At 44.6% G+C, this 57,671-nt stretch carries 48 protein-coding genes and 1 tRNA gene (1 of these 49 running past the window's edge); 30 read left to right on the top strand and 19 right to left on the bottom strand.

Annotated elements, in window-relative coordinates; translation table 11 throughout:
* Window positions 1–240 precede the first annotated feature (240 nt).
* Together AC1EK4_RS09005 and AC1EK4_RS09010 are read right to left on the bottom strand one after the other, a co-directional pair.
* A complete protein-coding gene (locus AC1EK4_RS09005) occupies window positions 241–1,038 on the bottom strand; it encodes a Cof-type HAD-IIB family hydrolase (RefSeq protein WP_480357971.1) in 798 nt (265 codons plus the stop codon).
* 14 nt (window positions 1,039–1,052) lie between these two features.
* Window positions 1,053–2,798: an SGNH/GDSL hydrolase family protein gene (locus AC1EK4_RS09010; RefSeq protein WP_036899397.1), complete on the bottom strand. Its 1,746-nt coding sequence runs from the start codon at window positions 2,796–2,798 to the stop codon at window positions 1,053–1,055.
* A gap of 180 nt (window positions 2,799–2,978) precedes the next feature.
* Between AC1EK4_RS09010 and AC1EK4_RS09015 the strand changes: the two genes are divergently transcribed.
* On the top strand, window positions 2,979–4,160 hold the full coding sequence (locus AC1EK4_RS09015) for an MFS transporter (protein ID WP_036899399.1): 1,182 nt from the start codon (window positions 2,979–2,981) through the stop codon (window positions 4,158–4,160).
* 55 nt (window positions 4,161–4,215) lie between these two features.
* On the opposite strand, the gene mnmA is transcribed toward AC1EK4_RS09015, so the two are convergent.
* Window positions 4,216–5,292 carry a tRNA 2-thiouridine(34) synthase MnmA gene (mnmA, locus tag AC1EK4_RS09020; protein ID WP_036899401.1) on the bottom strand — a complete coding sequence of 359 codons (1,077 nt, stop codon included), beginning with the start codon at window positions 5,290–5,292 and terminating at the stop codon, window positions 4,216–4,218.
* Between the two features lie 90 nt (window positions 5,293–5,382).
* On the bottom strand, window positions 5,383–6,726 hold the full coding sequence (locus tag AC1EK4_RS09025) for a DUF389 domain-containing protein (RefSeq protein WP_082721674.1): 1,344 nt from the start codon (window positions 6,724–6,726) through the stop codon (window positions 5,383–5,385).
* A gap of 498 nt (window positions 6,727–7,224) precedes the next feature.
* Here AC1EK4_RS09025 and AC1EK4_RS09030 point away from each other — a divergent pair, with 498 nt between their 5' ends.
* From AC1EK4_RS09030 to AC1EK4_RS09050, 5 genes are all read left to right on the top strand, one after another.
* Complete coding sequence (locus AC1EK4_RS09030; RefSeq protein ID WP_036899403.1) at window positions 7,225–7,776, top strand: outer membrane beta-barrel protein; 552 nt, start codon at window positions 7,225–7,227, stop codon at window positions 7,774–7,776.
* Window positions 7,777–8,531: 755 nt separating this feature from the next.
* On the top strand, window positions 8,532–10,004 hold the full coding sequence (locus tag AC1EK4_RS09035; protein ID WP_480357972.1) for an amino acid adenylation domain-containing protein: 1,473 nt from the start codon (window positions 8,532–8,534) through the stop codon (window positions 10,002–10,004).
* A 179-nt stretch (window positions 10,005–10,183) separates the two neighbouring features.
* Window positions 10,184–10,423: an acyl carrier protein gene (locus tag AC1EK4_RS09040; RefSeq protein ID WP_062433101.1), complete on the top strand. Its 240-nt coding sequence runs from the start codon at window positions 10,184–10,186 to the stop codon at window positions 10,421–10,423.
* 9 nt (window positions 10,424–10,432) lie between these two features.
* Window positions 10,433–11,806, top strand: coding sequence for an MBOAT family O-acyltransferase (locus AC1EK4_RS09045; protein ID WP_036899021.1), 1,374 nt, complete (start codon window positions 10,433–10,435; stop codon window positions 11,804–11,806).
* A 6-nt stretch (window positions 11,807–11,812) separates the two neighbouring features.
* A complete protein-coding gene (locus AC1EK4_RS09050; RefSeq protein ID WP_480357974.1) occupies window positions 11,813–12,826 on the top strand; it encodes a hypothetical protein in 1,014 nt (337 codons plus the stop codon).
* A gap of 105 nt (window positions 12,827–12,931) precedes the next feature.
* Here the strand turns inward: AC1EK4_RS09050 and ahpC are convergent, their stop codons facing one another.
* On the bottom strand, window positions 12,932–13,498 hold the full coding sequence (gene ahpC, locus AC1EK4_RS09055) for an alkyl hydroperoxide reductase subunit C (protein ID WP_036899026.1): 567 nt from the start codon (window positions 13,496–13,498) through the stop codon (window positions 12,932–12,934).
* 231 nt (window positions 13,499–13,729) lie between these two features.
* Here ahpC and AC1EK4_RS09060 point away from each other — a divergent pair, with 231 nt between their 5' ends.
* Window positions 13,730–14,656, top strand: coding sequence for a hydrogen peroxide-inducible genes activator (locus tag AC1EK4_RS09060; protein ID WP_480357976.1), 927 nt, complete (start codon window positions 13,730–13,732; stop codon window positions 14,654–14,656).
* A gap of 17 nt (window positions 14,657–14,673) precedes the next feature.
* Here the strand turns inward: AC1EK4_RS09060 and AC1EK4_RS09065 are convergent, their stop codons facing one another.
* From AC1EK4_RS09065 to rsmA, 5 genes are all read right to left on the bottom strand, one after another.
* Window positions 14,674–15,054 (bottom strand): DoxX family protein, encoded by a 381-nt coding sequence (locus AC1EK4_RS09065; RefSeq protein ID WP_369793954.1) that lies wholly within the window; start codon window positions 15,052–15,054, stop codon window positions 14,674–14,676.
* Between the two features lie 94 nt (window positions 15,055–15,148).
* Entirely contained in the window at window positions 15,149–16,081 is a 933-nt protein-coding gene (rsgA, locus tag AC1EK4_RS09070; protein WP_062433116.1) for a ribosome small subunit-dependent GTPase A, read from the bottom strand.
* A gap of 80 nt (window positions 16,082–16,161) precedes the next feature.
* Window positions 16,162–16,722, bottom strand: coding sequence for a ribosome recycling factor (frr, locus tag AC1EK4_RS09075; protein WP_036899033.1), 561 nt, complete (start codon window positions 16,720–16,722; stop codon window positions 16,162–16,164).
* A 79-nt stretch (window positions 16,723–16,801) separates the two neighbouring features.
* Complete coding sequence (locus tag AC1EK4_RS09080) at window positions 16,802–17,272, bottom strand: GAF domain-containing protein (RefSeq protein WP_480357979.1); 471 nt, start codon at window positions 17,270–17,272, stop codon at window positions 16,802–16,804.
* Window positions 17,273–17,322: 50 nt separating this feature from the next.
* The gene (rsmA, locus tag AC1EK4_RS09085) at window positions 17,323–18,114 is read right to left on the bottom strand and encodes a 16S rRNA (adenine(1518)-N(6)/adenine(1519)-N(6))-dimethyltransferase RsmA (protein WP_036899038.1); all 792 of its coding nucleotides are present in this window, start codon (window positions 18,112–18,114) and stop codon (window positions 17,323–17,325) included.
* A 228-nt stretch (window positions 18,115–18,342) separates the two neighbouring features.
* Here rsmA and AC1EK4_RS09090 point away from each other — a divergent pair, with 228 nt between their 5' ends.
* From AC1EK4_RS09090 to AC1EK4_RS09120, 7 genes are all read left to right on the top strand, one after another.
* Entirely contained in the window at window positions 18,343–19,212 is an 870-nt protein-coding gene (locus AC1EK4_RS09090; protein WP_036899041.1) for a DMT family transporter, read from the top strand.
* A 409-nt stretch (window positions 19,213–19,621) separates the two neighbouring features.
* A complete protein-coding gene (locus AC1EK4_RS09095) occupies window positions 19,622–20,614 on the top strand; it encodes a lysylphosphatidylglycerol synthase transmembrane domain-containing protein (RefSeq protein WP_480357982.1) in 993 nt (330 codons plus the stop codon).
* Window positions 20,615–20,642: 28 nt separating this feature from the next.
* Window positions 20,643–22,103 carry an aminoacyl-histidine dipeptidase gene (locus tag AC1EK4_RS09100; protein WP_062433187.1) on the top strand — a complete coding sequence of 487 codons (1,461 nt, stop codon included), beginning with the start codon at window positions 20,643–20,645 and terminating at the stop codon, window positions 22,101–22,103.
* An 847-nt stretch (window positions 22,104–22,950) separates the two neighbouring features.
* On the top strand, window positions 22,951–23,877 hold the full coding sequence (locus AC1EK4_RS09105) for a magnesium transporter CorA family protein (protein ID WP_036899101.1): 927 nt from the start codon (window positions 22,951–22,953) through the stop codon (window positions 23,875–23,877).
* Between the two features lie 120 nt (window positions 23,878–23,997).
* Window positions 23,998–25,764 (top strand): DUF349 domain-containing protein, encoded by a 1,767-nt coding sequence (locus tag AC1EK4_RS09110; protein ID WP_062433193.1) that lies wholly within the window; start codon window positions 23,998–24,000, stop codon window positions 25,762–25,764.
* Between the two features lie 83 nt (window positions 25,765–25,847).
* Window positions 25,848–27,161: an alpha-L-fucosidase gene (locus AC1EK4_RS09115; RefSeq protein ID WP_480358014.1), complete on the top strand. Its 1,314-nt coding sequence runs from the start codon at window positions 25,848–25,850 to the stop codon at window positions 27,159–27,161.
* Entirely contained in the window at window positions 27,158–27,832 is a 675-nt protein-coding gene (locus tag AC1EK4_RS09120; protein ID WP_480357984.1) for a copper homeostasis protein CutC, read from the top strand. Before AC1EK4_RS09115 ends, AC1EK4_RS09120 begins: the two co-directional genes overlap by 4 nt.
* Before the next feature lie 126 nt (window positions 27,833–27,958).
* Here AC1EK4_RS09120 and AC1EK4_RS09125 read toward each other — a convergent pair whose 3' ends face one another.
* The 3 genes from AC1EK4_RS09125 to AC1EK4_RS09135 all read right to left on the bottom strand — a co-directional run bounded on the left by AC1EK4_RS09125 (window position 27,959) and on the right by AC1EK4_RS09135 (window position 33,105).
* Window positions 27,959–30,424: a transglutaminase-like domain-containing protein gene (locus tag AC1EK4_RS09125; RefSeq protein ID WP_480357986.1), complete on the bottom strand. Its 2,466-nt coding sequence runs from the start codon at window positions 30,422–30,424 to the stop codon at window positions 27,959–27,961.
* 260 nt (window positions 30,425–30,684) lie between these two features.
* Window positions 30,685–32,193, bottom strand: a complete 1,509-nt coding sequence (locus AC1EK4_RS09130; RefSeq protein WP_052052930.1) for a ComEC/Rec2 family competence protein — start codon at window positions 32,191–32,193, stop codon at window positions 30,685–30,687.
* A gap of 18 nt (window positions 32,194–32,211) precedes the next feature.
* On the bottom strand, window positions 32,212–33,105 hold the full coding sequence (locus AC1EK4_RS09135; protein ID WP_480357989.1) for an AraC family transcriptional regulator: 894 nt from the start codon (window positions 33,103–33,105) through the stop codon (window positions 32,212–32,214).
* A gap of 221 nt (window positions 33,106–33,326) precedes the next feature.
* Here AC1EK4_RS09135 and AC1EK4_RS09140 point away from each other — a divergent pair, with 221 nt between their 5' ends.
* The 4 genes from AC1EK4_RS09140 (at window position 33,327) to aspA (ending at window position 38,759) form a co-directional block, all read left to right on the top strand.
* Complete coding sequence (locus AC1EK4_RS09140; protein ID WP_480357992.1) at window positions 33,327–34,670, top strand: anaerobic C4-dicarboxylate transporter family protein; 1,344 nt, start codon at window positions 33,327–33,329, stop codon at window positions 34,668–34,670.
* A 52-nt stretch (window positions 34,671–34,722) separates the two neighbouring features.
* Window positions 34,723–35,775, top strand: a complete 1,053-nt coding sequence (gene ansB, locus AC1EK4_RS09145) for an L-asparaginase 2 (protein ID WP_480357993.1) — start codon at window positions 34,723–34,725, stop codon at window positions 35,773–35,775.
* 187 nt (window positions 35,776–35,962) lie between these two features.
* Window positions 35,963–37,174, top strand: a complete 1,212-nt coding sequence (locus AC1EK4_RS09150) for a porin (protein ID WP_480357995.1) — start codon at window positions 35,963–35,965, stop codon at window positions 37,172–37,174.
* Between the two features lie 166 nt (window positions 37,175–37,340).
* Window positions 37,341–38,759, top strand: coding sequence for an aspartate ammonia-lyase (gene aspA / locus AC1EK4_RS09155; protein ID WP_036899067.1), 1,419 nt, complete (start codon window positions 37,341–37,343; stop codon window positions 38,757–38,759).
* A 252-nt stretch (window positions 38,760–39,011) separates the two neighbouring features.
* On the opposite strand, the gene AC1EK4_RS09160 is transcribed toward aspA, so the two are convergent.
* On the bottom strand, window positions 39,012–39,413 hold the full coding sequence (locus tag AC1EK4_RS09160) for an FMN-binding protein (protein WP_036899071.1): 402 nt from the start codon (window positions 39,411–39,413) through the stop codon (window positions 39,012–39,014).
* A 149-nt stretch (window positions 39,414–39,562) separates the two neighbouring features.
* Here AC1EK4_RS09160 and AC1EK4_RS09165 point away from each other — a divergent pair, with 149 nt between their 5' ends.
* The gene (locus AC1EK4_RS09165; protein WP_480357997.1) at window positions 39,563–40,675 is read left to right on the top strand and encodes a metallophosphoesterase; all 1,113 of its coding nucleotides are present in this window, start codon (window positions 39,563–39,565) and stop codon (window positions 40,673–40,675) included.
* Window positions 40,676–40,707: 32 nt separating this feature from the next.
* On the opposite strand, the gene AC1EK4_RS09170 is transcribed toward AC1EK4_RS09165, so the two are convergent.
* Both AC1EK4_RS09170 and AC1EK4_RS09175 read right to left on the bottom strand, forming a co-directional pair.
* Window positions 40,708–41,817 carry a DEAD/DEAH box helicase gene (locus AC1EK4_RS09170; protein WP_480357998.1) on the bottom strand — a complete coding sequence of 370 codons (1,110 nt, stop codon included), beginning with the start codon at window positions 41,815–41,817 and terminating at the stop codon, window positions 40,708–40,710.
* Between the two features lie 133 nt (window positions 41,818–41,950).
* Window positions 41,951–42,238, bottom strand: coding sequence for an RNA recognition motif domain-containing protein (locus tag AC1EK4_RS09175; RefSeq protein WP_036899077.1), 288 nt, complete (start codon window positions 42,236–42,238; stop codon window positions 41,951–41,953).
* Between the two features lie 443 nt (window positions 42,239–42,681).
* Here AC1EK4_RS09175 and AC1EK4_RS09180 point away from each other — a divergent pair, with 443 nt between their 5' ends.
* The 4 genes from AC1EK4_RS09180 to recA all read left to right on the top strand — a co-directional run bounded on the left by AC1EK4_RS09180 (window position 42,682) and on the right by recA (window position 46,213).
* Window positions 42,682–43,290 carry a DUF6621 family protein gene (locus tag AC1EK4_RS09180; protein ID WP_480358000.1) on the top strand — a complete coding sequence of 203 codons (609 nt, stop codon included), beginning with the start codon at window positions 42,682–42,684 and terminating at the stop codon, window positions 43,288–43,290.
* A gap of 44 nt (window positions 43,291–43,334) precedes the next feature.
* On the top strand, window positions 43,335–44,573 hold the full coding sequence (locus tag AC1EK4_RS09185) for a saccharopine dehydrogenase family protein (RefSeq protein ID WP_480358001.1): 1,239 nt from the start codon (window positions 43,335–43,337) through the stop codon (window positions 44,571–44,573).
* 78 nt (window positions 44,574–44,651) lie between these two features.
* Complete coding sequence (locus AC1EK4_RS09190) at window positions 44,652–45,080, top strand: four helix bundle protein (protein ID WP_082721677.1); 429 nt, start codon at window positions 44,652–44,654, stop codon at window positions 45,078–45,080.
* Window positions 45,081–45,184: 104 nt separating this feature from the next.
* A complete protein-coding gene (gene recA, locus AC1EK4_RS09195; protein ID WP_062433154.1) occupies window positions 45,185–46,213 on the top strand; it encodes a recombinase RecA in 1,029 nt (342 codons plus the stop codon).
* A 124-nt stretch (window positions 46,214–46,337) separates the two neighbouring features.
* On the opposite strand, the gene AC1EK4_RS09200 is transcribed toward recA, so the two are convergent.
* From AC1EK4_RS09200 to AC1EK4_RS09210, 3 genes are read right to left on the bottom strand one after another with little or no spacing between them, the layout of a single operon-like run.
* Entirely contained in the window at window positions 46,338–47,417 is a 1,080-nt protein-coding gene (locus AC1EK4_RS09200) for a TIGR04133 family radical SAM/SPASM protein (protein ID WP_036900610.1), read from the bottom strand.
* A 40-nt stretch (window positions 47,418–47,457) separates the two neighbouring features.
* Window positions 47,458–47,904 (bottom strand): radical SAM-associated putative lipoprotein, encoded by a 447-nt coding sequence (locus AC1EK4_RS09205; RefSeq protein ID WP_480358004.1) that lies wholly within the window; start codon window positions 47,902–47,904, stop codon window positions 47,458–47,460.
* Window positions 47,905–47,945: 41 nt separating this feature from the next.
* The gene (locus AC1EK4_RS09210) at window positions 47,946–48,413 is read right to left on the bottom strand and encodes a radical SAM-associated putative lipoprotein (RefSeq protein WP_036900614.1); all 468 of its coding nucleotides are present in this window, start codon (window positions 48,411–48,413) and stop codon (window positions 47,946–47,948) included.
* A gap of 356 nt (window positions 48,414–48,769) precedes the next feature.
* Here AC1EK4_RS09210 and AC1EK4_RS09215 point away from each other — a divergent pair, with 356 nt between their 5' ends.
* From AC1EK4_RS09215 to AC1EK4_RS09245, 7 genes are all read left to right on the top strand, one after another.
* Entirely contained in the window at window positions 48,770–51,289 is a 2,520-nt protein-coding gene (locus AC1EK4_RS09215; protein ID WP_480358005.1) for a ribonucleoside-diphosphate reductase subunit alpha, read from the top strand.
* Window positions 51,290–51,336: 47 nt separating this feature from the next.
* Entirely contained in the window at window positions 51,337–52,386 is a 1,050-nt protein-coding gene (locus AC1EK4_RS09220) for a ribonucleotide-diphosphate reductase subunit beta (RefSeq protein ID WP_036900618.1), read from the top strand.
* Between the two features lie 261 nt (window positions 52,387–52,647).
* Window positions 52,648–55,356 (top strand): DNA gyrase/topoisomerase IV subunit A, encoded by a 2,709-nt coding sequence (locus tag AC1EK4_RS09225; protein ID WP_036900619.1) that lies wholly within the window; start codon window positions 52,648–52,650, stop codon window positions 55,354–55,356.
* Entirely contained in the window at window positions 55,340–56,164 is an 825-nt protein-coding gene (locus AC1EK4_RS09230; protein ID WP_369796360.1) for a DUF3316 domain-containing protein, read from the top strand. Before AC1EK4_RS09225 ends, AC1EK4_RS09230 begins: the two co-directional genes overlap by 17 nt.
* Window positions 56,161–57,174 carry a S41 family peptidase gene (locus tag AC1EK4_RS09235; RefSeq protein WP_062433173.1) on the top strand — a complete coding sequence of 338 codons (1,014 nt, stop codon included), beginning with the start codon at window positions 56,161–56,163 and terminating at the stop codon, window positions 57,172–57,174. Before AC1EK4_RS09230 ends, AC1EK4_RS09235 begins: the two co-directional genes overlap by 4 nt.
* Window positions 57,175–57,229: 55 nt before the next feature.
* Window positions 57,230–57,311: transfer RNA gene (locus AC1EK4_RS09240), tRNA-Leu, on the top strand.
* 218 nt (window positions 57,312–57,529) lie between these two features.
* Window positions 57,530–57,671, top strand: the 5' portion of a protein-coding gene (locus tag AC1EK4_RS09245; protein WP_062433398.1) for a glycerophosphodiester phosphodiesterase. 623 nt of this gene lie beyond the right edge of the window; only the first 142 of its 765 coding nucleotides appear in the window; it begins with the start codon at window positions 57,530–57,532; its stop codon lies beyond the right edge, outside the window.

Genomic DNA, 57,671 nt, shown 5'->3' on the forward strand with positions numbered 1-57,671 from the left:
TAGTGGGTCAATAATAAATCGTTTTACTGGGTCTAAAATACTTTGCCAGCGTGGGTCAAATTAGTGTGGCTTTTCCAACTGGTCAACTACCAGACTGCCAAGCCCTTGCAGCAATGCTGCAAAGGCTAAACAAAAAAACTGCGGAGGCTTGGCAGCATTGCTGTTGAGCCTCCGCAGTAAATTATAAAAGAATGGATAAAATGACAAATTAACTGGTTAACCGGTTCAAGAATGCCACAGTTACACCAACCCTAAGTGTATCAAAGCCTTCGAGAAGCCATCATCGTCGACATCGGCCGTAACATATTGAGCCTCAGCCTTGACATAATCGGCCGCATTCCCCATCGCCACTCCGATACCGGCACGCTTAAGTATGGGTATATCATTGCCACCGTCGCCCAGCGCAACCGTATGGTTGATATCGAAGCCTTCGCTCTCTGCCATGCGTTCCAAGCCGTATCCTTTATCTATATGTCCTGCCGTGATGTCGATAAATTCAGGATGCCAACGTCCCGGCTCACAACTTTTAAGTTGCGGAATCAATCGGGCTTCCTGCTCAGTCGTGACAAACGGAGTCATCTGCAAAATAGGTTCGCCCTTGATATCATCCATTGTGAGGTCGAAGTTCAAAGCATCCACCTTCAAATCATCGCAGAAAATTCGCTTTACGCAAGGCTTGTTGTTATAGACAACGAGTGCTTGCTTACTAACCATAATAACGGCATAGTCCTGTCGGTCGGCATCAGCCAGCTGCGTACAAACATCCTCTTCAGCAATGGCATTGATGTTAACAAGCTTGTCACCCACGAAACAATGGGCACCATTAGTGGTGATATAGCCATCTATTAAATGGCTGATAGCACCAAGATTGGTAATGATAGGCACCGGACGACCCGTAGATATATAGAAGCGATGACCGTTTTGGCGGGCAGCAGTGATAGCTTCTACAGCAGAACGAGGTATCTCGTGGGTAGTGAAACTGACGAGAGTACCATCTATATCAGAGAATATGGCGTATTTATCTTTTATCTTCTTCAATTTGAAAAACAGTTTTATCTAAGGAAATCTTGGTAAACCCGCGCAATGCGTTCATATCCTTGGGCATTAGGATGGAGTCCATCTACAAACAAAGATTCATCAATATGCCCATCAGGTGTCGTAAGTTGCTTGGTCACATCAACCACATCCACATCCGTATGGTTGGACAATCGCGCTTGTAATAAGTCGTTGAGATGTTGTAAGCGAGCCTCCTGTCCACGACGAGGATAGATTTTTACGACGTGAATGCAAGCTTGTGGCTGCAACTTCTGAATGAGATTGACCAAACCTTCGATACCATCTACAATCTCTTCATCGGTGTTATAGCCAATATTATTCGTCCCGGCCATCATGAAGATGTGGCGCGGTGAGATGTTATCAAGTTCTCCATGATAGAGTCGCCAAAATATGTTTTCAATGCGATCCCAACCATATCCCAAATTCGTCACCTTGCGCTTACCAAACAATTTCTTCCATGCTTTATCGCCACGATGTATAGGTGCAGCAGGTTCTCCAGCCCAATAATGCGTAATAGAATTACCGATGAGTACCACATCGGGCTTTACTTGGCGATTACGCTGCATGATTTCATAATGACGCTGCGACCAGTTGTAAAAGGCTTGGTCGCGAGTTTGGCGCACCGGCATGAACTTCTTCATCGGTTGATAATCCAATATCTCAGAGATCTTTTTCGTATATGCTTCGGCATAATGGCGCATTCCAATATCGTTGGCATGCACTCCATCAATCTGAGAATCTAGATCTGAATTAACGCCTAACTCGTCCTTGGTCAGATAGTACAGTCCTTTCACTCCTTCACGTTGCAACTGTAAATAAGCAGCTTTAAGTCGACTGTTCAGCAACTCTACTTCCTTCTTCTCTGAATGAACGACTAGATAGTTGTTATAACCGCAATGCTCAACAAGTAGAATGGGGGCATCCGATTTGCTACGAAGCGTATTTACCCCCTCTCGCAAAAGGTTCATGATAGAATCATTAGCCGTCATATTGGGCATACAATCAATGATGAAAAGACGAGCATTGATTTCTGAAAGAGCATTGAACATTGCTTTTTCAAGACGACCATTGCCCGAAAAAGCCAAATTATAAAGGGGTAAATCGAGTTGACGTTGTACTATATTCGTCCAAGCCATACCCGGACGAGAAGCCGAAGCGCCTTGACCAATAGACGTACCATATACTACGATGGGACGTTCTGTGGATGTTGGCAAGAATTCAAACTTGCTATTCTGTGGCACACCAATCTGGAGTGAGTCGACAGTGTTATAAAGTGGGAGATATAAACGATACTCACGCCAAAGTCCACCGGGATAAGTCAAGCCACGATAATGAAAGTCTACCGACTGAGAAGAAATACGATTGTTGGCAAAACATGAACAAGGAAGCGGAGTTCCATCCTCATCAAAAGAATAAAGATCAACTCCACTCGTAGCTATTGTCACCACATTAGGCAACTGTAATGGGCCGGATACCTTATAATGAATATTGATTTCAGGGGCATCACTGATGAATTCTATATAAAGACCGGCATTGTTTTGTGACAAATTCCACAAAGGTTTGCGCAACGAGGGTTTGAAACGTTCGGGCATACGTTGGTAACTTTTGCCGATTTCAGCATTCCATGCACGCCCTTGAATCAGCAGAGTGTCACCACTAACAGGTGAATACCATTTTGTTTGAGCAGCTCCTGAAAATGTCAAAAGAACCAAACAAACAAGTGAAGTAAAAAGTCTTTTCATGATTAAAGTTCATTTTCTTTGTCGCAAAGATAATGCTTTTCCGACTTATAAACATTATATTTTAACACGTATTCACCGCATTAAACAACTTGACAATGCCTACATGTATAAAATACAAAGCCATTCCTACCCTCTGTCTACGAATAATTGACTACTTTTGTCCTATATAACAAGGACGATATGAAAGAAAAACTATGGAATGGTAACTACCTAAAAGCGATGGTAGCCAATTCAATGATATACTTCGCATTCTACATATTGACACCTCTACTGCCTATCTTTTTAAGCGAACGATTTGGTGCTACGAAGGATATCATTGGCATTATACTGTCTGGCTACACCATTGCTGCCCTGCTCACGCGCCCCTTCTCCGGTTTCATCGTAGACAGTTTTTCGCGCAAAAAGGTGCTAGTGATATGCTTTGCACTATTTTTCGTCTTCTTCGGAGGATACATCGCAGCTTCGACTTTGCTCATGTTTGCCATCATCAGAACTCTGCATGGCGGACCATTCGGAGCTGTAACAGTGGCTAACAGCACGGTAGCCATCGACGTTTTACCATCGAGTAGGCGTAATGAAGGAATTGGATTCTATGGTTTAAGCAATAATCTTGCCATGGCGATAGCCCCTTCTGTAGGCATCTACATCTATAAATATCTGCAAGATTTCACCATTCTTTTTTGGATAGCATTATTCTTTGCGTTGATAGGATTGTGGGTTGCGTCGTCTATTCAAGTCCCAACAAAGCAGATAGTACGCCGTAAAAGACAATTATCCTTAGACCGTTTCTTCCTCATTAGAGGTTGGTTAATGGCAGTCAACATAGCCTTCTTCGGATTCTGTTTTGGCGTTTTGAGCAACTATTTAGCTATTTATAGCAAAGAAACAATGGGTATTACCGGTGGCACAGGAACCTATTTTGCCATCTTATCTATAGGACTCTTCGCATCAAGATTGCAAGGAGCAAAAGCTTTACGACGTGGTTTGCTGACACAAAATGCAGCCGAAGGCATGTTACTATCAATGGTTGGATACACGCTCTTTGCCGCTTTTCCCAATGTAATCGGTTATTATGGGTCGGCCATCCTCATCGGATTAGGCAATGGACACATGTATCCTGCATTTCTCAATATGTTCATCGCTGTAGCCAGACATGATGAACGAGGTACTGCTAATTCCAGTATTCTCACGTCATGGGATGCCGGTTTCGGGATTGGAATATTACTTGGAGGAGTCGTTGCCGAATATTTAGGCTATTCAGCAACCTTTTGGATGGTCGCCATCGCACAAACTTCAGGCGTCATCTTATTTTTTACAGCTACCAAAAAGTTCTTTGAACAGCATAAAAGAGAGGAAGAATAGTTTCCTTAGAAAACTCGTCTTATCTTTATCATACAGAATAATCGCAAGAAGAACCTTACACCGTTATCTCTCCGCTACCAAAACAACGATGATGGTTTTCATCGTAAACCACACAGAATTGTCCCGGTGCCACACCATGAATAGGCTTCTCTGCACGCACCAAATACATTCCGTTATCCATCTTTTCCATCACAGCTGGATGGTATTCGGGAGTATGACGAATCTTAAATGTGACCATTTTCATTTCCACGGGCTTCGTCAAGAAATGGAAATCATGCACCTTAAACTCTTGCTTATAGGCAGTCTTAGGATCATACCCCTTACTCACATAGAGCACATTCTGCTCTACATCTTTCTTCACAACGAACCAAGGACCACCTCCGAAACCCAATCCGTGGCGCTGACCGATGGTATGAAACCACAGTCCACGGTGTGTTCCTATCTTCTTACCGGTCTCTAATTCGAGTACATCGCCTTGCTTTTCGCCTAGGTAACGACGCAAATATTCGTTGTAATCTATCTGTCCAAGGAAGCAGATACCCTGCGAATCCTTTCTTTTAGCATTGATAAGATGCTCTCGTTCGGCAATCTGTCGAACCTCATCTTTTACATAATGTCCGATTGGGAAGATGGCTTTCTTCAGTTGCCAATCGTATATCTGAGCCAAAAAGTCGGTTTGATCTTTCACCGGGTCGGGACTTGTAACAAGCCATTTCTCCCCATCTATAATTTCAGTCTGTGCATAATGCCCCGTAGCAATGAGGTCGTAGTCGTGTCCACGCTTCTCATCGAAAGCACCAAACTTTATCAGTCGATTACACATCACATCGGGATTGGGCGTATAGCCAGCCTTCACCTTGTCCATAGTGTACTTGGTTACTTGGTTCCAATACTCATGATGGCAGTCTATAACTTCCAATTTTAGGCCGTAACGAGCTGCTACTGCCGTTGCCATTTCCAAATCTTCTTCCGATGAGCAATCCCATTCTTCCTGCTCTTCCGGTCCAATTTTGATATAGAAACAGTCGGGCTTCAGTCCCTTAGTGGCCAATTCATAGACCACTACACTGCTGTCTACGCCGCCCGAAAGCAGCACAGCTATCCGCTTATCCTTGAGTTCTGATAAATCCATGGTGCAAAGATACTAATTTCTCGAGGCTTCTGCAATCTATCTATAAGATTCTATAGAAGGCTATTACAAGAATACTTTCTTCTCCATCTCTTATTCATAGAGCACCTTTAAATTCACTCCGCCGGTAGATTGATTACCTAAAACAGACTTTCCAATTCTATTTTCAATCCAAGTTTTCAACTTTTCTCTACTCATATCCGGCATTCTTTTCGTGGTTCCAACAACGGCTATAATCAGCCTTTGAGGCTTAATGGTATCAGCACTCACCTCTAACGAAGAAGACATACTTAAACTATGAACCTCCGGAAACAATATATGCATTTCGCTACACATCTGTTTACTCAGCCTTTCATACCGCGTATATTGCTCTAGTTTTCCCGTCAATTCCTCGTTTTCTTGCGTTTGCTTCTCTAACAACTGTACTTTCTCAGACTCAGTATCCGTAGCTTGTAAACCTGCGACAGCCCGTAAACTATCTGATACAGAGCCTTGAATTAACTTCAATTTATATCCAGTCAATGCCGGATAGGCTATCATCGACTGCTTAGCCAATGCTATCACGGAGTCACTCAATGTCTTACCGACTACCACAACACGCAAAGTACTGTCAGCTCCTACATTACTTGTCACCACCTGCGAACCCTCCCAACGTAACCGGTCGTGTACAAAAGAGTTTACTTGTGTCTTGAAATAGCTCTCTCTAACGATGTTCCATGTCATGAAAGCAGCCGGTATCATCGTTACAACAATGATTCCAACTATCCAGCGTTGTACGATGGTGGCACGGCGGTCATTATCAAATGTACGGGGTGTAAACTTCATGAAACGCACTCCAATCCATGTTGCCGACGCTATAAAAACGGTATTGATAAAATACAAGAAGAAAGCTCCGGCAAAGTAGGCTAGATTCCCCGAAGCAATACCAAAGCCTGCAGTACAAAGCGGTGGCATTAAAGCTGTGGCAATAGCAACACCCGGTATCACATTTCCCTTATCTTTAATACTCAACGCTATCACCCCGGCCACACCACCAACAAAAGCTATCAACACGTCGTACAACGTAGGTGAAGTACGTGCCAACAACTCCGATTGCACTTCATGATAAGGTGATAACATAAAAAAGATGGTGGCAGTAGCGATACTAATAATTGTAGCTACCAGATAATTCTTAAACGCCCGGCGCAGTAACAAGAGATCGCGAATCCCTACAGCCAACCCCATGGCAATAATAGGTCCCATCAATGGAGATATAAGCATGGCTCCGATAATAACGGCCGTAGAATTTACGTTGAGTCCTAACGATGCTATGAAAATAGCACAGATAAGAATCCAAAGCGAAGCCCCTTTAAAAGAGGCACCTCCGGATATACGTTCTATGGTCTCTTCACGACTGCTTAAGTCGTCTTTCAAATTAAAATAGTCTTGAATATTCATTTTGTATTACGTTATTTTACAAAGATAACGCACACGAGCGCAATGAAAGTTTACTTTCAATTTGCCGAGTGCGGCTTAGCTTCTACAAAGATAACGTTTTTTCATCTCATACACATCTATTCATTATCTTATTATGATTTTAGACTACATTCTTAATAAAATAAGCAGTAACAACCGTCCACTCTCGGCCTATATTTATTATTTTGTATTCAAAACCAATTATATACACCATGAATACAAACAACTGTATCATCACAAACGGATTAGCACATGCAAGAAAATCTACTTGCATGGCGATTCTATTTATTCCAAGCCGTGATATGATAAAGACTGTTTATCTCTGTTAATATCCTTAAACTACAGTTTATATATAATAAGGTGCAATACCTCGTATCAGTGTTTTTGTATTAAAAAACATATTTTTCGTGTAACATCTATCGCTTTTTCATCGTCTTGTAGACAGTATTTACAAAACAATAGGATTAATTTTTAAGGATTATGAAAAAGAAAATTATGATGGCTTTTGCAGCTGCATTGATAGCTGTTTCAGCAAACGCACAAGTGTATTTAGGTGGTAACTTTGGTATCGCATCTTCTAAATTGGCAGGTGGCGAAAGCGTTACTACGTATGCGGTGTTGCCCGAACTGGGTTACAATGTCAACCGCGACTGGGCTGTAGGTACCACTGTCGGCTTCGGAAAGGGCGACCCTGTCTCTATCGAAGACAACAGCAGAAACTACATCACCGTATCTCCGTATGCACGTTATACATTCTTCCACAGCAAGATGGTCAACGTATTTGTTGATGGTGGCTTTGGTTATACACACTACAACAACGCCGGTACTGCTGCTCCTTCTATCAATGAGTGGAACGTAGGTGTAAAACCGGGTGTGGCATTAAACCTGAATCCGAAGTTCAGCTTTGTGGCTCACGCAGGTTTCTTGGGCTGGAAATCACAGAAATACGACGGTGCCGACAAGAGCAGCAATGCTTGGGGAGCCAATCTCGACGGCAACAACGTAACACTAGGTTTCTACTATAACTTCTAATATTCAATCAGAAGAGCTTATAAAGGTCAAAGAGAGGGCATACCAAATCCCTCTATAAACAAAATATGAGCAAAATATAAGAATCGAGATGAAGTCTTAGCTTCATCTCGATTCTTTATTTATAGGAGTAATACCTTCTGATACTAAAACAATAAAATTACCAAATTCTTCAACTGATATATAACTACATTATTGACTATAAAAAACGTTTAACTCATCATAAAGGCAAAAAAGATACACATTACCCGTAAAAATATACTAAAGAAACGGGGATGATGGCGGTATCAATATATTAGGAGGAAGAACTCCTGAATCATCAGATGACTTATGATTAGCTTTAGATTTCATTAGCCATTCAAAAAGAATAGGACCAAAAACAGGCGTTAGAGGAACATTAAGGATATAATAAATTTGATATTATTCGCCTGCCTTATTGGCAACGTTTAATCTTATGACGAGACAAAATAAGCTTCGTTTAATCGCAAACGTGACTTTTAAAACAAATTCAGATGCTTTAACCATTTTACTGCAATAGCTCGGCAATATCGCTGTTTGGCCTTGGCAGCAATGCTGACTCGACTTAATAGCAATCTTGCCACAGCTCTGCAGAAAATCGATTGTGTACGAAAATAAATGTTATAAATGCGTTAAAGAATCATAAAAATCAAGATTTTGAAGGGGGATTTTCGGACTTTCCGCGTTTTAAAAACGTATATATAACTCATAAAGATACGGCTTAATTCGTTAAAAAACTTATGAAACAAGTAATCGCCCAACTCTCTCAGGTATTAGAAACTTATCAAGAACGTCCGGCATTCTGTATAGAACACATTTACTATTCGTATCAACAACTAGCAGAAACTATTGCTGCCATTCGCTGGGAATTACAAAGTAGGCCAGAAAAAAACGTCGGTTTAGTGGCCAACGACGACTTACAGACTTACGCATCTATCCTCGCTTTGTGGATGGAAGGCAAGTGTTATATTCCTTTGCATCCCGGGCAACCGCTCGAACGATGCCTTGATATCATTGAACAAATGGACATGACGCTCGTCTTGGATTCAAGTTCTGAGACGCGTTATCAACATGTTGATGTCATCATGACGGCTCAGTTAGATGGTGCGAATGCTACGTTAGAGCAGCCGGTAGCATGCGATGACAGCGAATTGGCCTATATCTTATTCACTTCGGGAAGCACTGGTCGCCCCAAAGGTGTACCTCTTACGCGTGGCAATCTACAGGCGTTTGTCGATGCTTTCTTCGCCATGGGCATCACATTGACACCCGAAGACAAGGGCATGCAGATGTTCGACCTCACTTTCGACCTCTCCGTCATGTCGTATCTGCTGCCGCTTCTAGCCGGTGGATGTGTGTACACAGTGTCTTATAAGCACGTGAAATACATGGCAGCATTTGAACTTCTCGACACCTACCCTATTACTTTCTTCATGATGGTGCCTTCGGTGATACACTATCTACGGCCATACGTTGACGAGCTTAACTTGCCTCAGTTGCGTTATGCCCTGTTTGCCGGTGAGGCTTTGATGGACGATGATCTCGCAGCATGGGCTGCCTGTGTGCCTAACGCACGCATCATGAACACCTACGGACCTACCGAAGACACCATCCTTTGCACTTATTACGACTACCATCCCGGCCAGCCCAATAAGACGGTAAACGGTATTGTCAGCATCGGGCGCGGTATGCAAGGGGTTGATACATTCATAGCCGACGACGCAGGCCGGCCAGTTGCAACAGGCGAAAAAGGTGAACTGTGCTTGGCCGGTGCCCAACTGACACCGGGCTATTGGCGTAATGAGGAAAAGAACCGTGAAGCCTTCTTCATGAAAGACGGCAAAAGATATTATCGTACAGGCGATATTTGCGTAGCCGATGAGGATGGCGACATCATGTACTATGGTCGTAAAGACTCTCAAATCAAGATACAAGGATTTCGTATCGAACTCAGCGAGATAGAATGTGTAGCTCGTGACTACTTCGATAACAGCACGGCCGTGGTGGCATTGCCTATGGGTGACGAGCGTGGGGTAAACAGAATAGAACTCGTAGTAGAGTCGGCCGACACGTCGACAGAGCAAGGTCTCATGGAAAGGGTGAAGAAGAAGTTGCCCGTCTACATGGTTCCGGCCAAGATACATTATCGCCATAAGTTCCCACTCAATGTGAATAACAAGATTGATAGGAAGAAGTTAAAAGAAGAAATATAAGAGAATCGACAACTCGGAAGTTATCGGGAGTTAAACATCTCTTCGAGACGTTGGAATAATAAACGGAGTTAACAGACACATGTCCGTTTACTTCAAGCAGCTAAGCAGCTTTAACTCCCGACAACTCCTATACATATCTTAAAAAAATCAAGCAACATTATATAAAAATAGACATCAAAATGGAAAGAAACGAGGTATTAGAACAATTACAAGGTATTTTCAGAAGCGTACTGAACGAACCGGAGTTACAACTCAATTTCGACATGTCGACCAATGATATTGACAACTGGGACTCTATTACCAACATGACTATCATCAGCGAAATAGAATCGCGTTACGGCATACATTTTAAGATGCGCGACATCATCAAGTCGAAGAACGTAGGTGATATGTGCGACGTCATCATCCGCAACAGCTAAGATAGGTCTATGGAATTTCTTTCGATACCGTTTTTCTGCTGTATGTTTCTGGCCTTCATCTTGTTTTATGCGAAGGCCGAACGACAGTGGCAGAGGGGCGTATTGCTCCTTTCGAGCTGTGTTTTCATAGGTTATTACCACATCGTTTACTTGATTTTTGCCGTTGCTATGAGCCTCGTCACCTTCGTATGGGGACGTTGGTTACATCGCAAAGCAGAGACCAAGCAAGCCCCATACATCTTTATGGGCGGACTGGCAGTACTTGCCGGTACGTGGCTCGTGAGTCGTTATTGGCTACCGGTGTTTCCTTTGGGCATCTCGTTCTATACTTTTCAAGCCATTTCTTACCTCATAGAAATCTATTGGGGAGAAGATGATGAAGAAGATTTATTGGACTTTACGCTGTACATGCTGCTCTTCATGAAATTCTTGTCGGGTCCTATCGAGCGGGCACAAGAATTCATGCCACAATTCAAGAAGGCTCATACGTTCTGCTACGACAAAGTGGTAGCAGGGACAAAGTTGCTTGCATGGGGTGCTTTCATGAAACTAGTGGTGGCCGATCGTGTCGCAACACCACTCAGTACAGTCTTCGATAGCGTGCGCGAAGCATCAGGTATGCAGATTCTACAGGCCACACTCATCTACCCTATCCAACTCTATGCCGACTTTGCAGGATATACCAACATGGCCATCGGACTCGCTCTAATGTTGGGATTCACCCTGTCTCCCAACTTCAACCGACCATTTGCATCTACCTCTACGGGCGAATTATGGCGCCGTTGGCACATGTCTCTCTCTTTTTGGGTGCGCGATTATATCTACATGCCCCTCTCTGCCAGCTGCCGACAATGGGGAAAAACGGGCATTTACTTTGCTCTCTTGGTTACCTTTATCACTATCGGCGTATGGCATGGAGCCGGTTGGACGTTTGCACTCTACGGACTTTTCCAAGGCGTTATCATCATCTATGAGACCGCAGCCCACAATATGCGTGAGCGCGTTAGACAGTGGTTGCCCTCTTGGTTGTGGACAACCATCATGATAGCGCGTACCTATATTCTGTTCGCTCTATCACTCTTGCTATTCCGTATCGCCACGCTGAGCGATACGCTGTATGCTTATCGCCACATGTTCGACGGTATTAACTACTCCATAAAAGAACTTCAACTAGGCATGGCCGACCGCTATTGGATTTATTTTGGAATCGCTACGGTAGTCATGTTGGTTGTAGAATATATCCATCACGAGCGTTGTAACCTCATCGATTGGACCGCTCGTCAACGCCCTTTGGTACGTTGGGCATGCTATTATGTACTGCTGTTGCTCATATTCATATATGGGGCATTCGGTGTAGACAACTTTATCTATATTCAATTTTGATTCATCATGCAGAGAAAATTCTATATTAAGAGCCTGCTGATAGCCCTGCCGTTCTTGCTATTAGTAGGTTATTACGTAGCAGCCGATCCCTTTATGGTACTACGTTCGTACACCGATTACGATCATTCAAGGGTCTACCAAAGCGAAGGAACTATTAGTTGGCTGAAGTACAAACGCTTTCGTGCATTGCGACATTATGACTCTTTCGTCATGGGAACATCGACTACCATGTCGTTCCAGACCACTTACTGGAGTAAATATATACAGGGAAGTCCGTTCAGAATGTTCGGTAACAACGAGACTATAGGTGATATAGCATTGAAATTAGAAGCACTCGACCGACAAGAAGGACAGAAAATTAAGAATATACTCATCGTACTCGAAGCCAATAGTCTGGCTAAACCGCAGCCACAATCGGGTATCATGCACGCTGTTCCACCCGAAGTTTCGGGGCAAAGCGAGTGTGTTTTTCAGGCTATGTTCTTACAATCGTTCTTCACACCGAAATTTTTATTTCCCTATTTGCAGTATCAATTCACTCACCAATATACGCACAAGATGAAAGGAGTGATTGAGCCTACACTGCCAACTCGTGCCACTTACACCAACGACGCCGTCATAGATGCCGACAATCAGATAAAGGCTACCGGCGAGAAGTATTGGACCGACGGACCGGGAAAGCCATTGAAAGAACATACTTACACCGTCCGCACAGCACCACTATATATATATAGTCAACAAAGAGAGTGTCTGCAACGCATCTATGAAATTTGTCGGCGCCATCAAACTAAGTTTAAAATTATTATATCTCCACGTTTAGACAAAGTATTAACCAATCCTTCTGACGTAAAGATACTGGAAGAAGTCTTCGGTAAAGAGCATGTATTCAACTTTGCTTCACGCCCTTATTTGGCATGGAGCGACTATCATAACTTCTATGATGACACTCATTTCAGCATCGCTTTGGGCTGCCGGATATTAGATATTATCTATGACAAGAAGATAACTTCTATCAAATAACCCCATAAAAAATACCCATGCAGTAGCTTCTAGCAGCCACTGACATGGGTAAAACTTGAATAAATATATCTAACAGATTTTATGTTGGTCGATCAAGAATGATTCTTAGATTTTACCTACAAGGTCGATTCCGGGCTTCAAGGTTTTGTCACCCTTCATCCAACGAGCCGGACAAACCTCGCCATCGTGGGTAGCTACAAACTGAGCAGCCTCTATCTTGCGAACCAATTCAGCTGCGTTACGACCGATATTGTTATCCTGTACCTCGGCAACCTTGATGAGTCCTTCCGGATTTACAACGAATGTAGCGCGGTAAGCCACTCCTTCATCCTCCTTATAAACACCGAAACCGCGTGTCAAAACGCCACGAGGGTCGCCCAACATAGGATATTCAATGGCCTTAATACTAGGAGATTCATCGTGCCAAGCCTTATGTACGAAGTGAGTATCGGTACTTACAGAGTAAACTTCCACCCCTATTGACTTGAGATATTGATACTTTTCCTGCAAATCTTCAAGTTCTGTAGGACATACGAAAGTAAAGTCAGCGGGATAAAAGAAGAATACTGCCCACTTGCCTTTGATATCTTCGTTTGATACACTCTTGAAGCTACCGTTGTGATAGGCCTCTACTTTGAACTCAGGAACCTGTGTATTGATAATTGGTGTCATACTTTTGATTTTTATTTTTGTGTTAATTGTGTTGGTTTTGTTTCTTTGTGATGCAAAGATAATCAATCTATCAAGCGATTCAAACAGATAAAATCTATCGGTCGATAGATAAAAACTATCACCAATGATAACACGGTCATTATCAATCGATTATATTTTTAGTCTTCCGATACCATTACTTAAAATTTAATACGTAACTTTGTAAACAACCAACACAGACATAAATATAATATGACACTACAACAACTAGAATACGTGATAGCCGTCTATCGGCACAAACACTTTGCCAAAGCAGCCGATGCCTGCAACGTTACGCAACCTACTCTCAGCTCGATGATTCAGAAACTAGAGGAAGAATTAGGGCTAAAAATATTCGAACGACGCAAGCAACCCATCGTTCCGACGGTACAGGGGATGCCCGTTATTGAGCAAGCATGGCAGGTTTTAGTACAGGCACGACGCCTCAAAGAAACCGTAGAAGAGGAGCGTAACTCACTATTAGGCACTTTCAACATCGGCATATTGCCCACTATCGCCCCTTACTTGATACCTCGTTTCTTCCCACAACTCATGAATGAGCATCCCGATATGGATGTCCGCATCACAGAGATGAAGACAGAAGAACTGAAGAAAGCTTTATTACATGAAGAGATCGATGCCGGTATCGTGGCGCAACTTGATGGCATGGACGATGTCGATGTGACTCCGTTGTTCTACGAAAAGTTCTTCGCTTATGTGGCTAAAGGCGATAAACTCTTCGAAAACAAACTTATCAAGACCGTCGACTTGACTGGTGAATACCTTTGGTTGCTTGATGAAGGCCACTGTTTCCGCGACCAATTGGTGAAATTCTGCGAACTTAAAGAGGCCAATCGTAGCAAGAAAGCCTACAGCCTAGGCAGCATTGAGACCTTCATGCGAATGGTAGAGAGCGGCAAAGGGGTTACTTTTATCCCCGAACTAGCTCTGCCTCAGCTCACACCGGAGCAAAAAGAACTTGTCCGTCCGTTCGCTCTTCCGGTACCAACGCGCCACATCGTAATGATAACAGGTAAAGACTTTATCCGCAAAACACTTCGCGATACCTTGGCAGAACACATCAAAAAAGCAGTTCCAACAGAGATGTTGAAACTGCGTATAGGCATGCAGACCGTCTAATCGGTCTGTATTTTTGTTTATCTTCTGCTCAATTTACGACCTATCCAACCATCTATTGAGAGTTGTCCGGGACCGGTCAAAAACAACAATAAGTAGACCATGAGGTAAACGAAAGCCAGTTCGCCCTCTGAAATAGAGAAGTGATGAACCGTTGCAAAGGCTACCAACAGTGTGAAAGCCATCGGGATAACGACCAAACGTGACAAGAAACCGAACACAAAAGCAACAGAACAAACCAATTCACCAAAGATAGCAAGTGCCAAAGAGAACTCACTTCCCACACCAATCGGGTCGGGGAACTGAGCCGACATCGCACTGAATGCCATCAATTTCTGCCATCCATGACTAGCCAACAAGAGGCCGAAGATAACTCGCGCCAATAATAATACCAATGACATTTGTGGTGTTTCCTTTGCAGAAGGAAACAAAAAATGCATCAACTTTTTTATTTTTATCTCTCTTTAATTTTATGGTTGAGAAAGGATATACCTCTTAAAAGGCTTCCCTATATTTATTCTCATCTTTATCTTCCAACATACTGAGATAGCTCTGATACCTGCTTGCCGCAATATAATGGTCTTCCACAGCTTTCAACACCGCACATCCGGGCTCATGGGTATGCGTACAATTAGAGAACCGACAGTCTTTCGAGAAGTGGAATATCTCCTTGAAATAACTTGTCAACTCTTCTTTTTCCACGTCAAACGTACCGAATCCTTTTACCCCCGGTGTGTCTATCACATAGCCACCACTGGGCACTTCGAGCATCTCACTGAATGTTGTAGTGTGCATTCCGGTGTTATGGGCATCGCTGATTTCGGCAGTCCGCTGTTTGGCTCCGGGTATTAACCGATTGATAAGTGTCGATTTTCCCACTCCACTGTTACCGCTCAACAGAGTCACCTTGCTTTGCAACAGGGGTAACAAGGTATCTATTCCCTCTCCGGTCTCGGCAGATACGGCTACACACTGGTAGCCAATGGTATCATAAAGTGTCATCATCATCTCCTGATAATGTCGTTCTTCTTCACTCAAAAGGTCATTTTTGTTGAATACAAGCACCACCGGCACGCGGTAAGCTTCTGCTACAGCGAGGAAACGGTCAATAAATGTGGTGGAAGTAGTGGGATAATTAACAGTCACAATAAGCATAGCCAAATCTAGATTGGCTGCGATTATCTGACTTTGTTTCGATAAATTGGGCGATTTTCGGATAATATAGTTACGCCGATCATCAATAGCCGAGATGAAAGCCGTACCCTCTTGATTGGTAATTAACTCCACATAGTCGCCCACGGCTACAGGGTTTGTGGTTCGGATACCCTTTAGTCGGAAGTTTCCTTTAATCTTACTGTCGATGATTTTCCCATCATCAGTCTTCACGGTGTACCAACTACCCGTGTTTTTTATGACTAGTCCGTGCATGCAAATAATAAGAAGTGAGAAATAATAGATGAAAGATTATAAACTCTAATCCATCACTTATTATCCCTCACCCATTCAAATTACACCGTCATAATCTCTTTGGTCTTCTCGGCCAAAGCATCGTCGATGCGCTTGATATACTTGTCGTGAACCTTTTGCAAGTCAGCTTCGGCGTCCTTCTCGTTATCTTCGGACAACCCGTCTTTGATAGCTTTCTTCAGTTTGTCCTTAAATTCAGAACGCACATTACGTACTTCGACTTTCGTCTTCTCGCCAATTTTGTTGCATTGCTTCACTAATTCCTTACGACGTTCGCCTGTTGGCTGAGGTATTCCCAATCGAATAATCTCGCCATTGTTCTCAGGTGTAATGCCCACTTCGGAATCCATAATAGCCTTTTCGATGTCTCTGATGGCCTTACGATCCCAAGGCTTAATCGCAATAGTACGTGCATCGGGGGTAGAGATGTTAGCCACTTGATTCAAAGGGACACGTTGTCCGTAAGACTCTACGCGTATTCCGTCGAGAATTGCCACGTTGGCTCTACCTGCACGAATGTGTGAGAGTTGGTCTTCGAGATACATTGCTGCCATCTCCATGCGCTCTCCCGCATCTTTTAATGTTGCTTGTACGTCAATCATATTATCGTATTGTAAAATTTCTGTTTCACAAAATTAGGTATTAATTCGGATATTCACAAGTGTTAGGTGCTTATTTTTTTTACATCAAGTCGCCTATCTCGTCCATCACCAAAGCCACAATAGCCTCCAATCCCTCTTGATCTTGCTCATCAAAATCGGCAAGAGCGGTACTGTCAATATCCAAGACACCCCAAAATTGGTGGGCAGAATCGTACATCGGTACTACTATTTCGCTGCGCGACAGACTGCTACAAGCAATATGTCCGGGAAACGCTTCCACGTCGGGAACCACGAGTGTGCGCCCTTCTTTCCATGCCGTGCCACACACGCCTTTACCATACGGGATATTGTAACAGGCCACCGAACCTTGGAACGGTCCCAACTTCAACATGCCATCACCTACTTTTAGATAAAACCCTACCCAAAAGAAACGCTCCGGGAAAGCCTCTCGTAAGGCAGCGGAAACATTGGCTAGCACACCAACTACGTTGGTTTCATTGGCTATCAAACTCTTAATCTGTTGGTAAAGGGTTGTATATTGTGGGGTCATAAATTAATTATATTCGAATAACCGATTATTCGAGACATCGATTAAAACTGTTATAATGCCAACTTACTCAGCTGATTAGTCAGTTCTACAAATTCTGCTATGCTCAATTGTTCTGGACGTTTGGTCATAATATCTTGCTCGAAGAAGGCCTGTTCAGGCTTCTCGGCACCAAACATCTGCTTGATACTTACACGCAACATCTTACGACGCTGGTTGAACACAGTCTTCACCAATCGCTTGAAAAGTTTCTCGTCGCATCCCAAATCGGTCACTTTGTTGCGCGTCATTCTGATAACGGCACTCTTCACTTTAGGAGGCGGATTGAACACATGCTCATCAACGGTGAACAAATATTCCACATTGTACCACGCTTGTATCAACACCGACAAGATGCCATAGGCTTTACTACCCGGTGCCGAAGCCATACGTAGCGCCACTTCTCGCTGTATCATACCCGTACAACAGGGTATTAAATCCTTGTAATCAAGCATCTTGAAGAATATCTGCGAGGATATATCGTAAGGGTAATTGCCCGTCAACACGAACTGACGGCCACCGAATATATCGTTCAAATCCATGCGTAAGAAGTCTTCACCTATGATATTCTCGTGCAACGAGGGGAACTTCTCGTACAAGAAAGCCACCGACTCGCTGTCTATCTCCACAGCTTTTACTTCGCGAGGCTTCTCTACCAGATACTGCGTAAGGACACCCATACCCGGTCCGATTTCCAATACGGGAATATCCGGACACGCATCTACGGTGTCGGCAATGCGCTTCGCGATATTCAAATCGGTCAAGAAATGCTGTCCCAGATTCTTCTTTGGTTTGACTAGTTTCATCTGTCTATGGATTGATGTGTCTGCAAAAATACAAAAACTATGCGATAATCTGCACTGAATCGATATTTATTAGTCCGTTTACTCTTTACCGGTATGCCGACAACAGACATTTGTCTGGTAACTCCTGCTAACTCCTTTTAACTCCCGATTACTCCAAAGTAGAGCATCCATGCGAAACTTTTATCATTTATTTGCCTTACCTTTGCAGCCAAATATAATCTCAGAACGATGAGCAACAACGTAAAAGGATTCTTGGCAGCAACCATGGCTGCCATCTGTTATGGCACTAATCCACTCGGCGCATTACCTTTGTATGCCGATGGCATCAACTCCTATTCGGTCGTGATGTATCGCTATGGGCTAGCCATAGTCATCTTTGCCGTCATCATGTTGGTACGCCGAGAGAACTTCCGTATTAAACTTGGCCATGCCATCCGACTGGCTTTACTGGGCAGCATTTTCGCTTTGTCGTCTATGACGCTCTTCCTGAGCTTCCATTACATGGCTGCCGGCATCGCTTCCACACTGCTTTTCGTCTACCCTATCATGACAGCTATGCTCATGACCTTACTCTTTCACGAGCGCATAACGTGGGGGGCGTCCCTGGCAATCCTATTGGCGTTAAGCGGTGTAGTGCTACTCTACCATGGTGAGGGAGACAGCAAACTCAGCACAGCCGGTTTCCTGCTCGTCATGTTCTCGTCGTTGCTCTATGCCGTGTACATTGTCTCCGTAAACCGGTGGAGCGTGGATATTCCACCATTGAAATACACCTTTTGGGTTGTCTTCTTCGGATTTATCGCCGTCTACCTATTCAGTTTGCTGGCCGGTGCGCCCATTCAGATGCTTCATACAGCCAAAGACTGGGCTTTCGCATTCCAATTGGCCTTGCTGCCCACGGTACTTTCGCTCTTCTTTATGAATATAGCTATTGCCAAAATTGGTTCCACTCCCTCTGCCATCATGGGCGCCTTAGAACCCGTTACAGCCGTTATTATCGGTGTATGCTTGTTCCATGAAACGATAACCCTGCGCCTCTGCCTCGGCATTTTGCTGATTCTAAGCGGTGTCACCGTCATCGTTAAGCAGAAAGTATAGTCCAACTCATCACTCAAAACTCCTCATTTCTCACTCCCAACTCATTTAGTTGTCTACTCGTTAACTCGTCTATTAGCAAATTGCAATCCCATGGCAGTATTGCTGTTTGGCTTTTGCAGCAATGCTGAAAAGATGTGGCAGTAATGCTGCCTAGCCTTTGCAACAAATTAAGAGTTATCTGTCTAGTACGAAAAGACACATACTAAAAGAGCAAATACAATTCGTTCCTATTATGTATAAGTCTGTTTTAGGCGGTAAATATAAGCCGACTTGGGATGCAACACTCCCTCCCTTACCCCATTATCACCTCTCATCGACGATTTAAGGAAATTAGAATGGTATTTTCTTTGTATTTAGACTGAATTCTCTTAACTTTGTGGCTAATAGCAACTAAGAAAACGCAACCAGCTTGAAAAAGACAATAGGAGATATTTCTAAAGTAGCACTGTCGCTGATATTAGGCGGAGCCATCCTTTATTGGATGTATCGTGGATTCGATTTCCACGCCGTGCAAGACGTGTTGTTCCACCAAATGAACTGGGGATGGATGTTACTCTCCTTCCCTTTCGGTGTCTTGGCTCAGGCTTTCAGAGGTTGGCGTTGGCGCCAAACATTGGAACCGGTGGACGAGCATCCGCGCATGTCGACACTCGTCAATTCCGTATTTTTATCCTACGCCGTAAGCCTTGTGGTGCCTCGCGTAGGCGAATTTGCCCGTTGCGGTGTGCTCCATCGCTACGACGGCACATCATTTCCAAAAGCCTTGGGTACCGTGGTGACCGAACGAGCCATTGACTCTTTACTCGTATTGTTGATTACAGCACTTACCCTTATCTTCCAACTCCGAACGTTCGACACGTTCTTCTTGAAGACCGGCACGAGTCTCGACCACCTCATACACAGCTTTACAAGTACGGGATGGATGGTTACAGGTATCTGCTTGGTGGCTGTCATAGCATTGGGAGGGGTCATACTGAAGAAGCTTAGTATATTTAATAAGGTGAAAGAGACAGTAGACGGCATCAAACAAGGTATCATGTCGCTGCGCAAAGTGCGCAATCTGCCACGCTTCATCTTCTTCACGCTGGCCATTTGGGGGAGCTACTTCCTGCACTACTATCTCACGTTCTTTTGCTTTGAGAGCACGGCCGGGCTTGGCATGTCATGCGCATTGGTGACATTTATCGTAGGAAGCATCGCCGTCATCGTACCCACTCCCAACGGTGCAGGGTCTTGGCATTTTGCCGTAAAGACCATGTTGATACTCTATGGTGTGCAAGCTGTCGACGCACTGAACTTCGTTCTCATCGTGCACTCCATACAAACGTTGCTCGTCGTAGCACTGGGTATATATGCATGGTTGGTACTATCGTTCACCAAGAAACATCATGTTGCAAAATAAGCATTATTCATTTAAAAACATAAAGACTATGAGCGAAATCAGAAATCTAGACCCTAAATGTATCTGGGAAAACTTTTATGCACTGACACAAGTACCTCGTCCATCGGGACATTTGGAAAAAATCCAAGCTTTCTTGCTCGACTTTGCTAAGCGTGTAGGCGTAGAGGCATTCCAAGACGAGGCCGGAAATATCATCATGCGTAAGCCCGCTACCCCCGGAATGGAAGACCGTAAAGGCATCATCTTGCAGGCTCATATGGACATGGTACCCCAAAAAGCACCCGAAAGCAATCATAACTTTGAAACCGATCCCATCGAAACACGCATCGTAGACGGATGGGTATATGCCAATAACACCACACTTGGTTCTGACAACGGTATGGGCGTGGCTACCATCATGGCCGTGATGGAGGCGAAAGACTTACAGCACGGACCGGTAGAAGGACTCATCACTGCCGACGAAGAAACCGGTATGTTCGGAGCGAACGACTTGAAACCGGGCGTACTGAAGGGTGATATCCTGCTGAATCTAGACTCTGAATCATGGGGAAAATTCGTTATCGGTAGTGCCGGTGGTATCGATGTGACAGCAGATATGGGCTATCAGGAAGTGGCTACAGACAAGAACGATGCTGCCGTGAAAGTGACTTTGAGTGGTTTGCGTGGCGGTCACTCCGGTTTGGAGATACACGAAGGTCGCGGTAATGCGAACAAACTTATGGTTCGTTTCGTACGTTCGGCCATCAGCGAGTGCGATGCTCACTTGGCTACATGGCAAGGTGGCAACATGCGTAACGCCATCCCATTCAAGGCCGAAGTAGTATTGACATTGCCAAAGGAGAATGTCGAAGCACTGAAAGAACTTGTAGCCGACTGGTGCGAAGAGTTTAATGAAGAATACAAGGGCATTGAGAAAGACATTATGCTTGTTGCCGAAGATGTAGAAACACCCGAAAAGGAAGTGCCTGTAGAGATTAGCGATAACCTTGTGAATGCCATCTACGCGTGCCACAATGGTGTGATGCGTATGATTCCGGCTATCCCAGAAGTGGTAGAGACATCGTCCAACCTCGCTATTATCAATATCGGTGGCGGCAATGCTTCGTTCAAAATTTTGGCTCGCAGTTCTAACGACGAGATGAAGGAGTGCATAGCTGAGACTTTAGAGAGCTGCTTCAATATGGCCGGCATGAAGGTTACAATGAGTGGAAGCTACAGTGGATGGAATCCAAATCCCGATAGCGAGACACTGAACACATTGCTGGACATCTACAAAGAGCAGAATAAGACAGACGGAATCGTACAAGTAGACCACGCTGGATTGGAGTGTTCTATCATTCTCGGCAAATATCCACATTTGGATGTTGTTAGTCTTGGACCTACGATTCGCAGTCCTCACACCGCTACCGAGCGTTGCGAGATTGCCACCGTGGCTCCTTTCTGGAACCTACTGAAAGAAGCTTTGAAGCAAGTAGGAAAGAAAAAATGAGATTATAAATTACAATAAACCTATTAAATAATAAAGACCGGGAAGAAGCAGAAGCCTCTTCCCGGTCTTTATTATAGCAAAATTGCTACAATCTAGCTATAAAAAATAGAGAGACCTGCACAAACACTAGATGTCTATACAGGCTCTGCTAAACAGTCATAGTGGAAAAACAGGGTAAATAATTTCGCATATATATATAAATCTCTCCACTTGATGTATACAAAAGTAAAGACTTAAATACAATTTTAATTTACTAATTCGTGTCTATTTTTTTATAATTCGGTCAAAACAAAGGAATTCCATCAAGGTATAGAATTATATTTTTGCAAAATCATTACAAACTATGCCAAAAATTCAAAAAAAAAAAATAAGTCCGAAAAATAAAGTAATTTAGAGATAGCTGAGAGACTCCACTTCTCCTCGCAACAAAGTATGTCGACGTTTTGTAAGCTCCATTTGCATGGCACACCCACTCAAGTGAGAAACGGTGAAATACATATGCCCGACAAAAAATGAACTCTACCAATATCCACACCACCACTTCTAATAATTATATTTTTCTAATTCAAAGCATCATCTAAGAACTACAAGATTCGTAACATCCTTTTCGTATATTTCACACAGTTTCGTATTCGTAAAGAAAACGAGACTGCCTAAATCGCTATGGAGAAAAAATCATGGGGTTTCCTTGGAAATGCGGACGTTTTAATGTATCTTTGCAAAGATAAATCAAACTATTAATTCCTATGGACGATTATCACGCGGAAAACTTTAATTCGTTGGCGTGAGGATTTAGCTAGATGCGAATCCCCACACCGGTTATTATTTAATGTGGAGATTGGCAGACATGAGAACCTACTGGAATATTACAGATAACTTGACCGCCATTAAAGAATGGCAACCCAATTGCTGGATACAAGTAACGTGTCCAACAGATGAAGACCAACAATTGTTGGAAGAAGAATTTAACATACCCGACTATTTTCTATCAGATATCAGCGATACCGACGAGCGTGCCCGCTATGAATACGACGACGGGTGGATGCTCATTATCTTGCGTATACCGTATGTGAAGGAGATTCGTTCGCGTACGCCATACACCACTGTGCCCTTAGGTATCATCCATAAGAAAGACGTTACCATCACTGTTTGCTTCTACGAGACCAACATGATGATTGACTTCGTAAGCTATCAGCAGAAACGTAGTGAAGGCTTTACGGACTATGTCGACATGATTTTCAGGCTATTCCTTTCTTCAGCCGTGTGGTATCTGAAACGTCTAAAGCAAATTAATGCACTCATAGAAAAGGCTAAACATAATCTGGACCAAGGAGTGAACAACGAAAGTTTGATAGGTTTGAGCAGATTACAGGATTCACTTACCTATTTCACCACTTCTATTCGAGGAAACGAAAACCTGCTGTCAAAGTTGAAATTCAAGCTACAAGTGGACGAATTAGACGCCGACCTTATCGAAGACGTCAACATTGAGATGACACAGGCACGCGAGACCACGGCCATCTACTCAGATATTTTAGAGTCAACGATGGATACTTATTCCAGCATCATCAACAACAACATGAACACCACGATGCGTACACTGACATCCGTATCTATCATCATGATGTTCCCGACACTCATCGCATCACTCTTCGGAATGAACCTTATCAATGGTATGGAGACCAGTCGATGGGGCTTCTGTATAGCACTTTTTATTTCAATCTTCGTATCAGGGCTCTCTTGGTGGATTCTCCGCTTCAAGCGTTTGCTGTGAGATTGTAGTTAAAAAATATCAATTCTACTAGGAATTTACAATTATTTTATTTAAGTTTGCATGAGATATGTCTTATTAGAAGACATTGTATTAACTGTATCTCATCAACTTAATAGCGACATGATGGACTCTCAAGAAAATGCCCTTGAAGTGGGAAAACAAGAAGAAAAAGTTGCAACGAAGGCCTATACCACCAAACAAGAAGTGATAGAACGGCTGAAAGAAATCGTCGGCAACAACGAAAATCCTACCAAGGACGAACTGGATCACCTGAAAACAACGTTCTATAAACTGCACATTGCTGAGCGCGATGCACAGCAAAAAGCATATTTGGAAGAAGGAGGAGACCCGGAGAAATATCAGGTTTTGCCCGATGAAGCCGAAGAAATATTCAAGGCTGAGATGAGTGTCATCAAAGAACGGAGAGCCGAACTCTTCAAACAACAGGAAGAAGAGAAGCAAGCTAACCTAGAGAAAAAGCTCGCAATCATTGAGAAGATAAAGAATATGGCCACATCACCCGATGAAGCCAATAAGTCATATCAAGAATTCAAAGAGATACAACAACAGTGGAAAGAAATCAAAGCTGTACCAGCTGACAAAGCCAATGAGTTGTGGCGAAACTACCAACTCTATGTAGAGCAGTTCTATGATTTACTGAAACTGAACATCGAAGCACGCGAATACGATTTCAAGAAAAACTTGGAATTGAAGACAAAGTTATGTGAAGCTGCCGAGAAATTGGCTGAAGAAACAGACATTGTAAGCGCCTTTCACCAGCTACAAGAGCTACATCAGGAGTATAGAGAGATTGGTCCGGTGGCTAAAGAACTACGCGAAGAGATTTGGACTCGCTTCAAAGCCGCATCAACCGTCATTAATAAGCGCCATCAACAGCACTTCGAAGAGTTGCGTTCTAAGGAAGAAGAGAACCTAAACAAGAAGACTGCACTCTGCGAAAGAACCGAAGAGATATGCAAACAAGAGAATAAGAACGCTGCCGATTGGGAGACACATACCAAGGAAATCATAGCCATTCAAGCCGAATGGAAGACCATTGGATTTGCTCCACAAAAGATGAATGTGAAGATATTCGAGCGTTTCCGTACTGCTTGTGATACATTCTTCAATGCCAAGGCAGAGTATTTCAAGACGATGAAATCACAATTTGCTGAGAATGCAGAGAAGAAAAAAGCACTCGTAGAAAAAGCAAAAGCATTACAAGACAGCACAGAATGGAAGTCTACCAGCGATAAACTGATTGCTCTACAGAAAGAGTGGAAAACCATAGGAATGGTTTCTAGAAAGCTAGGCGACCAACTATGGGAAGAGTTTCTCGGTGCATGTAACAAGTTCTTTGAAGCTCGTAACGCAGCCAATTCGGGTACTCGAAACGAAGAGCATGCCAATCTTGAAAAGAAACATAGCATCATTGAGCAGCTCAAAACCCTGTGCGAAGAGGCCTCCGACAACATCCAAGAGAAGGTACAAAGCCTTGTTGACGAGTATAATAAGGTTGGTCACGTGCCTTTCAAAGACAAAGATAAAGTCTATAAGGAATACCACGACGTGCTGGATAAACTCTATAAGGAGTTGAATATCACTACTGCCCGCAAACGATTAGACAACTTCCGCAACAACATCAAGAACATAGCAAAGCGCGGAGAAGACGCTTTGGGCAACGAACGTGGCCGACTGATGCATCGCTATGAGGCTCTGAAACAAGAGATTATCACTTATGAGAACAATCTAGGATTCCTCAATAGCACCAGTAAAAAGGGCAATAGTCTCATCGATGAGATGAATCGAAAGGTACAAAAACTGAAAGATGACCTCGAATTGGTGAAGCAAAAAATCAAAGCTATTGATGCTGAAAACAAGGAATAATACTATTCATACAAGCAAAAGCCGAGTCTACAGCAGTACGACTCGGCTTTTTTAGAACCATTATAGAATAACATCTATCAAGTATAAACCTATATCTCATGAAAAAATTATCATTTATTACGTTTTTATTATTGCTAAGCCTGTTGTCTATGCAAGCCGAGCAAAAGTATGTACCTACACCGGAGAACCTCGAAGCAAGAAAGGAATTTGAAGGTTTCCGCTTCGGTATTTTCCTCCATTGGGGGATCTATAGTGAATTCGCACAAGGCGAATGGTACCTCAATAGTCACATCAATAAAGACGAATATGCCAAGGCTGCCTCTTGCTTTTACCCCATTCAGTTCGATGCAAATGCTTGGGTAAAAGCCATCAAGGAGTCTGGTGCCAAGTATATTACATTCACCTCACGCCACCACGACAGCTTCTCTATGTTCCATACAGGCGAGACCAAATACAATATTGTGGATGCAACACCTTTCAAACGAGATGTATTGAAAGAGCTATCTACCGCTTGCCAACAGCAAGGAGTGCGTCTTCACGTCTATTATTCTATCCTCGACTGGATTCGCGAAGACTATCCTATCGGTCGAACCGGACTTTATACCGGTCGCAAACTGACCCCCAACTACGATACTTACTTCACTTTCATGAAGAATCAAATACGCGAAATCCTTACCAATTATGGCAAAGTAGGTGCCATTTGGCTCGATGGTTATTGGGATCATGATAGCGATAGTATTCCTTTTAATTGGCGTATGGAAGAGTTTTATCGCTACATCCATAACATCCAACCGGCTTGCCTCGTAGGCAACAACCACCATATTACCCCGATTGACGGTGAAGATTTCCAAATGTTTGAGCGCGACCTACCCGGTGAAAACAAAGCCGGACTATCGGGACAAGACATCAGTAAGTTGCCATTAGAGACCTGCGAGACCATGAATGGCATGTGGGGTTACAAGGTATCTGACCTCAATTACAAGACCACCGACCAACTCATAGAACTCTTAGCGCGCTCTGCCGGCAAGGGAGCCAACCTTCTTATGAACATAGGCCCGCAACCTAACGGTGAACTTCCGGCTGTCGCGCTCGACCGTCTACAAGGTTTGGGCAAATGGATGAAGCAATATGGCGAAACCATCTATGGCACCAAGGCTAGTGAAGTTGGCGAAGCTAAATGGGGAACAAGCACAGCTAAAGACAATAAGATTTATCTACACGTGTTCGATAAGACGCTGTCAAAACTCACATTCACGATTGATAAAAAGCCTAGAAAGGTCATCGACTTCGTAACACGTCGCCCATTGGCTTGCCAATACAACAAAAAGACCAAGCAAGCTACAGTTACATTCACAGCCGACACAACCCCTGATTACGTCATAGAACTAACAAAATGAACCAAAATTATACTTTAGAAGTCTGCACAGGCAGTCTTCAAAGCGTCATCAATGCCGTCAAAGGCGGTGCCAAGCGAATAGAACTTTGCTCAGCACTCAGCCTTGATGGTCTCACTCCATCGCTGGGACTAGTACAAACCGTACGCACATTATTCCCGCAACTCACCATCCACGCCCTCATTCGTTCGCGCGAAGGCGACTTCATTTACAGCGAAGAAGAGATACAAGTGATGGAACATGACATTACAGCATTGCTCCCTTATGTAGATGCAATCGTCAGTGGAGCACTCACACCTGAGGGAGATATAGATGTAGAAACCACTCGCCGACTCATCGTGGCAGCCCAAGGTAAGCCGTTCACCTATCACCGTGCATTCGATGTATGCAGGAATCCGATGCAAGCACTCGACCAATTAATGACATTAGGATGCGCCCGTGTGCTTACTTCCGGCCAACAATCTACAGCCGAAAAGGGCATTCCACAATTGCGCGAATACATCCATCACACCGCCGGCAGAATGATTATCCTTCCCGGCGGAGGCGTTAATCCCGGCAATGTACATCGCATTATCGACGAAACAGGAGCCATCGAGATACATGGTTCTGCTTCCGGAATTTCGCCAAATGGCCGAAAAGAAACGCAGGCAGAGATTGTTAGGCAACTGATTTAATCCTCTTCCCCATCAAAAGGAAAGGAATCTGACTATAAGAATAGAAAAGAGGGATTATGGAAATTGCAATCATGCAACCATCCATAATCCCTCTTTTTTTGTGCCAACTCGCGACAGGGAAAGCCTTTACAACTTCCCTATCACCTTCAATATTTGCTCACCTATATTAATGGTATATCCCTGTTGAACATATACCACGCGGTTAAAGCTATCGCATATCACGAAGATTGGTAACGAAGATGTTCGTAGTTTCAACTGTTCGCATACTTCTTTCAAAATCTTACCATCTACATCTGTTCCCCAAACAACGGTAGAAGGCAGACGGTCGAACTCCTTAAAGTTGAAACGTTCCATGTGTTCGGCGTCTTGGAACAGCAATACCATCTTTCTTCCCCACTTTTCAAACTGCTCTTTGTAAGCACTGATGTCGCGCAAAGTATGGTTTGTCGGTTCCTGATTCGGAGCTACAATACCTACCATATAATATCCGCGCCCAACGGTAGAAAGCAGACTCTTATCTGTATTCGTAGCCTTATCGTGGTAAATATCCTCCGCATTCAAGCTACCAATCACCTGTATATCATCGCTACTTTCGCGCAGAGCGAAACTTAATTTTGTAGTTTCTCCCTTCTTGACACGGAATACTTCCGTATGAGCCAACACCGCACCACTAGCCATTCTCGAACCGGTGGTCAACATATACTCGCCTTCATCCAAGTCCACACCATTGGCAAAATCACCTTTCCATGTCGCGTCTTCCGGATAAGTGAGCAACTGTGCTTGTCCGTTTTCTATCCGACTCAGCGTGAAGTGGATGTAATATTTGGGATTATCATTAAACTTCGAAGCCTGATAATCAAGCACCAATCGACCTTTCGGGGCCACCACAGCCTCAGTCTTACCACCAAATTCCACATCTACCCAATTGTTTCCGGCATAATATTGCAACTTACCATTTACCTCGTTGATACGAGCCGGCCAGCCTAAACTGCGTGCCACCGACACGAAGAAGATATCACGCCCTAGCTTATCTGTTATCTTATCGCGCCACACACTCATCGGTTGCATGCGCAATCCTTGTGGATTGTGTACCTCATCGATACGGATATTCTTCTCACACCACGCCACCAACTGTGCCACACTCTTCACGCCGGCCATCTTCTCGCGCAAGAAATGCTTGTAAGGCGTAAGCCATTCACTCTCCACACGAGGATTCATCACGTAGCAACAATATATGTCCGACGTATCGGTCTGCTCTACGGCATGGTCACGCAACACATCCAATGGCACGTCGCGCAAATCCTTTTTTGAAATCACCTGCAACAGTTTCTGTGCCATCACCTTGTTCTTTGCACCGGCAAGAAAAGCATCTATCGTAGCATGATTGCCGCGCGACTCGTCTTTCATCGTTGCTTCGTAAGCCTGACGAATAGCGTCTTCCTCAGCCATACGCCGTGTATTCTCTGCCCGCTGAGCCGCTGTCACATCGGGCAACTGTCCACTTGTTGGTGGCGGAACAATATCCAAATCCATCTTTTCGGTCAGTTCCGCGTGTTCCAACACCACTTTGACCTCCGGAGTCTTACCGAACGAAATCTTCTGTACGGCCACCTTACCATCTTTCGACACCCACAAGAGCATGTCACCCTTGCCGGCTGTGAGCGACGCCCTACCCTGCCCATCGGTCTGTTTGGTTGCCACCGTGTAGAATTCGGCATAGTTATACACCTTAAATTCCACTTTCGCATTAGCTACACGATTACCTTTAGCATCCACCACGTCTACTTTTACTTCAGCCGTGGGGGCATAGTGGTCTATCACATTGATTTCCGTGTAGTTCGGAGTACGACTCATAACCTCTTCCGGACCGTCGTAATCGCCGAACACTTTGGTATGCATCAACATACCACGCGAGGCACTCTCGTTGAACCACCCCAAGTTTAATACCGGTTCAGGTTCGCATGCACCTAGGAAATACCACTTACCATCGGCCCACGCTTCTACCCATGCATGGTTGTCATCAGTATGTGCCCAACGCGGCGTATAGACCTGTCGAGCCGGTATCCCCACTGCCCTCAAGGCAGCAACAAGAAACGTGCTCTCCTCGCCACAACGTCCATAAGCTGTACAAACCGATGCCAACGGACTACTCGTGCGCGAATCCGACGGTCTATAAGTCACCTTCTCATGGCACCAGTGATTCACTTCTAGAATGGCATTCTTCATTGATAAACCTTTCACACGGTCTTTTAATTCACCATAAAACACCTTGCGACTATGATCCAAATTTTCATTGTTCACACGCACAGGAATCACAAAGTGCTTGAATTCTCGTTCGGGAACAGTCTTTCCCCACGGCATATCGCGCTGTGCCTGCAGCGACATCTCTACATTTTCGCGATAGAAATCGCGCGTATAGTCGGTTTTATCAGGCAACGACATGTAGCGATATAAAAAGTCCATGTACTTTGCCTCTGCTTGTGTGTCGGCTTGGACTGCAACCAAAGGCTTTGCTTGGCAATCCACAGCTCGCATGCTTCCAGCCGTTGCGGCCGTGGCCATAGCCAATAAGATGAATGTTTTCCTGTCCATATGATAAGATTGTTTTGCGCAAAGATACACAACTTTCCGAGCTTATGCAAACCAAATCATCATAAAAAACAGCCTACTTGCCAACTCGTCTGTTTGTTTACTTATCAACTGCAAAGGCTGGGCAATCTTGCTGCCTCGACCATGCAGCGTCGCTGTTCGGGCTTTGCAGTATTGCTGTTATGTGTTTGCAGCGACCTCACCTCAACCCTCTTCTTGAGAAAGGAAGATTATATAGAGTTATCAAGTAAACGAGATGAATCTTAAACACCATTGTTTCCGATAGGCCGTAAAGGATGAAAGGAGGCTAAAAGGCAAACTCCGACGATAATAACATAGAGCAAAAAAACTCGCAAACCGCCAATATGAATATGCTCAATACTTGCTCCGGGCCACCGAGCAATAACACTTACAACCGCATTCATCACTCCAGCTATCAGCCCGACAGCCCATTCCAACACTTGAGCACAAAGCGGTAGCCAACCGATGAGCAACAACAAACAAGCCATATAGAGCAACAACGTGGCACAAGGAATCACAATGAGATTGGATAACAGGAAATAACACGAGAATCGACCGAAGTAATAAGCCACCAATGGAGCCGTACCCACTTGGGCAGCAACCGACGTACACATCATCGCTCCCACCCAACGCAGCACTGAATTCGCAGGGTTGAGCCAATCGAAGAGTGGCCTATACAGACAGAGGATGGCTGCTACGGAACAGAACGAGAGCTGAAAGCCTACATCCCAAAGGCAAAGTGGATTGGCGGCAAGCATGATGATGGCAGCCAATGCCAGCGTGTTGAGCGAGATGTTGTTACGATGTAACAGCGTCACTAGCGAATAAACGGTCATCATCGTGGCTGCACGTGTCACCGACGGTGGAAGTCCTACTAGCATGGCATACGCCCAAATAGCCACGAGGGCAGCCAGTCTGCCTATCAAAGAACGACCGAACAGCAGTGTCAACACCATGAAAATGATAGACAGATGGAGCCCAGATAGGGCAAGGATGTGTGATGTTCCCGCTACCGAATACTCATGTTTCGTCTGCCTACTGAGCATCGACTTGTCACCAAGGGTCATAGCTACCACTACGGCCAAGACGTCTTGCTGCATGCCAGAAGCCATATATCGGTCGGCTAACAATCGCCTCCATTGCAACAAAAGATTTCTGAAACTTCCCGCTTCATGCCCCGACAGCACATGCAATTGACTCATCTGTACGAAAGCCGTGGCTACATAACCATGCACTCGCATCCATCGCTCGTAATCAAAATGCCCGGTAGAAAGAAAATTTTGCGGCCTCTCCAATCGCGATACGAACTCCACTCGATTACCAACTGCCAACCGCATGCTACGCACATTGTCGCCATAGAGCGACGCTCGTACCTTGAGCGACCGCTTGAGTGAATGCCGTTGTATCGTCTGAACATCCATATCGCACATCACTACACGCCTATGAACGGTCGGATTACCTATAACTACAGCCTCTATGTGGCATTTCTCATCAGGCAAAGTCGGATGAAGCCGATGGTTATGGAAAGTTATGAGCCAAATGCCGACGACCATGGTCACCAACACTATCATGACGGTTTGCCACACACGGTAGCGTATCCACCATGCCAACAACACAAATAACAGTCCCACGCTCGTCCATATACGCAGCGAAAAAGTATCGCCCCAATGGTTGCCAATGAGAATACCGAAAATAAAAACGGCTGCTATGCGAACTAAAGGTATAGATTGTAGGTTGGACAAATGGTTCATGTGGTTGTGTTGTTCAGGCTAGTGTGTATCCCTTTTATTCCTATATCCCTGTGGTGTAAGACCCGACTTGGCTTTGAAGAAATTAGTAAAAGCCGACTGGTCGTTGAAATGTAAGGTTTCTGAAATCTCCCCTATCGTAAGGTCAGAACTACGCAAAAGGTTACAAGCTTCCCTGTAAGTGAGTTGCGATAGATGCTCGCTGACCGTCGCACCTGATATTTCTCGCACCGTACGAGAGAGGTAGGTAGGCGTCATATTCAACTTATCGGCATAGAAAACCACCTGCCGTTCCTGTCTAAAATTCATATTAGCAAGATGCATAAAGATTTTAAAAATATTCTCTTTGTGCTTGAAATCGTGCGTGAAGAGTTTGTCATCGTATGGTAATTCGACGATAAACAACAGACAAACATGTACCAACGAGCGAATTATCTCTACTTTATAGAGATGCGAATACCTAATGGCTGTACGGATTTGATGAAACAATCTGCTTAGATCAGCAACTTTCTGGTCATCTAGATGATATACCGGTGCTTGTGTCAAAAAGGTTTCCGGCATCATCACATCAGAGTCGTTGCTCACCGAACGCATGCCAGCGTAGAACGCACTATCAATCATCAAGCCCTCTAAAACGGTGTCTGAATCGTTGGAAAGGCAGTGTACCAATTGGAAAGGAGCCACAACTAACAGGTCGCCAGCATGCAATTCCACACTGTTATCGCCTATCTCTACCGACAGATTCCCCGACCTCAACAACAATAATAGGTAGAAACTGATTCTTCCTTCAAAGAAAGCCATCGTACAATCGGGCGTGGCAGCCGTAGAAAAAGCGGCTACATCATCGCCATAAACATCGGAAATATGGTATTGTTCGGCTATTTCCGACAAGCCAAAAAGATGCTTCAAAACCATGACAGTCCTATGATGTGTACATCACAAAGTTACAAATTGTTTCGATATTCACAAAAAACAAGCAGAAATTTATAAAGACCGATACTGCATTTCGAGCTAACTTTGTAGAAGATAAACTGCACTCGGCAATTTAAGAATAAATTCTTATTGCACTCGTTTGCACTATCTTTGTGATAGATTATACTTGACAAAAAAAATAAGGATTTAAAAACGAACAATCTATGATAACAACAATGGTACTCATACAGCTTGCTATCGTATTGGCACTGATATTTATCGGTGCACGAGTTGGCAGCATCGGACTCGGTATCTATGGCATGGTGGGTGTATTTATACTCGTCTTCATTTTCGGACTCAAGCCGGGTAAACTACCTATTGACGTGATGCTCATCATCGTTTCGGTCATTACGGCTGCTGCATCATTGCAAGCTGCCGGTGGATTAGACTATCTCGTGGGCGTGGCAGCACGCTTTCTACGCCGTCATCCACAACAGATTACGTACTACGGACCACTCACTACATGGCTCTTCTGCCTTGTTGCCGGCACAGCACACACATCTTATTCGCTGCTACCTATCATCTCTGAAATAGCCAAGAATTCCAAAATTCGTCCTGAACGCCCGTTAAGTGTGGCCGCCATCGCGGCTTCACTAGGTATCACTGGAAGCCCTGTCTCGGCCGCAACAGCAGCCATTATCAGTACCGACTTGCTGGGTGGGCGTGGCATCGAACTCAAAGATATACTCATCATCTGTATTCCTGCATCGCTCATTGCCATTCTTGTATCGGCCTTTGTACAAAACTTTGTGGGTAAAGAGTTGGAAGACGATCCCGAATATCAGCGCCGAGTGCGCGAGGGAATCATCAATCCCGAAGCCGATTTACGCAAGATGGAAGAGATGGAAAGCCATCCGTCGAAATATGCACGACGTTCTGTATGGGCTTTCCTTTTAGGAGTTGTGCTCGTCGTCATATTCGGTTCAGCTCCTTCATTGCGCCCCTCGTTCATGGTAGACGGTGTGAAGACCACACTCGGCATGCCCGAAACTATTGAGATTATCATGATGTCTGTGGCCGCACTCATCCTGCTCTTCGGCAAAGCCAACATTAAAAAAGCTGTAGAAGGTAACGTTTTTGCGGCCGGAATGAATGCCATGGTATCTATATTTGGTATTGCATGGATGGGCGATACTTTCTTCAATGGCAATCTAGAGTTCTTCAAATCTCACATCGCAGAGGTGGTTACGCAGTATCCTTTCCTCTTTGCCATCGCCTTATTCTTCATGTCTATCATGTTATTCTCGCAGGCAGCAACCGTCAGAACGCTTTATCCGCTCGGCATCGGACTCGGTATCAGTCCGCTGGCGTTGGTAGCTATGTTCCCAACGGTAAATGGTTACTTCTTCATTCCCAACTATCCTACTGAGGTAGCAGCCATCAATTTCGATCAAACAGGAACTACCCGCATCGGTAAGTATGTGCTTAATCACTCGTTCCAGTTATCGGGTTTCATCACTACTTTCGTATCCATAGGCGTAGGTTATCTCATTATGCAAATGCTATAATGCTATCTTTTAACTTTATAAACCCGGCGTCAAGCCACAATCTCTAATCATTATGACAAAGAAATTTTATTCAATGGTAGTGCTATTTGCACTGTTTATCAGTTTATCAATGGCTGCCAAGCCTAAGATTCGTATCATTGCTACGGGCGGAACGATTGCCGGTGTCAGCGCTTCGGCAACTTCTTCGGCTTACAGTGCAGGCCAAGTAGGCGTTCAAACTCTTATACAAGCCGTTCCACAAATGCTAGATTTGGCCGATGTCAGTGGTGAGCAATTGGTCAATATCGGTTCACAAGACATGAACGATGAGGTTTGGCTGAAACTCGCCAAACGCATCAATCAATTACTAAACAACGAAGGTTACGACGGCGTTGTGGTGACTCACGGCACAGATACGATGGAAGAGACGGCTTATTTTTTAAATCTTACTGTGCATAGCGACAAACCTGTCATCCTCGTAGGATCTATGCGACCCTCCACAGGCATCAGTGCCGACGGCCCGGGTAATCTCTATGCCGGTGTAGCTGCGGCAGCAAGTGCCAATTCAAAAGGCCGTGGTGTAATGTGTTGTATGAACAATCTGCTGCTCGATGCAAAAGAAGTCATCAAGACACATACCACGGATGTAGCCACATTCCAAGCTGCCAACTACGGCAAAGTGGGATATGTATATAATGGTGAAGCCATTTACAACAGCTCGGTAGACAACATCCACACCACCAAGAGCGAATTTTCGGTAGACAATCTCGACAAGTTACCGCAGGTAGGTATCGTCTATGGCTATGCCAACTGTTCTCCGCTACCCATGCAGGCATTCGTAGATGCCAACTTCGATGGTATCGTTTTGGCCGGTGTAGGCGATGGAAACTTCTATAAAGACGTGTTTGATGTAGCATTGAAAGCACGTGCTAAAGGTATCAACGTCGTACGTTCATCTCGTGTTCCTACCGGTCCTACCTGCCTAAATGGTGAGGTTGACGACTCCAAATACCATTTCGTAGCTTCTCTAACGCTCAATCCTCAGAAGGCACGTGTACTCTTGATGCTGGCTTTGACCAAGACCAAAGACTGGCAGAAGATTCAGGAATACTTCCAAAAGTATTAATCTCAAACTGCACAAACTTAGGAGTTAGAAGGAGTCAATAGGAGTTTAAATCTCTTGGAGACTTGAAGTCAACCGACAAATATCTATTAATTTCCCTCTGTTACTCCAACGCCTAGCAGGCGCTTAAACTTCGATAACTCCTAAGTTGAGTTTCTTTGAAAAATTTAAAACACAAATTTAGCACCTTATGAAACAATATCTATCAATTGTAGCTGCACTATGTATCTCGATGGGTGCGGCAGCACAAGGCAGCAATACAGGCATGGGCGGACAAGACGGGAATTATCAATCCTTGGCCGAACGAGTACTGAAACTGGAAAAGAAGACCGATGCTTTCAACGTATACTTCAACTATGCGGCTTCAGGAAGCGCCACAGAGACAAACGGTGTATGGGGAACGGGATTCGCCAACAAGCAGTTACGCTTGGAAATCAAGGGTAATATCACCGACAAACTGTTCTATCGCTTCCGCCATCGCTTGAATAAAAGCGATGCAGCCAAGAGCAAAGACAACTTTGCCAAAGCCACCGACATTATGATGGTAGGCTATAGTTTCAACGACAAACTGACCGTTCAAGCCGGTAAGATGTGCCAGATATGGGGTGGATTTGAATTCGATGAGAACCCTATGTACATCTATCAGTACTCTGATATGGTTGATAACATGGACAACTTCACCGCCGGAGTGGTGTTATCTTATAAACCTGTACCCACACAAGAGATTGCCGTAGAAGTCTCTGATGCCGATAATGACAAGTTTGCCGACTACTATGGCGGTAATGTTGTAGCTACTGCGGGTTCTTCATTACGCGAATTAAAGGCCGTTACAGGCAGCAATAATCCCCTTACCTACATTGTCAACTGGAACGGAAGTTTCTTAAACGACGTGCTACAGACTCGTTGGGCGTGGGGTATTCAGACGCAGGCACGCCATAAATATTCGCGCATGATAACCTTGGGACAGAAGTTGAATCTCCCCAAATTCCAATGGTACTTCGACTATATGGGCGCGTTCGACAGCCTAGACCGACTTCGTATCGCCAGTGGAGAACTGGGTAGTCTGCTCCAAACTGGCTCCGAACAGTCCGGATACTTCAGCGATGTGCACTATAACTCGTTCATCAGCAAAATCAATTGGCAGTTTGCTCCACAGTGGAACCTCATGCTCAAGGGTATGTACGAGACTGCTAGCGTCTCTAAGATAGAAGAGTATAAGAACTATCGCAAATCGTTTGGATACATGGGTTCAATCGAATATTACCCCGTACACCAGCAAGATTTCCGCCTGTTCTTAGCTTATATAGGGCGTAAGTTCAATTATAGTGAGAAGTCAGGTTTGGCCGACTACAACACCAACCGCATCGAACTAGGCTTCATGTACAGAATTAAATGTTTCTAATGAGAAAGAGATAACTGGAGTAAATAGAAGATAACTGGAGACAACAGAAGTTAGCAGACAATAGTAAATAGACTCTAACAAATATACATTTGTCTGCTAACTCCATACAACGATAAGTTGTTTAACTCCCGATAACTTTATTCTTACTCCTACAAAAAACAATAATATGGAAGAAAAATTCAGAGTAGAGTCCGACCTTTTAGGCGAACTGAAGGTTCCGGCAGACGCTTATTATGGCGTACAAACACAACGTGGTATCAACAACTATCATATCTCACGCAAAAAAATGCGCGACTATCCCGACTACGTCATCGCCATCGCGTACGTTAAACTGGCTGCCGTGCAGACCAACCATAGCCTCGGTGTCATCAACGACGAGATTGCCGGAGCCATCTCACAGGCTTGTCGAGAGATTATAGACGGAAAGTTACACGAGAACTTCCCCATTGATATGATGCAGGGAGGAGCTGGAACATCGGTCAACATGAATGCTAACGAGGTAATAGCCAATCGTGCATTGGAGATTATGGGGCACAAGAAAGGGGAATACCAATACTGTTATCCCAACGACCATTGCAACTGTGGACAGTCTACCAACGACGTTTATCCCACCACAATTCGCCTTGCCATCATTCGCATGAATAAGAGTTTGGTAGCTAGCCTCACCGGTCTTATCAGCGCATTGCGCTACAAGGGCGACGAATACAAGGATACCATCAAGATGGGACGCACGCAGTTGCAAGACGCTGTACCTATGACGGCAGGGCAAGAATTCAATGCTTACGCCAACAACTTGGAAGAAGAAATACTGAACCTAGAGCGTAATGTGAAGCTATTGCACGAGATTAACATGGGCGGTACGGCCATCGGAACCGGTCTGAATGCTGTTCCGGGCTTCGCAAAGCTATGCGCAGCCAATCTAAGCAAGCTCACTGGCGAGACATTCATCTCTGCATCCGACCTCGTAGAAGCCACTCCTGATACAGGAGCATACGTTAGTTACTCATCGGCATTAAAGCGGTTGGCCGTGAAACTGTCTAAGATATGCAACGACTTCCGCCTCATGGCATCGGGACCCCGATGTGGTTTGCACGAAATCAACCTACCTGCGAAGGCTCCCGGTTCTTCTATCATGCCCGGAAAGGTGAACCCCGTCATCCCCGAAGTGACCAACCAAGTATGCTTTAAGGTCATCGGTAACGATACAACCATCTCGTTTGCAGCCGAAGCAGGCCAGTTAGAACTCAACGTCATGGAGCCTGTGATTACCGAATGTATGTTTGAAAGCCTCTGGTGGTTGCGTAATGCCATCGATACATTGACCGAAGAGTGCGTGTTAGGTATCACCGTGAACCGCGAACGTTGCTACGAAATGGTGAAAAACAGCATCGGTATCGTTACTGCTTTAAATCCTTACATCGGTTATAAAACCAGTACCAAGGTGGCCAAAGAGGCACTCGAAACCAATCGTTCAGTCTACGACATCGTATTAGAGCAAGGTATTATGACCAAAGAACAACTCGATTTGGCTCTCGATCCCAAAGAAATGCTCAAACCACATAAATTTGAATTGCCTAAAAAATAGAATATAAGTTGAAAATAAAACGATTTCCCAGTGAAGTCACCCCCGATAAAGAAGATGGTAAAAGCTCCTTTATCGGGGAATTTTAATATATATGTCTCGTCGCCAAGTGAATTACCGGCAACATGCTACTTACTTTATCGACTTGTTGATTTTGCACTTCTATTTTAAGAGGACTGTTACATATAGATACAAAAATCCCCATGCAAACAGACTCATCTCATTGCATGGGGACTTATAGAAGGAATTGCTCTCTTACTTATGCTGCTTGTAATAATCCAAGCCAAGCTGTACATTCTTCTTCAAAGCATTGGAAGAGTAAGTAGCACCAGACACTCCATCAACGTCCATCTTAGCTGCTTTGCTGACAGTCTTGCCTGTATAAGATGCCAACAGAGCCTTGGCACGATTGAAATACTTGGGAGTCTCGTGGTTGGGAAGGGCTTCTATCTTCACCACTTTATTCTTACGAATATAGATTTTAAGGGGCGTCATACTCCTAAACCCTTTCACATTCTTGCCCAACAATTGCGTATTGACTACAGCTGTATCCTTATCTTGGGTGATAATATCGTTACCCGGAATGGCACTTATCAACAATATGATCGCCAAAACCGCCAAGGCAGAGGTTATCCAAGTTATCTTTTGATTCTTCATTACCTATAATTTTTAATACCTATTTTTGTTAAATCTAGATTGCAAAGTTAACGGAATATATCCAAAGAATCGCAACAAAACACGTCAGTTTATGTTTTTTTACCAAAGAAAACGCTATCTTTGTAAAAACAGGACCATCATACATCACTATGCTTAAAGCTTTCATAGCGTTCCTTATAGCACTCATAGTACCCGATATTTACATCTGGATTCACTTCATAGGTACAGATGTGGCATGGTGGATAACGCTGCTTTATGCACTGCCGACAGTGGTCTTAATAGGTTCTTTCATTGCCGGCAATCTAGGATTCTATCACAATACGTGCCTGCGTATCTTCTTTTCGCTGAATCTATGCATCGTATTACCGAAATTGGTATTCGCTCTTTTATCATCGATATTACCCACGTGGCTAAGTCTAACCATTGCCTTGGCCTTGGTGGCAAGCATTGCTTACGGATTCATTGCGGGTTGGCGGCGACTCACAGTGCGTAGAGAGACTATCAAGTCTGAACTTCTACCGCCATCGTTCGACGGATTCCGCATCCTTCATTTCTCTGATTTGCATGCCGGGACATTCCTCAGAAGTCACTCGTTCATTCAACATCTCGTACAAGAAATCAACCGTTTACATCCCGACCTCATTGTCTTTACAGGCGATTTGGTGAATGTGAGCGCCGATGAAGTGATGCCATTCATGCGCGATCTACGTCAACTACACGCTCCATACGGTGTCTATTCGATTCTAGGAAACCACGACTACTGCGAGTATGGCAAAGACCATACGCTCCAAAATGTGGAACGCAATCAGCGCATGTTGCGCTACATAGAAGAGAAAATGGGCTGGCGACTGCTGCTCAACGAGCACGTATTGCTCGAAAAAGCATCCGATAAGATTGCTCTTATTGGTGTGGAAAACACCAGCCGACCACCATTTCCCTCTTATGGAGACCTACAGCGAGCCATGCAGGGGCTTCCCGACGACATGTATAAAATACTCTTAAGTCATGATCCTACGCACTGGCGACGCAACATTGTAAGCCAAACCAACATCGCACTCACGCTGAGTGGGCACACGCATGCTGGACAAGTGAAGATAGGACGACTCTCCCCGGCACGGTTCGCATACCGAGAATGGGGTGGTATATACAAAGAAGCCCAGCAGACACTCTATGTATCGCTGGGCTTAGGGGGGACAATGCCGTTTCGATTGGGGGCATGGCCAGAAATTAACCTTTTAGAGTTGAAGAGCTCTAAAAGATAATGATGCAAAGCTAATAGATAAGGACTAAGACTCTATTGAGCCACTCGAATGCGCTTACCCGTCAACTTCTGTATATCTTTCAACTGTTTCCTTTCGTCATCGCAGCAGAAACTGAGAGCCAAACCTTCATTTCCTGCACGGCCGGTACGACCTATACGATGCACATAAGTTTCCGGAACATCGGGGATATCGTAGTTGATAACCAATGGTAGTTCGTTGATATCAATACCACGGGCAGCAATGTCGGTGGCCACCATTACACGTGTTTTACCGGTCTTAAAGTTGCCTAAGGCCGATTGGCGAGCCGACTGACTCTTGTTACCATGGATGGCTTGACTCTTGATACCTGCTTTTACAAGCTTACGGACGATATTGTCGGCACGATGCTTGGTGCGAGAGAACACGAGTACGGAGCGTTCGTCGCGCTCATGGAGCAGTGAGATAAGTAGCGCAGTCTTCTCTTGTTTCTCTACGAAATAGAGTCGTTGGTCGATGGTATCGACGGTAGAAGAGACCGGTGTCACCTCTACACGGGCGGGATTGTGCAATATCTTGCGCGTAATCTCCTGTATTTCTTGTGGCATGGTAGCCGAGAAGAGCATGGTCTGCTTCTGTTTCGGCAGCATGGGCAATAGCTTCTTGATGTCGTGGATGAATCCCATATCGAGCATACGGTCGGCCTCATCGAGCACGAAATAGCGTATACTGTCGAGTCGAAGCAATCCTTGAGCTTTGAGATCGAGCAGTCGGCCGGGTGTAGCAACGAGTATATCAATGCCTCGGCGCAGCATGTCGACCTGCGGTTGCTGCCCCACTCCACCAAAGATAACACCATGTCGCACACCGGTATGACGTGCATAGTCGGTCAAGCACTCTTCTATCTGTAGAGCCAACTCGCGAGTCGGCGTCAATATAAGCGCACTAATGCCACGACTTTTCTGCGAAGTCTGACTGATATGTTGAATAAGTGGGATGGCAAATGCCGCTGTTTTTCCGGTTCCGGTCTGTGCGCATCCTAATATATCGCGCCCTTGTAATGCTACCGGTATGGCTTTCTCCTGAATGGGAGTAGGTTCTGTATATCCTTTTTCTGAAACGGCCTGCAATACAGGCTCTACAATCTTTAAATCCTGAAATGTCATTGTTTGTTTTTGAAAGAAGTTGACGAGTAGACTAGTTGACAAGTTAACGAGGTATCAATCATATTGTCCATTCGTTCACTTATAAACTCATAAACTAGTTTACTCGTTTACTTGTCTATTCGTCAACTCTTATTTAATATCTTCTCCTGTCGTTGTTGAAGTTACGACGGGGACGCTCCTCACGGGGCATAGCCTCTTTTACGTAAATAGTACGACCATCGAACTCCGTCTCATTAAGTGCGTCGATGGCCTTGCGAGCATCGTCGTCGTTGGACATTTCTACGAAGCCGAAGCCTCTAGAACGTCCTGTTTCGCGATCAGCGATGATTCTTGCTGATGTAATTTCCCCAAACTCTGAAAAACGGTTGCCCAAAGCTGCATCGTCTGTGCCGTAGCTTAGGCCTGAAATGTAAATGTTCATTTTTAATAAATGATGTTTTAAATAAATACTGGAAATCGGAGTTAAGAGAATAATTAAAGGAGCTGCTGCTTACTATTTAACTTGTAAAAGGAAGAGCGTTACGATAATAAGCCGAAACTCAAATTCGCAACAAAGGTATGGTAAATAATCTATAACAAACTATAACCAACCGCTTTTCTATACAAAAATAACCTTTTTTATATTTAAGAGTGGGGCTATTAGAGTCTAAACTCGTCTACTTGCCAACTTGTAAACTCTTCAACTACCAAACTGCAAGGCCGTAGCAATATCTCTGTTCGGGCTTGGCAGTAATGCTGAAAAGCCGAGACAGCAACACTGCCAAGCCCCTGCAATAAATCAATGGTGATTCCACGACGCCTTCATAGTCAAAATAAACGACGCTTTCCTTTGCCTTTCCAGTAGATTACACTATCTTTGCAAGTATGAATCCACAAGAGACTAACAGTATCAAATGGAGTGAAAACGTGTTGATTGCCGATGCCGATTACATCGACAAAGTGGCCTTTAACCTCACCGTAAACTTCGAACGCATGATTGGACGACGCATTCCAAAGGCCGATATGAGTCAATGGGGTGTATGTATAGCGCTGGATGGAGGAGTCCGTCCGGGTGAGAATGAAATACAAATGGTTCTCATTCATGACGAAAATCAACTGCAAATGGACAACTTTCAACCTTCTGATTATGCCAAAGAGTTGGATGGTCGTGCTTTCAAAGACAAGAAGTTAGGCGAGTTCAGTGTCAATACCATCGCTGCAGGAAAGATGACTTCTAAAGACGAGGCGATATTAGACGTGCTCTGTCTAGCATTGGAACGCCCGGAAGTAAAGCGTATCATGGTCATCCCTAACGCAGAACAAGGCGAGCTCTATGCTACCATTCGACAGACACTGCGCCAAATAGACGACGAAAAGCGCATCACCATCTTTGCCATGCAACCCATGGAAGGTGGCAATTTTAGGCAAGAAATATTGGGATACAGCCTCATGAGCGCACTGGGAATCAAGGCCGACGAAGTAAAGAGCTATTAAACAGATAGTCAATTAAGAATCACAAAAACAACAAAATAAACACTATGTCAAGAGTATTAATGATTGGAGCAGGTGGCGTAGCTACCGTGGCAGCATTCAAAATAGCACAGAATGCTGATGTATTCACCGACTTCATGATTGCTAGTCGGCGGAAAGAGAAGTGCGACAAAATAGTAGAAGACATCCATAAAGCTGGATGGAACATGCCCATAGAAACGGCTCAGGTAGACGCCGACGACGTGGAACAGCTCAAAACACTTTTCAACAGCTTCAAACCGGAGTTGGTTATCAACCTCGCTCTCCCCTATCAAGACCTCACCATCATGGACGCTTGCTTGGCTTGTGGGGTGAATTATCTCGATACAGCCAACTATGAGCCAAAGGATAAAGCACACTTTGAGTACTCTTGGCAGTGGGCTTATAAAGATAAATTTGAAAAGGCAGGCCTCACAGCCATCCTCGGTTGCGGATTCGATCCGGGTGTAAGCGGTATCTATACGGCTTATGCTGCCAAACATCACTTCGACGAAATCCATACACTTGACATCGTTGACTGCAACGCCGGAAACCATCATAAGGCCTTTGCAACCAACTTTAATCCCGAAATCAACATCCGTGAGATTACACAAAAGGGACTCTATTACAAGGATGGGCAGTGGATTGAGACCGAACCATTGGCTGTACATAAGGCGCTGACTTATCCAAACATCGGCCCTCGCGAGAGCTATTTGATGCACCACGAAGAGTTGGAGAGTTTGGTATTAAACTACCCTACCATCAAGCAGGCACGCTTCTGGATGACTTTCGGACAACAGTATCTCACTTATCTTGACTGTATTCAGAACCTAGGTATGAGCCGTATTGACGAAATAGAATACGAAGCTCCGTTGGCAGATGGTTCAGGTAAGACTGCAAAAGTAAAGATTGTACCTTTGCAATTCCTCAAGGCTGTATTGCCAAATCCACAAGATCTCGGAGAAAACTACGATGGTGAGACCAGTATCGGTTGCCGTATTCGCGGTATCAAGGATGGCAAAGAACTCACTTACTACGTTTACAACAACTGCAAACACCAAGAAGCTTACAAGGAAACAGGCATGCAAGGCGTTAGTTACACGACCGGTGTACCTGCCATGATTGGTGCCATGATGTTCTTCAAAGGTCTATGGCGCAAGCCCGGTGTGTGGAATGTAGAGAACTTCGACCCCGACCCATTCATGGAAAAACTCAATGAGTGCGGCCTGCCTTGGCACGAAGTATTCGGTGGGGAGTTGGAATTGTAATTTCAAGGAGTTAAGGAGTTAGAGGAGTAATTGGGAGTTAAGCCAAATGCTTATACTCCCACAAGCTTATAAAAGTCAATGAATTGTTCTTTTCAAGACATTATTGCATGGCGCGAAGCACATAAGTTTGTGCTCCCTGTTTATCAAGTAACTTCCTCTTTTCCTAATTCTGAGAAATTCGGACTCACTTCTCAATTCCAGCAAGTAGCCGTTTCTATCCCGGCCAATATAGCCGAAGGATATCGCAAACTCAGCAAAGCCGACAAGCTAAGGTTTCTAAATATAGCTCAAGGTAGTTTGGAGGAATGCAGATACTACATACTGTTAGCGAAAGATTTAAAATACATATCACAGCCACAACACGACAGTCTATGTATACAAATAGAAACTACTAGTAAATTGCTTAATGGATATTGTAAGGGTATTATCAATCACTCTTTCGACAAAAAATATATAATGCATGAGATAATAGTAGACGCTACACAAATTCTTCGCAAGCCTCTGTAACTCCAACAACATCAAGACTGTAACAAAATAAATATCAAGGAGATTACGCCCATAAGCATTTGGCTTAACTCCATAACTACAATTAACAACATAACTCCTTTATTATGTCAAAAGAAGAAACAACAGACGCACTGAAAGCTGCACAAGAGGGGAAACTGAAAGCGCTTCAGGCTGCTATGTCAAAGATAGAAAAAGATTTCGGTAAGGGTACCATCATGCGCATGGGCGACCAACAAGTAGAACATGTAGAGGTCATCCCTACCGGTAGTATCGGACTAGATGTGGCTCTCGGCGTAGGTGGATACCCACGCGGAAGAATCATCGAAATCTACGGACCGGAAAGTTCTGGTAAAACAACATTAGCCATCCATGCCATCGCTGAGACGCAGAAAGCCGGCGGTATCGCAGCATTCATCGATGCCGAACACGCTTTTGACCGCTTCTATGCAGAAAAGTTGGGCGTGGATGTAGAGAACCTTTGGATTTCTCAACCGGACAATGGAGAGCAAGCTTTAGAGATTGCCGACCAGTTGATTCGTTCATCTGCCATTGATATTTTGGTCGTTGACTCGGTCGCTGCACTTACTCCTAAGTCGGAAATCGAGGGAGATATGGGCGATAACAAGGTGGGCTTGCAAGCTCGTTTGATGAGTCAAGCACTGCGAAAACTTACGGCTACCATCAGCAAAACAAATACTACCTGCATCTTTATCAACCAGTTGCGCGAGAAGATTGGCGTGATGTTCGGCAACCCGGAGACCACAACAGGTGGTAATGCACTGAAGTTCTATGCGTCGGTGCGCCTAGATATTCGTCGCAGCACAGCCATCAAAGACGGCGACCAACAGATTGGTAACGAAGTACGTGTTAAGGTTGTGAAGAACAAGGTGGCTCCTCCTTTCCGCAAGGCAGAATTCGAAATCATGTTCGGAGAGGGTATTAGCAAGATTGGAGAGATTGTAGACCTTGGCGTTGAATACGGTATTGTGCAGAAAAGTGGTAGCTGGTACAGCTACAACGGTTCAAAATTGGCACAAGGTAGAGATGCTACCAAGGCGTTACTCCGCGACAATCCGGAACTATGCGAGGAACTTGAAGGCTTAATCAAACAGGCTATTGCCGAGAAACAATAAGTTTGTAAAATACAAAATGGCAGCTATGTATCAATACATAGCTGCCATTTCTCATTCTTACATTATATATAATAGGGAAAGGTTCTTACCCTTTCATAAAATCTTAATAACACCTGTAAGTGATTTATACTGCTTGTAGACGTTTTAGATGGCACAATAACAACTTACCATTACCATCACGTAAGTGCATACCATTGCCTCTACAATAGCGGAAATACTTGCAATCGGCACACTCATCCTTACGCATCCACTCACGATTACGATAGGGTTGGTATCGATTTTCCCACACTTCCATGAAGTCATCTTCATAAATATTGCCTTGATGATAGTCGGCACGAATACTCGCACAAGCCGAGATGGAACCATCAACTAGTACCGATCCGGTCGTTATACCGGCATTACAAAAGAAGAAATTATCGCGTACATCGCCCTCATAGTTGCCCAAGAATCCTTCGCAACCGTAACTCGTATGGATTCGTCCTTCCTTTCTTGTCTGCTTGATGAAATCAAAAAGTCCTCTGAATTCTTCATTCGTAAGGCGCATCATTGGGTCATAGGCAGCCCTACCCACAGGGAATACACTGAACAAACGCCAAAGTTTAACACCCTTAGCAATCAAAAACTCCTTGATATCATTCAACTTTCCATAGTTTTGACGGTTCACACAAGTCACCACATCAAACACCAATGGATAGGCAGCCACCATCATATCAATAGCACAAGAGACTCGCTCAAAGCTATGCTTGTGCCCTCTCATCCAGTTATGATCCTCCTCTAGCCCATCCATACTCACGGTGATGGAATGCAATCCGGCATCCAGTAACTTATTGAAACGTTCTTGTGTCAAGTACAACCCATTAGTCACCATACCCCAAGGGAATCCTTTCTCATAAATAGCAGCGCAACATTCCTCCAAATCTTCACGCATCAAAGGCTCTCCACCAGTCACGACAACGAACACTTGATGCGGATCTTGCTTGGCAGCAATGCCATCCAACACGCGCAAGAAATCTTCTTTCGGCATGTCCCTAGCCTCCATCTTCACCTTACAATCGCTTCCACAGTGCCTACAATGAAGATTACAACGCAACGTACATTCCCAAAACAACTGGCGCAAGGGATGCTCTTCCACCTTTTGATTGAGCATTTTGCGCCACAATTCCAATGCCACTTTACGGCGAAATGATAGAGGTGTTGCTTTCATTTACTTCTTTTGTTTCTTCAATTTCTTATCTGCTGTCACCTCAAAGTACCCTTCTATTCCATCCGGAACCTTTTTCTTTTTGCACAATAGTGACCTGCGTGCCTTTCAAAGAGCTCTTTTCAAACGTGCCACCATTGGCTTCGCCGTCCACGTCTTCAAACATAACGACAAGGTCTTCCTTTAAATATCTTTCACTAGAACTATACAACTTTTTAGTAGAGAATTTCCCTTCTGCATCTGTATAGACGGTATCGCGTCCTCCCAAATAGTTATTAGTTGGTATTGCAACAACTCGTATGCCCTTGATATGAGCTCCATCTTCCGTCTTTACCTGTCCTTTTACTTGGAATGAAATATTAGGAACGCCATATTCACAAATCATTGGTCCATCAGGGTCGTCTAAAGATTTGCTACAAGAACCAAATCCTAACAGGGTAAACAATGCTGCCAATAGAGCATTATACCAATGTGTAAATTGTACTTTCATGGTCAATTCATTAAATGTTACTATTATAATAAGGAGTGAATCTACTTCGACTTCTTAGTTAATTTCTTATCTGCTGTCACCTCAAAATCACCCCCATACCAATGCTCTCCTTTTTTCTTCTGTACAATAGTGACCTGCATGCCTTTCAAAGAGTCCTTTTCAAACGTGCCACCATTGGCTTCGCCGTCCACGTCTTCAAACGTTACAACAAGTTCATTCTTCAAGTATGACTCCCCATAAGTCTTTAACTTCTTCATCTCAAAATTACCATTGGCATCGGTATAAGCCGTATCTCTCCCCTGCGTTTCACGATAATTTCGACTTTTTATTGTCACTTGAATTCCTCTTAGATCGCTTCCCGTGTCTCCTTTCACGTTTCCTTTCACTTGATAAGACACTATTGGTGTACCATATTCCTCAGTACCTGTAGAATCACAAGATTCAAAACCGAGCAGCGAAATCAGCGAAGCAAGAATTGCACTATACCAATGATTAAGCCTTATTTTCATGTTTCTTCTATTAAAGTTTTCTATTGTTATAATCGCAAAAATAATAAATCTTGCGCCCTATTTCCAACTTTTCGCCCCTCTTTATACTTTTTTAATCTTGTTAAAAACTGATTTCAGCACCACCTCTAGAGCAAGAACAAAACATAATAGTGTTCACATTATCTGAGCAACAATAATAGAAGATGTAATCATTACAAAACTTTTCAATTATTTTCTCAATTGGATAACTTTTTTTACGTAACTTTGTCGAAAGTTGAACGAAATAGAATAGCTCTTATTTAAAAGTCTAATAAGAGTTTAACAGCAACCAAAGCATAACCAATTTAACATCAACAACTTAGGTTAAAACAGCAATAATGGAAATCAAGAAAAGGAATGGTAAAATCGAAATATACGATTTACAAAAAATAATATCAGCTATCAAGAAGAGTTTCAACAGCGTAAACAATCTTGGACATGAGCAAGAAATCGAAGCTATGGCAAACGAGGTAGAATGCTACCTCAACGAACATGGCGACAAACGAGATGTTGAAAACATTCAAGACAAGGTAGAAAAGACTTTGATGGAACACGGTTTCTACGACGAAGCCAAAAGTTATATCCTCTTCAGATGGCAACGAAACGAGCAGCGAAAATACATTAGGAACATCGCATTCAATATCGGTGACAATGGCATAGAAGAGGTTCTCAACGGCATTCGTCAAGACTTTCGCGAGGCAGAGTACAGCGTCACACTTCTATCAGATAAGTTTGTAAGTTTCTCAAAACCCCTCATGAGCCAAAAAGAAAAACTCAACGCGCTCATCAAAGCGGCCGTAGAACTTACCACGGCAGAAAGTCCGATGTGGGAAATGATATCAGGCAGATTGCTCAGCTTCCAAATAAACCGAGGCATTGAAGAGGAAGAAAGGAAGTTAGGAATCAACACTTTCTACGAGAAATTGCGCTACCTGACAGACGAGAGACTCTACGGCAGCTACATACTAGACAACTATTCCAAAGAAGAGATAGCCAAAGTCGAGGGCTTCATGGTCGAATCGCGCAACCACCTATTTAATTATAGTGGGCTCGACTTGCTGGCCAAGCGCTATCTTATCCGCACTTACGACGGTCGAATTATTGAGCGTGTACAAGAGATGTACATGGGTATAGCCCTCCATCTAGCCATGCCGGAGAAAGAAAATCGCTTGATGTGGGTGGAGAAAATATACCATTTGCTCAGTAAATTGGAAGTGACAATGGCCACCCCCACCCTTTCCAACGCTCGCAAACCTAACCATCAACTCTCCAGTTGTTTCATCGATACAGTCCCCGACAGCCTCACTGGCATTTATCGCAGCATCGACAACTTTGCACAGGTAAGCAAATTTGGTGGCGGTATGGGCATGTACTTCGGCAAAGTAAGGGCTACCGGAGGCAGTATCCGTGGCTTTAAGGGAGTAGCCGGAGGCGTCATCAGATGGATGAAATTGGTCAACGACACCGCTGTGGCAGTAGATCAACTGGGCATGCGACAAGGAGCTGTGGCCGTATATCTGGATGCTTGGCACAAAGATATACCCGAATTCCTGCAGCTACGCACCAATAATGGCGACGACCGCATGAAAGCTCACGACATATTCCCGGCTATCTGCTACCCCGATTTATTCTGGAAAATGGCCGAACAAAGCCTCGACCAAAACTGGTACTTGTTCTGTCCGAACGAGATTTTGCGCGTCAAGGGCTATTCACTCGAAGACTATTACGGCGAAGAATGGGAACGCAGATACCAAGAATGTATAGACGACGCCCGCATCTCACGCCGCATCATCACCATCAAAGACTTGGTAAGGCTTATCCTCCGCTCTGCCGTTGAGACCGGAACTCCCTTCACTTTCAACCGCGACATCGTGAATCGAGCCAATCCCAATTCGCATAAAGGCATCATATACTGCTCTAATCTATGTACCGAGATTGCTCAAAACATGGCTTCCATCGACGAAGTGAGTCGCGAGATACAAACCAAAGACGGTGAAACAGTGGTGGTAACGACAGTCAAACCGGGCGAATTCGTAGTATGCAATCTTGCCAGTCTGTCGCTCGGCCGATTGCCTTTGGAAGATAAAGAAGCTATGTGCGACAAGGTAGCCACCGTCATTCGTGCGCTCGACAACGTCATCGAACTCAACTTCTATCCCGTTCCTTACGCCCAAATCACCAACCATCGCTATCGCAGTATAGGTCTCGGCGTGAGCGGTTACCATCATGCGCTGGCCACTAGAGGCATTAAATGGGAGAGCGACCGCCATCTAGAGTTCATGGACAAAGTGTTTGAAACCATCAACTATGCAGCCATCTCTGCCAGTTCAGACCTAGCCAAGGAGAAAGGGCGGTATCAATACTTCGACGAAAGCGACTGGCAGACAGGGGCATACTTCGACAAACGCGATTACAAATCGGAAGAATGGACGCAACTCCGTCAAAAGGTTGCCGACCAAGGTATGCGCAACGCCTATCTATTAGCCATTGCTCCAACCAGCAGTACAAGCATACTTGCGGGTACGACAGCCGGACTCGACCCCATCATGCAGCGTTTCTTCTTAGAAGAGAAAAAGGGCGCCATGCTTCCACGTGTGGCTCCTGCCCTCTCCGACCGCACATACTGGCTCTATAAAGGTGCCTACCACATCAATCAACAGTGGAGCGTACGGGCATCGGGTATCCGTCAACGCCATATAGACCAAGCCCAGAGCATGAACCTCTATATTACCAACGACTACACCATGCGCCAAGTACTCGACCTCTATCTGCTTGCTTGGAAGAGCGGTGTCAAGACCATTTACTACGTACGCAGCAAGTCGTTGGAGGTTGAAGAGTGCGAGAGCTGTGCCTCATAATCCCACGACCCCATCACCCTATAAACTGAATTGATAAAATAAACGATATGGATAATAATCAGTTACAGCGCAACGCGCTTTTCAATCCACAAGGAGACACCGACCTAAGACTACGCCGTATGATAGGTGGGAACTCTACTAACCTCAACGACTTCAATAATATGCGCTACCCATGGGTAAGCGATTGGTATCGTCAGGCTATGAACAACTTTTGGATTCCGGAAGAAATCAACCTCACACAAGATACCAAAGACTACCCCAACCTGCCTCAAGCAGAGCGCACGGCATACGATAAGATATTGAGTTTTCTCGTGTTTCTCGACTCATTACAGAGCAACAACCTGCCCACCATCAGTGAGTACATCACCGCAAACGAGGTAAATCTCTGTCTACATATACAGACTTTCCAAGAGTGTGTGCACAGCCAAAGCTACAGTTACATGCTGGATACCATCTGTTCGCCCGAAGAACGAAACGACATACTCTATCAGTGGAAGACCGACGAACACTTGTTGAGACGCAACACATTTATCGGCGACTGCTACAACGAGTTCCAAGCCCACCGCGATAAATTCCGTTTGATGAAAGCATGTATGGCCAACTTCATCCTCGAAGGCATCTACTTTTACAGTGGCTTCATGTTTTTCTACAATCTTAGTAGAAACGGTAAGATGTCGGGCTCGGCTCAAGAGATTCGCTACATCAACCGCGACGAGAACACCCATCTATGGCTTTTCCGCAACATCATCGTAGAGTTGAAGCAAGAAGAACCCGATCTCTTCACGTCAGAGAAGATGGCTGTGTACGAGGAAATGATGCGCGAGGGCATCCGACAAGAGATAGCTTGGGGGCAATATGTCATTGGCGATAACGTACAAGGACTCACCCAGCAGATGGTTTCCGACTACATACGCTATCTAGGCAACCTGCGTTGGCACAGTCTGGGATTCGGTTACCTCTTCGAAGATAATCGTTCGGAACCAGCCGATATGCAATGGGTGGCACAATATTCAAACGCCAACAAGGTGAAAACCGACTTCTTCGAGGCCAAAAGTACGGCCTATGCCAAGAGTACGGCACTCATCGATGACTTGTAACAATCTAAAAGGCGAACCCAATGGTTCGCCTTTTATCGTATACCACATCTACTTGACAATAAATCAATTTCTTTATGCCCCGACTGCAAGGTCAAAACAACATCGCTGCATAGCCTAGGCAATGATGCTGAAAAGCCTCAACAGCATCGCTGACAAGCCGTTGCAATTTATCAATAATAGCCTTCCTACCACTGATATTTTCTTGTTTCTAAGTTTTTTTTCGTAACTTTGACGCTATAATTATAAGGAAAACATATTTCTATGGACGACGAGATAAGAGACAACGAACTATCGGAGAATTCGGAAGACACACTTGTTGGGAACACAGGAAACGACTACAAGCCTGCCGACAGGTTTGATGCTTCGGCCGTACATCACCTGAGTGGCATGTACAAGAATTGGTTTCTTGACTATGCTTCTTACGTGATTCTGGAGCGTGCCGTGCCCCATATAGAAGATGGTTTGAAGCCCGTTCAGCGACGTATCTTACACTCTATGAAGCGCATGGACGACGGTCGATACAACAAGGTGGCCAACATCGTGGGACATACCATGCAGTTCCATCCTCATGGAGACGCTTCTATTGCCGACGCATTGGTACAAATGGGACAGAAAGATTTGCTCATCGACACACAAGGGAACTGGGGAAACATCCTCACGGGCGACCGTGCGGCTGCATCACGATATATAGAAGCACGTCTATCGAAGTTTGCTCTCGACGTAGTTTTCAATCCGAAGACTACCGAATGGCAACTCTCTTACGACGGGCGTAACAAAGAACCAATCACTCTACCGGTCAAGTTTCCATTGCTATTAGCGCAAGGTGCCGAGGGTATCGCTGTGGGATTGAGTAGCAAACTGCTGCCACATAACCTCAATGAAATATGCGATGCCGCCATCAATTACCTGCGTGGAGAAGCATTCCAACTCTATCCCGATTTCCCTACCGGTGGCTCTATCGACGTAAGTAAGTACAACGACGGGCAACGTGGTGGGTCCTTGAAAGTAAGAGCCAAGATAGAAAAGCTCGACAGCAAGACACTTGTGATCAAAGAAATACCGTTCAGCAAGACCACCAGCAGCCTCATCGATTCCATTCTGAAAGCTATTGAAAAAGGAAAAATCAAGGCTAAGAAGGTAGACGACAATACTGCTGCCGACGTAGAAATACAAGTACATCTAGCTCCAGGTGTCTCTTCCGACAAGACGATAGATGCACTTTACGCTTTCAGCGATTGCGAAGTGAATATCTCGCCCAACTGTTGTGTCATTGAAGACAACAAGCCTTGCTTCCTCACTGTGAGTGATGTGCTTCGCCACAGTGTAGACTCCACGATGGGATTATTGCGTCGTGAGCTACAGATACGCCGAGACGAGTTGCTCGGCATGCTGTTCTTCGCCTCTTTAGAGAAGATTTTCATAGAGGAACGCATCTACAAAGACAAAGCATTTGAGGAGGCTAAGAACATGGATGCAGCCGTGAAACACATTGACAAGCGGCTGGAGCCTTTCAAACCTACGTTCATTCGCGAGGTGACACACGACGATATCATGCGCTTGATGGAAATAAAAATGCAACGTATCTTGAAGTTCAGCAAGGATAAAGCCGATGAACTGATAGCCAAGATGCAAGGCGAAATCAAGGACATAGAGCACGATTTGGCTCACATGACCGACGTTACCATCAACTGGTTTGACTTTATCAAACAAAAATATGGCAAGCAATATCCACGCAAAACTGAGATTCGTTCGTTCGATACCATTGAAGCTGCCAAAGTAGTAGAGGCCAATGAGAAACTCTATATCAACCGCCAAGAAGGCTTCGTGGGTACAGGTTTGAAGAAAGACGAGTTTGTTTGTAACTGCTCAGATATTGATGATATCATCATATTCTTTAAAGATGGCAAGTATCGCATCACCAAAGTAACCGACAAAATGTTCGTGGGTAAGGGCATTATCCACCTACAAGTGTTCAAACGCAACGACCGACGAACAGTCTACAACGTCGTCTATCGCGACGGAAAGAAGGGATATTACTACATCAAACGGTTCAACGTGTTGGGCGTAACGCGCGATCGAGAGTACGATTTAACTGCCGGTACACCGGGATCTAAGGTTATGTACATGACAGCCAACCCCAACGGAGAGGCCGAAGTAATAAAGATTACACTCGAACCGAACGAGAAGAAGGTGCGTACACGCCTGTTCCGAGAGAAAGATTTTGCCGAAGTGAAGATTAAGGGACGTGCATCTCGCGGTAATCTCTTGGTGAAAGAAGAAGTTCATCGCATCGGTTTGAAGAATCGCGGACACTCTACTTTGGGTGGTCGCAAGGTATGGTTCGACCCCGATGTAAACCGTATTAACTACGACGAGCACGGACGTTTCCTCGGCGAATTCAACGATGACGACAGCATTCTCGTCGTTCTTGACAACGGAGAATACTATATTACCGACTTCGATGCAAACAATCACTACGAAGACAACATTCGTATCATCGAGAAATATGTGCCGGAGAAGGTGTGGACAGCGGTGGTCTTCGATGCCGACAATCAGAATTATCCATATCTGAAACGCTTCATGCTCGAAGCAACAAAGCGCAGACAGACTTATCTAGGAGAAAATCCGGAGTCTAAAGAAGTGTTGCTTACCGACACGGTATACCCTCGTATACAAGTCAACTTCGGTGGTGCCGACGGCTCACGTGCCCCACTTGAAATAGACGCAGAGCAGTTTGTAGGCGTCAAAGGATTCAAGGCCAAGGGCAAACGTATTACCACTTGGCAGGTGGAAGAGATTCAAGAGTTGGAGCCAACGCGCTTCCCAGAACCTCAAAACACTGAATCTCAAGATACCAATGAGGAAGAAGAGGAAGACGAAGACCTTGATCCTGATGCAGGAAAAAGCGAACAACAGGTGAGAGATGAGATTACCGGACAGTTGAGTTTGTTCGATGATGTGGATGTATAGCAAGCTATCCCAACCGGTCAAGAAGGTTGTTTTGTGCTTAATCAGTGGCCTATGGACCATCGGAATGCAAGCACAAAGCGATACCATGAAGGTTTTAAATGCCTTCATGGTGGGCGTAGGTACGACCAATCTATTAGACACCTATCTCTCTCCAGAGAAGTATCGAGGCACCGAACTACGCCTGATGTGGCAGTCGGTATGCGAACCTAACTATAGTAAATGGTCGCGCGAGATTACCATACAAGGCGATGTGGCGTTCGCAGGAAATCGCGCCGGCAACGGAACTGAGATGGCTGGCATGTGCAACTTCTGCTATGCGTGGCATTACAATTGGCATTTTGCCAATCATAAATTAAACCTCAAACTCGGCGGAATGGCTGATACCAACGTGGGATTTATTTATAATAACCGCAACGGAAACAATCCGGCACAAGCCCGTGTCTACATCAATTTGCAGCCATCAGCCGTCGCCAGCTACCAGTTTATACTGCATGGACGCCCCACTTTCGTACGTTATGAAGTGGCAGTACCGCTCGTTGGCCTCATGTTTAGTCCCGCTTACGGACAAGCTTATTACGAGATATTCTCGGAGGGGAACTACGATCATAACATCGTGCCGACTACAACGGTCTCTACTCCATCCTTGCGACAGATGCTGACACTCGATTATAAACTTGGCAGAACGACCATACGAGCCGGTTATTTAGGCGATTTCCAGCAGTCGTATGTGAACAATTTGAAGACACACATTTATACCCACGCCCTCATTGTGGGCTTTGTCAAACGTTTCTCTTTTGCAAAGAAATGAAGAATCCACACCCTTTCATATCGCTTCTGACCGCCTGTTTGTGCATGATATTTTGTTTTTCATCATGCGTAGACGAAGAAGAATTTGCCCAAACTCCGCAAGGTAATTTCGAAGCATTGTGGAAAATCATGGATGAGCACTACTGTTTCTTCTCTTATAAAAAGGTAGATTGGAACGAAGTACACGCACGCTATGCGCCACAGATAGACAACAACATGTCGCAAACACAACTGTTTGAGGTATTGGCCAACATGTTATCGGAGTTGAAAGACGGTCATGTGAATCTATTTACAGCGTTCGATCTGGCACGCAATTGGAGCTGGCATGAAGATTATCCGAAAAACTTCAGCGACTCATTGCTGTCCATCTATTTGGGGAAAGACTATAAGATTTCAAACGGAATGAGCTATCGCGTGCTCAACGATAACGTAGGTTACGTGCGTTGTTCCACCTTTAATCGCGATTTCGGAAGCGGAAATCTCGACAATATATTGTCGGCATTGGTAACTTGCCGAGGCCTCATTGTAGACATAAGAAACAATGGCGGAGGCATGATGACGAGTGCTAAGGAGTTGGCTGCACGCTTCACCAACGAGCAAATACTCGTCGGTTATATGCATCATAAGACTGGTCCGGGACACAACGACTTCTCGCCGATGACGGAACAGACTCTCTCTCCAAGCAAAGGAGTGAGATGGCAAAAACCCGTAGTGGTGCTGACAAACCGTTCGGTGTATAGTGCTGCCAACGAGTTTGTGAAGTATATGAAGTGCTGTCCGAACGTCGTGGTGGTGGGAGACCGCACAGGTGGTGGTGCCGGATTGCCTTTCTCCAGTGAGCTACCCAATGGTTGGGGCGTACGATTCAGTGCTTGTCCCATGTACGATAAGGATAAAAAAGACACAGAGTTTGGTATCGAACCAGACCATACGGTACACCAATCGACGGCGGATTTCGCACGTGGACGTGATACGCTCATTGAGTATGCCCGACAATTATTGGCAAAATAATTTCGTAGGAAATTGCAGTTTCTAAATATAAATATGTATCTTTGCACTCGCAAATGCGCTTGTGGCGGAATTGGTAGACGCGCTAGACTTAGGATCTAGTAGTTCACGCTGTGTAGGTTCGAGTCCTATCAGGCGCACGAAAGGTAAAAGCCGAATACTCAACTGAGTATTCGGCTTTTATCGTTTCTACAGTATGTCTCGCTCCCCCATCCCTTTCAGTGTACCAAGGGTGGCCGATTTCGATTCACATATTTTATGCTCTACACCATATATTATATGTAGAATTATGCGTATATTTGGCATACGACTCGGAAAGAAGAATAAACCAACAATAAAACCTCATTACAAGTTCATCATGAAAATAACACTACGAAGCCTCATCATCGCCACATTACTAGCAGTATCAACCCTCACCATGAGCGCACATAAAGTCATTGCGCACCGTGGACATTGGAAAATGGAAGGCGCAGCACAGAACTCTCGTGAATCATTACAGA

This window comes from Prevotella sp. C0026C3, assembly GCF_056590795.1.

Coding starts and splice junctions, on each gene's coding strand:
- rsgA (WP_062433116.1), bottom strand. CDS start 16,081: ATGCACGGACTAGTCATAAAAAACACGGGTAGTTGGTACACCGTGAAG.
- AC1EK4_RS09185 (WP_480358001.1), top strand. CDS start 43,335: ATGTCAAGAGTATTAATGATTGGAGCAGGTGGCGTAGCTACCGTGGCA.
- AC1EK4_RS09080 (WP_480357979.1), bottom strand. CDS start 17,272: ATGACCCCACAATATACAACCCTTTACCAACAGATTAAGAGTTTGATA.
- AC1EK4_RS09200 (WP_036900610.1), bottom strand. CDS start 47,417: ATGAAAGCAACACCTCTATCATTTCGCCGTAAAGTGGCATTGGAATTG.
- AC1EK4_RS09140 (WP_480357992.1), top strand. CDS start 33,327: ATGATAACAACAATGGTACTCATACAGCTTGCTATCGTATTGGCACTG.
- AC1EK4_RS09015 (WP_036899399.1), top strand. CDS start 2,979: ATGAAAGAAAAACTATGGAATGGTAACTACCTAAAAGCGATGGTAGCC.
- AC1EK4_RS09010 (WP_036899397.1), bottom strand. CDS start 2,798: ATGAAAAGACTTTTTACTTCACTTGTTTGTTTGGTTCTTTTGACATTT.
- AC1EK4_RS09100 (WP_062433187.1), top strand. CDS start 20,643: ATGAGCGAAATCAGAAATCTAGACCCTAAATGTATCTGGGAAAACTTT.
- AC1EK4_RS09230 (WP_369796360.1), top strand. CDS start 55,340: ATGATGTGGATGTATAGCAAGCTATCCCAACCGGTCAAGAAGGTTGTT.
- AC1EK4_RS09165 (WP_480357997.1), top strand. CDS start 39,563: ATGCTTAAAGCTTTCATAGCGTTCCTTATAGCACTCATAGTACCCGAT.
- AC1EK4_RS09090 (WP_036899041.1), top strand. CDS start 18,343: ATGAGCAACAACGTAAAAGGATTCTTGGCAGCAACCATGGCTGCCATC.
- AC1EK4_RS09150 (WP_480357995.1), top strand. CDS start 35,963: ATGAAACAATATCTATCAATTGTAGCTGCACTATGTATCTCGATGGGT.
- AC1EK4_RS09105 (WP_036899101.1), top strand. CDS start 22,951: ATGAGAACCTACTGGAATATTACAGATAACTTGACCGCCATTAAAGAA.
- AC1EK4_RS09035 (WP_480357972.1), top strand. CDS start 8,532: ATGAAACAAGTAATCGCCCAACTCTCTCAGGTATTAGAAACTTATCAA.
- AC1EK4_RS09125 (WP_480357986.1), bottom strand. CDS start 30,424: ATGGACAGGAAAACATTCATCTTATTGGCTATGGCCACGGCCGCAACG.
- AC1EK4_RS09215 (WP_480358005.1), top strand. CDS start 48,770: ATGGAAATCAAGAAAAGGAATGGTAAAATCGAAATATACGATTTACAA.
- AC1EK4_RS09025 (WP_082721674.1), bottom strand. CDS start 6,726: ATGAATATTCAAGACTATTTTAATTTGAAAGACGACTTAAGCAGTCGT.
- AC1EK4_RS09170 (WP_480357998.1), bottom strand. CDS start 41,817: ATGACATTTCAGGATTTAAAGATTGTAGAGCCTGTATTGCAGGCCGTT.
- AC1EK4_RS09045 (WP_036899021.1), top strand. CDS start 10,433: ATGGAATTTCTTTCGATACCGTTTTTCTGCTGTATGTTTCTGGCCTTC.
- mnmA (WP_036899401.1), bottom strand. CDS start 5,292: ATGGATTTATCAGAACTCAAGGATAAGCGGATAGCTGTGCTGCTTTCG.
- AC1EK4_RS09110 (WP_062433193.1), top strand. CDS start 23,998: ATGATGGACTCTCAAGAAAATGCCCTTGAAGTGGGAAAACAAGAAGAA.
- recA (WP_062433154.1), top strand. CDS start 45,185: ATGTCAAAAGAAGAAACAACAGACGCACTGAAAGCTGCACAAGAGGGG.
- AC1EK4_RS09190 (WP_082721677.1), top strand. CDS start 44,652: ATGAATTGTTCTTTTCAAGACATTATTGCATGGCGCGAAGCACATAAG.
- frr (WP_036899033.1), bottom strand. CDS start 16,722: ATGATTGACGTACAAGCAACATTAAAAGATGCGGGAGAGCGCATGGAG.
- AC1EK4_RS09050 (WP_480357974.1), top strand. CDS start 11,813: ATGCAGAGAAAATTCTATATTAAGAGCCTGCTGATAGCCCTGCCGTTC.
- AC1EK4_RS09210 (WP_036900614.1), bottom strand. CDS start 48,413: ATGAAAATAAGGCTTAATCATTGGTATAGTGCAATTCTTGCTTCGCTG.
- AC1EK4_RS09225 (WP_036900619.1), top strand. CDS start 52,648: ATGGACGACGAGATAAGAGACAACGAACTATCGGAGAATTCGGAAGAC.
- ahpC (WP_036899026.1), bottom strand. CDS start 13,498: ATGACACCAATTATCAATACACAGGTTCCTGAGTTCAAAGTAGAGGCC.
- AC1EK4_RS09120 (WP_480357984.1), top strand. CDS start 27,158: ATGAACCAAAATTATACTTTAGAAGTCTGCACAGGCAGTCTTCAAAGC.
- AC1EK4_RS09180 (WP_480358000.1), top strand. CDS start 42,682: ATGAATCCACAAGAGACTAACAGTATCAAATGGAGTGAAAACGTGTTG.
- AC1EK4_RS09130 (WP_052052930.1), bottom strand. CDS start 32,193: ATGAACCATTTGTCCAACCTACAATCTATACCTTTAGTTCGCATAGCA.
- AC1EK4_RS09065 (WP_369793954.1), bottom strand. CDS start 15,054: ATGTCATTGGTATTATTATTGGCGCGAGTTATCTTCGGCCTCTTGTTG.
- AC1EK4_RS09030 (WP_036899403.1), top strand. CDS start 7,225: ATGAAAAAGAAAATTATGATGGCTTTTGCAGCTGCATTGATAGCTGTT.
- AC1EK4_RS09220 (WP_036900618.1), top strand. CDS start 51,337: ATGGATAATAATCAGTTACAGCGCAACGCGCTTTTCAATCCACAAGGA.
- rsmA (WP_036899038.1), bottom strand. CDS start 18,114: ATGAAACTAGTCAAACCAAAGAAGAATCTGGGACAGCATTTCTTGACC.
- AC1EK4_RS09175 (WP_036899077.1), bottom strand. CDS start 42,238: ATGAACATTTACATTTCAGGCCTAAGCTACGGCACAGACGATGCAGCT.
- ansB (WP_480357993.1), top strand. CDS start 34,723: ATGACAAAGAAATTTTATTCAATGGTAGTGCTATTTGCACTGTTTATC.
- AC1EK4_RS09235 (WP_062433173.1), top strand. CDS start 56,161: ATGAAGAATCCACACCCTTTCATATCGCTTCTGACCGCCTGTTTGTGC.
- AC1EK4_RS09160 (WP_036899071.1), bottom strand. CDS start 39,413: ATGAAGAATCAAAAGATAACTTGGATAACCTCTGCCTTGGCGGTTTTG.
- AC1EK4_RS09040 (WP_062433101.1), top strand. CDS start 10,184: ATGGAAAGAAACGAGGTATTAGAACAATTACAAGGTATTTTCAGAAGC.
- aspA (WP_036899067.1), top strand. CDS start 37,341: ATGGAAGAAAAATTCAGAGTAGAGTCCGACCTTTTAGGCGAACTGAAG.
- AC1EK4_RS09205 (WP_480358004.1), bottom strand. CDS start 47,904: ATGAAAGTACAATTTACACATTGGTATAATGCTCTATTGGCAGCATTG.
- AC1EK4_RS09135 (WP_480357989.1), bottom strand. CDS start 33,105: ATGGTTTTGAAGCATCTTTTTGGCTTGTCGGAAATAGCCGAACAATAC.
- AC1EK4_RS09060 (WP_480357976.1), top strand. CDS start 13,730: ATGACACTACAACAACTAGAATACGTGATAGCCGTCTATCGGCACAAA.